The organism is Streptomyces sp. NPDC002577 (genome assembly GCF_053594815.1).
In genome coordinates this window covers 1-57,671 of sequence record NZ_JBSFWK010000049.1, presented here as the reverse complement: position 1 = coordinate 57,671, position 57,671 = coordinate 1, and the positions used below count along the sequence as shown (strand labels likewise).

The following is a 57,671-nucleotide window of genomic DNA, read 5'->3' as shown; positions in this document are numbered from 1 at the left end:
GGTCCCGGGGAGTTGCCACCACCTACCGAATCACCCTGCCTGGAGAGAAGACCGAGAAGGCCCCTCAGAGGGCCTCTCGCAAGCCTCCCGTACCGAGGCAGGGCAAGGCTCCAGAAAGCCCGCCTAAATCGGTTCCAGAGCCCGAGAAGCCTGCCGATGCCATTACGTGGGATGACCTGTCTATGGATGCTCGGGCCGTGTTCTTCTGGCGCTCCGCCGAGTGGGAAAAACTCTGGAAGCCGGAGTATGGGCCGTTCGAGGCCGCCGTTAGCGCGGCCCTGATCGAGAACCCTTCCCTTCGGGTCTAGCTCTCCCTGTCTCACAGAAGCAGGATCTATGAGATAGAGCAGCAGTACCGCTGTCTCACAACAGCGGTACTGCTGTCTCATGACTCCACCTTCGCTGTCTCACAACTACGGGGTTTGTGAGACGTAACTAAGAACTATTAACTACAGGCACCTTCGGTGCCTGTTAGCTACGAACTCCGTCCGTAGCTATGCCCTGGCGGTCGAAAGGTCCGAAAGGGAGTCAGGCAACCCTATCGGGGCCTGACTACAGCCAAGGCTGAAGCTCGAAGCCGTGAGCGGACTGAGAGCTGAGAGATAGAGACCTCCTTCGGCTCTGAAGCCTGCGGAGTCTTTACCCGCCAAGGTAGAAGCGAACGACTCCCGAGAGGGAGTCGGAGCGAACGAAGGAAGCTCCTTCGCATTTGGCTGTTGAGCCTGGCCGGCTGAGGCATTCGGAGCCGATAGCCGGGATTGAGACATAGACCGGCCTAGGCAGTCATCTGCGGCCCCTACAGGGCCGGGTCTGCTCCTTCGCGCCGCTCACTGATTCCAGCGACTGTCAGGGCCTGTCACGGCCTTCTGGCCGTGACGACCCCCGGGGCTGATATGAGACTTTCCGGGCACTTTCTCTAGACCCGCAGCCTTTCCTGAAACTTTTGCGCCCGCAGATTAGCCCGAACTGGTGGGAGGTTGTGACCGTCCCTTAACTCACCGTAGTTGTGCTCCTGAATGGCATCAGTCATCGAATTGATGTGTGCAATCGGCCGTTGTAACGGTTCTTTAGTCAGTGCCAGGTTCACCAGGGGCATTGCACGCCCCTGGGACACGACTAAGGAGCCAATGTGATCGAGCTGACATGTTTTTTCTGCGCCAGCTTCTTCCCTGCTCCGTTTCGCCCCGGCGCGAAGCCGCGCTACTGCTCCGATACCTGCCGCAAGCAGGTCGCCCGAGGGCGACGCCTTAAGCGCGCACATGAGCGAGCGCACGAACGGCATCTACGGATCATCGAAGACATAGCCCGCAACGGCTAACCAAATAACAGCGCACACCTAGCGGCCCCTGGCTTTGCCAGACGGGCCGCTTTTTCATGCCTAAATCAGGAGACCAGAGTGAAGCTCGCCTTGCGAGAAATGTTTGACGACGCCGAGGCGCGAGAGCGCGGCCTTACAGCTGGTGAGATCGCCTACGTCATAAACAACACCCCGCCCCGTTCTGAGTACAGAACCGAGATCGTCGCCATGATCAATGGCGGTAAGGCCAGTACTCCCGAGGGTCGCGCGGCTCTCCGCACTCTGATGGAGGAGTCCGAGCGCCGGTCGGATACTTCCGAGATTCCTGCGGCCGAGAGCCCGAGTCTGGAGGACCGCCAGGCCGAGACGCGCTCTTTCGCACAGAAGCTTGGTTCGGCTGCCCTGCCTTCGTCTCGGGCCGAGCAGGAGGACGGCTTTCGCGGACTTCTGCCGAGCCTGGCCGAGTACCGCGCCCTTCAAGAGGCCGTCCCGACGGACGGCGGCTATCTGGTCCCGAAGGCCACGGCGAACACCTACTTCGACAAGTTGCGCGCTGACAGTGCCTTCCTGCGTGGACTGCCTGCGTCCAACATCATTCAGTTCGACACGGCGGAGCTGGTTCTGCCCGGTATTGCTTCGTCATCTACCCCCGGATATGTGGACGAGGGCGCTGCGATTCCCGAGGGAACCATGGCTTTCGCCGGTGTGACTCTGACGGCGAAGGCGATTAAGGAACTGCGGTTCGCTTCGAACGAACTCCTTGCCGACTCCGCCGTGGACCTTCGGAACATGCTCGGTGACGACATGCTGAAGAGTGCGGCTGGCCGGATTGACGCAGACGCCTTCAACGGCGCTACCACCAATCCCGTAAAGGGAATCATCGGGCAGGGCGTGACTACGACCCTCGGCGCGGGCAAGCTCCCGTCGTTCGATGATCTGGCCGACGCGATTACTCGCATCGAGTCGGCGAATGGCAACCCTACGGTTATCTTCGCATCTCCGGACGTAGCCGCCGCGCTGCGAAAGGAGAAAGCGAGTACTGCGGGTACCTATCAGGGTGGCACCCCCACCAGTACGCCGTTCACGGATATTTGGGGTCTCCCGCTGCTGGTGTCCTCGAATGTCCCGGCGAAGCATGCGATCGTCTGTGACGCGTCGCGCGTCTTCTTTGGAATCCGCAGCCAGGCGTACATTAACGCTTCCGAGGATTTCCGCTTCGACCGCGACCAGGTCACGTACCGGATTGTGGTGCGCGTGGCCGGAACTTCCGTTGCCGAGGCTTCGAGTGTTCAGGCCGTAAAGGGAAGCTAGCAGATTCCTGGCCGCCCGGATTTACGTCCGGGCGGCCGTTTTATTGGAGATACAACGTGAAGTATTTGATTCGGGCGCTGCGTAAGCGCGCAAGGATGGCAGTGGGCCAGATCGAAGGTTGGCTGTGAGTCTCTTCACCCGAATGTTCGGCCGCTACTCGCAGCCTCTCTCGCTGTTCGGGAACGGCCGCGATGACTCCCTGTCGGGGTTGCGGCCCCGAACCTTCTCGGGGCGCTCCGTTACACGGGAAAGCTCGCTTCAGCTCGTCGCGGTCTATGCGTGCCAGTCGCTCATAGCCGATGGGATCAGCATGCTTCCCGTCGATCACCTGACGAAGGTTAACGGAATACGGAAAAAGCTGGAAGGTCGGAAGTCCCCGGCTTGGATTCACCAGCCCAATCCTCACCAGACCACTTACGAGTTCTGGCACCGTGTCGTCACGTCGCTTCTCTCTGACGGAAATGCGTTCATCGCGACCGACCGAGACGCCAGCGGCAACGTCACCGCCCTGTACTGTCTGCATCCACAGGATGTGGATATTATCGACGGCCCTGTAGGTGCGAAGGCTTTCCGAGTTGGCGGAGAGGAACGACTCTTCGACACCTCGCAGATCCTACATATTCCAGCTTTCGCCGTTCCTGGAAAGTCTCGCGGCCTTTCTCCTCTCGACGTGGCACGGGAAGCTATCGGCCTGGGCCTGACTGCCCAGGAATTCGGTACTCGCTTCTTTGAGCAGGGAACCACGATGACGGGTGTCATCGAGCATCCGGGCGCCCCTCGGCCGGATGAAGCGAAGCTTCTCCGCGAAATGTTCCGGAAGACTCACGCTGGTGTAAAGAACTCTCACAGCGTTGGCGTTCTGACCGGTGGCGCAAGCTTTAAGCCCATAACCATTGCTCCCGAGCAGGCGCAGTTTCTTGAAACTCGGCGATTCCAGAAGTCGGAGATTGCGCTTCTGTACCGCATTCCTGCCTACCTGGTAGACAGCTCGGTTACGTCGACATGGGGCAGTGGCATCGAGGAACAGAACAAGTTCTTCGTAGATCAAACTCTGATGCCGTGGATTGTGCGTATCGAGCAGGCCGTTTCAACGTTCCTGCTGCCGCCCGGTGAGTACATCCGCTTTAACGTCGACGCTCGCCTTCGGGCGAAGACGAAGGACCGGTACGAGGCTTACGCCGCGGCGATCAACAATGGCTTCATGTCCCGTGACGAAGTTCGCGCCTTGGAGGACCTTCCGCCGCTTCCCAACGGCCAGGGGGCGGGTTTCGTACAGCCGTTGAACATGGCGCAGATTGGCGGGCAGACGACCGCTTAGAGCGGACGGACGGCTGTCTGAGCGCCGGAACGACGCCGACCCCTGCCGACTACGGGGGAAGCCGACAGGGGCCAGCGCAGGGGCGCATGGTCGCTCATGCTGCGCCCCTTCCGGCGCGCCTTGGAGTTGTGTTGCTTGCCGTCCCTCGGCGCGCCGGTGGCCTGTCGGTCAATCAGCGCGGACCACCATGGCAAAGGAAGTGCAGATGCGCCGGAATCCTTTGTGTCCGCTCCGGCCGGTGTGGCCCATGCAGTCGACATCAACGGCCGCCGAATCCGTGGACGGCTGCGCCGTCCACTCGCACCAAAGGCACTCTGCTTCGTACGTCACGTCTGTATCCGGGTGCTGGGTGATCCGGTGTAGGACGTGACGGTACGCCGCTCGAACGGCGCCCATCACGCGCCCCTGTGTGGATGCGCTGCTAGCTCCACATTGCAATCCGTTACCGTCGAAAAGTCGCCCTTGGCCCTTGCCTCGGCACGCTGCTTATCCAGCGCCACACAGACGCCGCACCCCTCTGCCGGTTTCGGAGGGTCGGGAGGGAGCGACAGGTGAACGGGCGGTCCCATCGTCGTCTTTGTGTCGCTCATCGCTGAGTGCCTCCCCGACTGAATCGCTACCGTGGTAGGCAATGGTTCCCTGGCCGGCGAACTCCGCCTAGCCGGTTTCCTGTTCACGCAAGAAGTCGTCTCGGATGCTTTCCACCATGGCGCGCATGGCATCGCCGGATAGCGCCATGGAGGCGAACCCTTCGAACTTGCGCGCATAGAGTTCGATGTCTCTAGGGTCGGTCACGATGACCTCGGCGTGAACTGTCTCGACGGTCACCGTTCTCTCATCCCGGATGACGAACGCATGATTCGCTATGTCCTGCTTGGCTCCCGCGAGCGGCACGACGCGAATGTCTACGTGATTGAGCCGTGAGGCGGAAATGATCCTGTCGAGTTGGCCAGCCATCACGGCGGGCGGAACGATGCACCATCGAAGTACAGGTTCCGTGATTATGAAGCGGAACCTTTTGCTTGCGTCGTAGAGAACCCTTTGGCGCTCCAGCCGTGCGCTGGTGGTGCGCGCTACTGCCTCGCTGGTCATGTCGCCGTGCCGCGAGAGAACGGCGTGAATGTACTCGGGTGTTTGGAGTAGCCCAGGAACCAAAGCAGGCTGGAAAAGTCGCAGTACGGCCATCTGTGCCTCTAGGGCCTGCGTCTGCTGCTGCTTCCGGTGGAACCCCAATCTACCGATGAGGCGCCACGCGGTGGCTTCTGTGGCCGCTGCGCGGGCCACGGCCATGTATTCGGCCTTGACCTCTTCAGAAACGCCTATGGTGCGCAGGATCTGCTCTACGTCGATGACGGAGGGCGCGAGCTTGCCCGTTTCGATCTTCGACAGCTTGGATGCACTCATGGCCGCGCCACGGGCAACGGCTTTGGCCTCCATTCCGGAAGCTTGCCTGAGTGCCCGCAGCGCGGCCCCTAGCTGTCCTTTGTTCACTCCCCGTACTTCGCCCACCATTCGGGGAACGGCGTGGCATGAGCCATGGCCGTATCTCTGTAGGAACGGAACTCGCCTGCACGATCATCGGGGAGCACGTCGGCCCCGAGGAAGGAACCGTCTTCCGCGTAGTTCATGACTGCCGGGGTGGCGGTGTCGAAGAACCAGAAGTCCGGAGCTTCTTCGAGGGGGTTTGGCTTCTCCGTTGTGTCGAGGATGAAGAACTCTTCTCCGGCTGTCGCGTTCTTCTGGTATCCCCACCCGAGTTCGAAGCGGAGATACGGGGTGAGCGGCCGAGACAGGATGTGCACCCGGTACATGCGCTTACCGCTGTTGGTGGCGGCGCGCACGGTGTCCACCCATTCCTGGTTGTAATCCTCCGGCTGAGGCTCCCCGGCGAGGAACGCGCGAAGGTCATCCGCAGCGCGTGGAATGTTGTAGTGGGCCAGGATTTCGAGCCGGAACGCTTCCCTCTCGAAAGTATCGAAGAGGGTCCCCAGGCTCCTAGATGAGCTGGTCACGCACAGCCTTCCTGAGAAGCTCGGCCGGGATCTCCACCACGGATTCCCCTTCGGGGATGGTCAGTCCGTGGTCGGCAGTCACGGCGCCTTGGACCAGGAACGTGCCCCGGTCCGTGCTGTACAGCGTCGGACAGTCGCTCCGGTCGCAGGTTCCGACAAGCTTCGTGACTCGCACGGTGCCCCCTTGGTGAGTGCTGGTGTCGCGTTTGATGCTCCCGAGGCTGAAGGCTTGGCCGCAAGGGGCACGGGTTTCCGAGACAGGAAACTGCGACGGGAGATCACCGTGCGGGCGCAGGTACCGCAGCACGACGCCCCCGCCAGCACGGGGGCCAGCAGGGGCGGACAGGGTGCTGCAAGGCTCGGCCAAGGTCAGTCGAGCCGGGTCACGTCCAGCTCCCCCAACCTGTGTGATTCGCGAATCTTCTTCTTGTCGAACTTCCCCACGCTCGTCTTCGGCACCGCACCGAGGACCGTCCAGCGCTCGGGCAGCTGCCACTTGGCGATCTTGGCCTCGTCGGCGAGGAAGGTCCGCAGCGTCTCGAAGTCCGCGTTCGCGCCGTCCTTCAGCACCACGGTGGCGAGCGGGCGTTCGCCCCACTTGTCGTCCGGGACCGCGACGACCGCGGCCTCCGCGACGTCCGGGTGCGCCATCAGCGCGTTCTCCAGCTCGACGGAGGAGATCCACTCACCGCCGGACTTGATGACGTCCTTGGCCCGGTCGGTGAGCGTGAGGAAGCCGTCGGGGCTGATCGTGCCGACGTCGCCCGTCTTCAGCCAGCCGTCCTCGCTGAACTTGTCGGCCGGGCGGAACGGCTCACCGGCCGACCCGCCGTAGTACGCGCCCGCGATCCACGGACCGCGGACCTCCAGCTCGCCCGCCGACTCGCCGTCCCACGGCAGCCGTTCGCCGCCCGGTCCGGTCAGCCGGGCCTCGACGCCCGTGGGGAAACGGCCCTGCGTGACGCGGTACGCGAACTCCTCGTCGGTGCCCACGACATGGGCGGGCGGACGGGACACCGTGCCGAGCGGGGAGGTCTCCGTCATGCCCCAGGCGTGGCAGACCCGCATCCCCAGCTTGTCGAACGACTCCATGAGGGCCGGCGGACAGGCCGCGCCGCCGATGGTGACCTGTCCGAGCGAGCTGACGTCGCGCGGCTTGGCGTGGAGCTCGGCGAGCAGGCCCTGCCAGATGGTGGGCACGGCGGCCGCGTACGTCGGGCGCTCGCTCTCGATCATCTCGGCGAGCGGGGCGGGCTGCAGGAAGCGGTCCGGCATCAGCATGTTGACGCCGGTCATGAAGGTGGCGTGCGGCAGTCCCCAGGCGTTGACATGGAACTGGGGGACGACGATGAGCCCCGTGTCCCCGTCGGCCAGGCCCATCGACTGCGCCATGTTGACCTGCATGGAGTGCAGGTAGATGGAGCGGTGCGAGTAGACGACGCCCTTCGGGTCGCCGGTGGTGCCGGAGGTGTAGCACATGGCCGCGGCCTGGCGTTCGTCCAGCTCCGGCCAGTCGAAGGCGGTGGGCTTGCCCGCGAGCAGTTCCTCGTACTCGTGCACCTGGGCGCTCGCGCCGGCGAGGGCGGAGTGGTCGCCGGGGCCGGAGACGACCACGTGCTCGATCGTGGGCAGATGGGGGAGGAGCGGGGCGAGCAGCGGGATCAGCGAGCCGTTGACGATGACGACGCGGTCGGCGGCGTGGTTGACGATCCACACCAGCTGCTCGGCGGGCAGCCGCAGGTTGAGCGTGTGCAGGACGGCGCCCATGGAGGGGATGGCGAAGTAGGCCTCGACGTGCTCGGCGTTGTTCCACATGAGGGTTGCCACACGCTCGTCGCCCGTGACCCCGAGGTCGTCCCGCAGGGCGTGCGCGAGCTGGGCGGACCGTGCGCCGATCTCGGCGAAGCTGCGGCGCTGCGGCTCGCCTTCGCCGGTCCACGTGGTCACCTGGGAGGTCCCGTGGATCGTGGATCCGTGGAGAAGGATCCTCGAGATCAACAGCGGTACGTCCTGCATGGTGCTCAGCACGGCATCCTCCCGGGGCGGCATTGCCTACGCGGCAGTAAGGGTGGCGCAATTCTGCGCACATACCGCTCGGTATGTCACTAGCCCGGGGGATGATCGATCACGCGGTTGAGCAGCGTGACCAGCGTTGATCAGCGCACAGGTGCCAGCTCCGGGTCCTCCCGCAGCTTGCCGAGCGCCCGCGACACCGCGCTCTTGACCGTGCCGACGGACACGCCGAGCACCTCGGCCGTCTGGACCTCGCTGAGGTCCTCGTAGTACCGCAGGACCACCATCGCGCGCTGCCGGGCCGGCAGCTTCATGATCGCGCGCCACATCGCGTCCCGCAGCGCCTGGTGTTCTGCCGGGTCGCCGACCGGTACGGCCTCCGGCTCGGGAGGCTCGTCGCACACGAACTCGTCGACCCTGCGCTTGCGCCACTGTGACGTACGCGTGTTCACCAGGGCGCGGCGCACATAGCCGTCGAGGGCCCGGTGGTCCTCGATCCGGTCCCATGCGACGTACGTCTTCGTGAGCGCGGTCTGCAGCAGGTCCTCGGCGTCGCTGGGGTTCCCGGTCAGCGAACGTGCCGTGCGCAGCAGCACGGGGCCGCGGGCCTGGACGAACGACGCGAACGACGGGTACGCCGAATGTGCCGCCGCCGTATGTACGGTATGCCCTGGATGTGCCAAGTGCGGTGCCGGGTGGCCCTGGTGTGCCGCGTGCGCCTTTCCCGCGGCCTTGGATGCGCTGGTGCAGACAGGCGTGGTCATGGCTCCACGCTAGGAGCGACCCCGCCCGCGGCGGATCGGCCGGAGGTGCCGAAGACCTGTCCTGCTCAGGTTGTAGGGCTGAGGTCATCCCCACCTCCTGGAGATGGAGGAGAAGAAGGGGGAGTACTCAGGGTTCACTACTGCGAGGGGAATCCCCTGGCAGTACGGGAACCGGGTGTCCGCTGTGCCGGACGGCGGTCCGGGCCTGCGTCCCTCACTCCCCCTCAGCCGTCCGCCGCCAGGATCAGACCCGATGTGGGCACGCCCGTACCCGCCGTGACCAGGACCCGGGCGGCGCCCGGTATCTGGTTCACCGATGTGCCGCGCACCTGCCGGGCGGCCTCCGCTATGCCGTTCATCCCGTGCAGATACGCCTCACCGAGCTGCCCGCCGTGTGTGTTCAGCGGCAGCCGCCGCTCGGCGACGAAGTCTGCTGCCTCCCCCGGTTTGCAGAAGCCGAACTCCTCCAGCTGCATCAGTACGAAGGGAGTGAAATGGTCGTACAGGATCGCCACGTCCACGTCCCCGGTCGTCATCCCCGAGCCGCCCCACAACTGGCGCGCCACCACGCCCATCTCGGGCAGTCCCGTGAGGTCGTCGCGGTAGAAGCTCGTCATCTGCTCCTGGCCGCGCCCCGCGCCCTGGGCCGCGGCCGCGATCACCGCCGGCGGCCGCGGCAGATCGCGGGCGCGCTCCACGGACGTCACGACGATCGCCTGGCCGCCGTCCGTCTCCTGGCAGCAGTCGAGCAGCCGCAGGGGCTCGACGATCCAGCGCGACGCCGCATGGTCCTCGAGCGTGATCGGCTTCCCGTGGAAGTACGCCGCAGGGTTCGTCGCCGCGTACGCACGGTCCATGACGGCGACATGGCCGAACGCCTCCGGAGTCAGGCCGTACGCGTGCAGATACCGCTGGGCCGCCATCGCCACCCAGGACGCGGGTGTGAGCAGCCCGAACGGCAGCGACCAGCCGAGCGCCGCCCCCTCCGCCGACGGCTCCCGGTGCTGCACGCCGGAGCCGAACCTCCGGCCCGAGCGCTCGTTGAACGCCCGGTAGCAGACGACGACTTCGGCCACGCCGGTGGCGACCGCGAGCGCCGCCTGCTGGACGGTGGCGCAGGCCGCGCCGCCTCCGTAGTGGATCCGGGAGAAGAAGGACAGCTCGCCGATGCCGGCCGCCTGGGCGACCGTGATCTCCGGGCTGGTGTCCATGGTGAAGGTGACCAGGCCGTCGACGTCGGCGGGGGTGAGCCCGGCGTCGTCGAGTGCGGCCCGCACGGCCTCCACGGCCAGCCTCAGCTCGCTGCGTCCCGAGTCCTTCGAGAACTCGGTGGCGCCGATCCCGGCGATCGCGGCGCGTCCGCCGAGGGTGTCCCGCCTGCGCAGGCTCATGCCGCACCTCCTGCCGTGTCGCCCGAGGGCGCGGCGGGCGGGCGGGAGTGCGGCGCGGCCGCGCGTGGGACGGTCACCGTCACCGTCCCCGTGACGTGTCTGCCGATGCCGTTCGCACCGACGACGCGGACCACGGAGGTCTCGCCGTCGGTCTCCTCGACCGTGCCGGTCAGCACCATGGTGTCCCCAGGGTGGTTGGGGGCCCCGAGCCGTATCGCCACCTTGCGGAGCACGGCCGCGGGACCGAAGTGGTCGGTGATGTACCGCCCGACCAGCCCGTTGATGGTGAGTATGTTCATGAAGATGTCGGGGGAGCCCTTCTGCCTGGCGAGCTCCGCGTCGTGGTGCACGTCCTGGTAGTCGCGCGATGCGATGGCACCGGCGACGATCAGCGTGCGGGTGACCGGAATCTCCAGCGGCGGAAGTTCGTCGCCACGGCTGAACACACGACCGGGTTGTCCGCTGCCCGCGTTCATGTCCGGTCTCCGCCCTTCGCGATCACGTCGCCCAGTTCCTCCAGCACCTGGCTCCCGGGGCCCAGATAGGCGTCCAGCTGCCGCCCCCACAGGAAGTGCCGGTGCACGGGATGGTCGAGGTCGGCGCCCGTGCCGCCGTGCAGATGCTGGCCCGCGTGGACGACGCGCTTACCCGCCTCGGACGCCCACCAGGCGGCGGTCAGGGCATGCGTGGCGTACTCGAGCCCCTCGTCGCGCCGCCACGCCGCTTCGTACGTCGTGACCCGTATCGCCTCGGTGTCCATGTACGCGTCTGCGGCGCGGAGTTGGACGCCCTGTTTCGCGGCGAGGGGCTTGCCGAACTGCTCGCGGGCGCCTGTGTGCGCCACGGCGCGCGCGAGCGAGCCCGCGCACACTCCGGCCTGCAGCCCGGCGAAGGCCGTGCGGGCGATGGCCAGCATGTCCCCGTACGCGGATGCGGCGCCGGGCGGCGGCTCCCCTGTCCGCCCGGACCGAACCCGCCCGGCCTCCCGCGCCTGCCCGGCCCCCGGCGTCCGCCCGGCTCCGAGCCGCTCGGCGGGCGTCCCGTCCAGGGTCAGCCGTCCCGCCGACCAGGGTGCGGTCAGCTCGACCGGCTCGGTCAGCGCGTCGGCGGTCCGCACCAGCCACAGGACGTCGTCGGCGTCGACGACCAGGACATACGTGGCGTCGCGCAGCCACGGAACCCAGGGCACCGTCCCGCTCAGGGCGCCCCGCACGCCATGCGCCTCCCCGCTTCCCGGCGCACCCCCCGCCGCCCGCAGCGAACCGCGCGGCGCCAACGCACCCGTGGCGACCGCCGTGCCGTCCCGCAGCCCTGGCAGCAGCCGCTCTCGCTGCTCCTCCGTGCCGTACGCGGCCACCGCCAGCACCCCGTACACACAGGTCGCGGCGAACGGCACCTGGGCCGTCGTCCGTCCCTGCTCCTCCAGCATCAGCACCAGCCCGAGGAGCCCGGTCTCCTCGACCGCGCCCGGCAGGCCGGCCGCGCACAGCGCCTTCCACAGCTCCGCGTCGGTGCCGCCGCCGGCCGCGGCCAGCCGCTCCGGCGTCGACAGGTCGCCGAAGATCTGGGCGGCGAGCTCTCGGGCAGCCGCCTGTTCCGGGGTGGGAGTGAAGTCCATGTCAGACCGCCCCTCCTGCGACCGGCCCGGCCGTGTCCTCGGTCGTGTCCTCGGCCGTGTCCTCGGCCGCGCGGAAGACCGGCAGCTCCAACCCGTCGTCCACGCGCAGGAATTCAAGGCGTACCGGCATCCCGATCCGTACCTTGCCGGGCGCCACCCCGACCACGTTGCTGACGATCCGCACCCCCTCCGCCAGCTCGATCAGCCCCACCGCGTACGGAGGGTCGAAGGCGGGGAAGGGCGGGTGGTGCATCACGACGTAACTGAAGACGGTGCCCTCGCCGCTCGCCTCGACCGGGTCCCAGTCCTGCCCGCCGCATGCGTTGCACCCCGGCAGCCAGGGGAAGCGCGGTGTGCCGCACGCGCGGCAGCGCTGGACGAGCAGCCGGTGGTCCGAGACTCCTTCCCAGAACCCGGCGTTGTCCCGGTTGATCACCGGACGGGGCCGCCGCGGCTTCGGCTCGCCGGGCTGGCGTAGGCCGGTTGCCCGGCGGGCCGCCGGCGCGTACTTGAGGATCCGGAACCTGTGCGTCCCGGCGAGCTCACCGTCCGCCCTGACGTCCATCCGCGTCGTGACGAAGTGCCCCGTCCCCAGCTTGGTCGTCTTCCGCTCCGAGACCGACTCGATCACCGCGTCGAAAGTGATCTCGTCCCCCGGCCGCAGCGGCCGCAGATACTCCTGCTCGCAGTCGGTGGCGACCACCGACGTGTACCCGGCGCCGTCCAGCAGGGCGAACAGCTCGTCGTACGCGGCGCTGCGCCCCGCGTGGCCGGAGAGGCCGGAGAGGCCGCCCATCGTCCAGGCCTGGAGCATGGTCGGCGGCGCGACGGCGTCCGGGCCCGCGTACGCCGGGTTGGTGTCCCCCATCGCCTCGCACCAGTGCCTGATCATCGGCTCGTTGACCCGGTCCCGGCCCACGCCGGCGACCGCGGCCGGCTGCCCCTCGTACGCCTTCAGCCGCTCGTACGAAACGCCGCTCGCCGTATCGGCCGACGGGCCGCCCGGACTCTCCCGGCCCGTCGTACCGGCCGAGGAGCCGCCCGAGCCCACCGGCCGGCCCGCCGCGTCGACCGCCGCCCGGCCCGCCGCGTTCACCGCCGCCCCCTGTGCATCCCGAGCCGCATCGTCGCGACGATCTCCCGCTGCACCTCGCTCACCCCGCCCCCGAAGGTGTTGATCTGCGCCGCCCGGTTCATGCGCTCCAGCTCGCCGTCCCCGAAGGCGCCAGGCGATCCGGACCGCACCAGGCCCGCTTCCCCCGCGATCTCCTGACACATGCGATACGCCTCGACCGCCGATTCCGTTCCCGCGAACTTCACGCCGCTCGCGTCGCCGGGGGCCAGCCGCCCCGCCCCCACATCACCCACCAAACGCCAGTTGAGCAGGCGTGTTGCCGCCAGCCGGGCATGCACCTCGGCCAGTCTCGACCGCACCCAGGGCGCGTCGATGCGCCGCTCACCCGTCACCGGATCGGGTGCTCGGGCGGCCGCCAGTACCGCCTCGTACGCGTCTTCGGCCTGCATCCCGAGCGCCGCGAGCGCGACCCGTTCGTGGTTGAGCTGGTTGGTGATGAGCCCCCAGCCGCCGTGCTCCTCGCCCACGAGGTTCGAGGACGGGACGCGTATCCCGTCGTAGTAGGTCGCTGTGGTCGTCAGGCCGCCCACGGTCTCCATCGGCGTCCAGGAGAACCCGGGCGCGCCGGTCGGCACGAGGATGATCGAGATGCCGCGGTGCCTCGGCGCTTCGGGATCGGTGCGGCAGGCCAGCCAGATCCAGTCGGCGTGCTGGGCGTTCGACGTGAAGATCTTCTGTCCGTCGATGAGCCAGTCCCCGCCGTCGCCGTCCCGCACGGCACGCGTGCGTAGCGAGGCGAGATCCGTCCCGGCCGACGGCTCGCTGTATCCGATCGCGAAGACGATGTCGCCGCTGAGGATGCCCGGCAGGAAGCGGTCCTTCTGCTCCGGGGTGCCGTACTTCATGAGGGTCGGGCCGACGGTGTTCAGGGTCACCATCGAGACCGGGGCGCCCGCGCGGTACGCCTCGTCGAAGAACACGAACTGCTCGTCGGGACCGCGCCCCTGGCCGCCGTACTCGACGGGCCAGCCGAGACCGAGCAGCCCGTCGCCGCCCATGCGGCGCAGCAGCCGCCGCCGGCCTGCCCCGTCCCCGGTGGGGGGCGGCCCGTCCGGCATCAGTTCCCGGAAGTAGGCGCGCAGTTCGGTACGCAGTCGCTGCTGGCGGACGGTGGGGGCGAGGTGCACGGCGGCGGCCTCCCGTTTCGTACCGGCAAGAGTTTCTGACTGTCCGTCAGATGCCGGACCGGTGTCAAGACCGACGACCGCGTCCCGGCCCGCACCGCACACCGACGAGGCCCTCATGCGCCACGATTCGACGATCGATTCGATGATCAAGGCGACAAACCGACCCAGAGGCCGACACTGGCGGCGGATCACCCCTTCCCTTTATCGAACGTACGTACGAACATAGGAGCATGGCCACCACCGACCGGTATGTCACGACCCTGGCCCTCGCCCATGCCCTCTCCGCAGCCGAACGCGGACTGGCCGTCATACCGCTGTCCCGCACCAAGCTCCCCGCCCTGCCTTCACCGCACCGCTCGGACCCCGAACCGGCGCTCTGCCGCGGCGAGTGCGGAGGCCCCGGCCACGGCGTGTACGACGCGTCGAGCGACCCGCAGCGCATCCGCGAACTCTTCGCCGCCGCCCCCTGGGCGACCGGTTACGGCATCGCCTGCGGACTGCCCCCGTTCCATCTGATCGGCGTGGACCTCGACACCAAGTCCGGTGCGGACTCCTCGGCCGCCCTGCGCGAACTCGCGCTGCGCCATCTCTTCACCATCCCGGACACCGTCGTCGTGATCACCCCCAGCGGCGGCCGCCATGTGTGGCTCTCCGGGCCGCCCGACGTCGTCGTCCCCAACTCCGCGGGGCGGCTCGCTCCCGGCATCGACATCCGCGGCGCCGGCGGATACCTCGTCGGCCCCGGCTCACGCACCGACCACGGCGTCTACAGCACCGCGCCGGGCACCGCCCACCTGGCCCCCGCCCCCTGCCCGCCCGCCCTGCTGCGGCTGATCACTCCCCCACCGCGCCCGCACCACCCGACTCCGCCGTCCACCGGTCAACACGGCCAGGGCCTCGTCCAGTTCGTTCTCGCGGCACACGAGGGCCAGCGCAACACACGCCTCTTCTGGGCCGCCTGCCGCGCGTACGAGAACGGCATCGGAGAAGAACTCGCCACGCCGCTCGTCGAAGCGGCGATCCGCACCGGCCTCACGGAACGGGAGGCCCGCGCCACGCTCGCCTCGGCAGCCCGGCTGACGGGCCACCGTCCGTGAACGGCACGCGCGCGTGGTGACACGTACACAGTGCGCCCCACCCAGAGATCCGGCCCCCACCTCCGATCAGGAGCTGGGGGCCGTGCGCATCCTGCTCAGCTGTGGAAGCGGATGTAGCCGTTGCCGTCGGAGTCGTCTCCGCTCTTGGTGTACGAGTGGGAGTCCGAGCCGCTGCCGGAGGGCTTGTACAGGTAGATCGTGTCGCGGTCGTTGTTCCACATGAAGTTGCAGTTGTCGCGATAGACCACGTTGTACTTGTCGGAATCGGTGCCGTTGCCTCCGCGGAGCTTCACGTAGTCACCGGGCTGGAGGGAGTGGTTGGCGGTGAAGGTGAACCTGTTGCCGGCGGCGTCCTTGACGACGTAGCCCTTGAGGTTGATCGTCGCCGACGACGAGTAGTTCTTGATCGTCAGGTATTCCTCGTCGGTGTTGCCCGAGGAGCAGCTGTTGGAGTCCCGGCCCGGCGCGTCGTACTGGACGCCGCGGATCTTCAGGGCCGAGGTGTACTCGGTGGCCTGAGCCGGGGTGGCGGCGAGGACGGCCAGCGAGCCGGCAGTGAGGACTGCGGCTATGACAGGGCGCTTACGCAAGAGAGGTCCCCCCTCATGATCTGGTGAAGATGTGTGACATGTGCAGGACTTGTGAAGGTCCAACATGGTTGTATAGCACATACGTTCACCGCCCGAAGCGGGGCGTGCACTGAGGGGGGACCGCATGGCCGACCGCCGGGGAGGCACGGCGTGCCGGCGATTGCCCGAGCACGTCGGCAACGACGAAGGCCTCTGACCCGATTTCGCTGGTCAGAGGCCTTCGATCAGTGCGGTGGGTGTGGGATTTGAACCCACGGTGACTCGCGCCACGACGGTTTTCAAGACCGTTCCCTTAGGCCGCTCGGGCAACCCACCTCGCCCCGGCCACCTGGGACGGAGCGGCTACAGCCTACCTGTCACGGACATGGAGACGGGAGCCTCCCGCAGGCCCGGGGCGTCGGGACCGTGTATGACCTGCCCCACGACCCCCGGCACCCCACGACCCACGGCCACGCGGCGCGGGGGCCGGTTCCACCGGCCTCCCGCCGCTGTCGCGTCGGCAGCAGCGCGTCAGCTGTCGCCCTTGCGCTCGCCCAGGACCACGTCGACCGTGTGCTCCTTGCCGTCCCGCTTGAAGGTGATCTTGACGGTGTCGCCGGGCTGGTGGGTCCAGATCTCGCCGATCAGCGTCGGACCGCTGTCGATCACCGTGTCGTCGAGCTTGGTGATGACGTCGCCGGGCTTGAGGCCCGCCTTGTCCGCCGGGCCGCCTGCGGTGACCGCGGCGGAGCCGTTGGCGCCCTGCTCGGTGATCTTCGCGCCGTCGCCGTTCTGCTCGAGCGAGACCGAGGCGCCGATCACCGGGTAGACCGGCTCGCCCGTCTTGATCAGCTGGTTGGCGACGTTCTTCGCCTGGTTGATCGGGATCGCGAAGCCCAGACCGATCGAGCCGGCCTGGCCGCCGTCCAGGCCGTTGCTCGCGGACTGGATGGCCGAGTTGATGCCGATGACCGCGCCGCTCGCGTTCAGCAGCGGGCCGCCGGAGTTGCCCGGGTTGATCGACGCGTCGGTCTGCAGGGCACTCATGTACGACGCCTTGCTTGAGCCCGTGCCGTCGCTGGAGGCCACCGGGCGGTTCTTGGCGCTGACGATGCCCGTGGTCACCGTGTTCGACAGGCCGAAGGGTGCACCGATGGCGATCGTCGCGTCGCCGACGGCCACCTTGTCGGAGTCGGCGAGCGCCAACGGCTTCAGGTTCGAGGGGGCGTTCTTCAGCTTGATGACCGCGACGTCGTAGCCCTGGGCGCGGCCGATCACCTCGGCGTCGTACTTCTTGCCGTCGGCGAAGGTGGCGGTGAGCTTGCCGCCGCTCGCCGCGGAGGCGACCACGTGGTTGTTGGTGAGGATGTGGCCCTGGGTGTCGTAGACGAATCCGGTGCCGGTGCCGCCCTCGCCGTCGCCGGCCGTGGCCTCGATCGTCACGACGCTGGGCAGCGCCGCGGCGGCGATCCCGGCCACCGAGTGCGGATCCCGCTTCAGATCCGACGGGGTGTCCGACGCGGAGACGGTGGTCGAGCTCGAGGCGTTGTCGTTGCTCTCCGCCGCCCAGTAGCCGACGCCGCCTCCGACGCCGCCGGCCAGCAGCGCGGCCGCCAGCACCGCGGCGACGAGTCCGCCGCGCCGCCCGCCGGGCTTCGGCTCCCGGGGCTGGTACGTGGACCCCCAGCCGGATCCGCCGCCGCCTCCCGCGTACGAGGGCACGGCCGGCGGCGGGGGCGGCGGCCAGTCACCGGCGGCGCTGCCGTGCGCCACCGGGGTCTCGCCCTGTGCCGCACCGTTGTGCGGCTCCGGTCCGCCGTATCCGGGCGCGCCCTGAGCGGCGGCATCGGCGTGCTGGTACTCCCCACCGTGGGCACCGGCAGCCTGAGCAAAGGCACTCTCGTGATGCGCGGCCTGCCCCGGCGTGACCTGAGTCACTGTGTCGCCTTGCTGAGGTGCTGGGGCGCCCGCGGCGCCCTGGCCCGGCGTTCCGGGCATCGCGCCGCCGGGCGCCGCGGATGCGACGGAAGTGGCGGGAGTTTCCACCGGCACAGGAGGTGCAGACGGGGCCGGGGGTACCGCAGTGCCCTCGTTCTCGGTGCTCACAGCTCTTCTCCTCGATCCACGGCTTTTGTTCTCGGTCGTACTCGGTTCGCCCAAGGCCACGAACCGGCACGGTTCAGCTGTGCAATTTGTATGCGGTCAGCTTTTACCAAGGGACGTCAGGGCACCATAAGCCGTTCCTGTGCGTCCGATGCCATCCTTTATCCCGGACGAAACGGACGCATCCGGGGAGCCTCCTCCGGCCGGACCGGGCCGTCCCACGTCGCTCGTTTCCCGCCCCCTCCCGGGGCTGTCCATGGCACGCCTACCCAGCGACGGTGGCACCATGACGCGGTGACCTACGCACGACAGCACATGATCGAGGTCGTCGCCCACCGCGGAGCCTCCGAGGACGCTCCCGAACACACGCTGGCCGCGTACAAGAAGGCGATCGAGGACGGGGCCGACGCCCTCGAATGCGATGTGCGGCTGACCGCGGACGGCCATCTCGTCTGCGTCCACGACCGACGTGTCAACCGTACGTCCAACGGCCGGGGCGCCGTCTCGGCCCTGGAGCTCGCCGATCTCACCGCGCTCGACTTCGGCTCCTGGAAGAGGCAGCAGGCCCCAGCCGGGGACCGCGGCTGGGAGGAGAGCCCCGACTGGGAGGAGAGTCCGGACCCGGACGACACCTCCGTCCTCACCCTGGAACGGCTGCTCGAACTCGTGGCCGACGCGGGCCGCCCGGTCGGGCTGGCCATTGAGACGAAGCACCCCACCCGCTGGGCGGGCCAGGTCGAGGAGCGGCTGCTGGCCCTGCTGGGGCGCTTCGGCCTGGACTCCCCGCCCGCGCAGGGCCCGTCGCCGGTACGGATCATGAGTTTCTCGGCACGCTCCCTGCACCGTGTCCGTGCGGCGTCGCCCACCTTGCCGGCCGTGTATCTGATGCAGTTCCTCTCTCCCCGCCTGCGCGACGGACGGCTGCCGGTCGGGGTGGGGATCGCCGGGCCCGGCATCCGCATCGTCCGCAGTCACCCGGGATACATCGCCAGGCTCAAGCAGGCAGGCCACCAGGTGCACGTGTGGACCGTCGACCAGCCCGCCGATGTGGAGCTCTGCGCCGAGCTGGGCGTCGACGCGATCATCACCAACCGCCCCCGGCAGGTTCTGTCCCAGCTTGGCCGTGATTAGCGCCTGTTACACCGCATCGCGAGCCTGTTACAGGGAGTGCACCGGCGCGTTCGATCCGTATTCGATCGTGACGAGTGCGTCACACGACGTGTATTGGCCGGTTTCCCATCGAACCCATTGGGGCATCCACACCGTGGCGTGGGGCGAAGGAGGTCTCGGGGGTGGCGTTGGTGGTGGCACAGGAGGTGCCCACGTCGTCAAGCATGGCCGTACCCCATGGCCCTGCGGGCGTGGGGGAAGCAAGACACCGGATGCGCGATCAGTTGCGCATAGGCGGCGTAGCGGATTCGGTCATAGACGATGCAGTACTGATCCTTTCCGAACTGCTCAGCAACGCATGCCGGCACGGCAGACCGCTGGGCGACGCCCTCGCCGGTGACGGCGACGTCAGAGCCGCGTGGAGCGTGGACACAGGCGGCCGGCTGACGGTCGAGGTGACGGACGGCGGTGGTCCGACCCGCCCGATTCCGGCCACGCCCTCGGTCACCGCACACGGCGGCCGCGGGCTCAACATCATCACGGCACTGGCCGACGACTGGGGCGTCCGGGACGACGCCCACGGCGAGGTCACGGTCTGGGTCGTGGTCCATGACGATGTGCACGGGCACCGGCGCGAAGACTTCGCGACGCGCATCGCGGCGCCACCGGTGTCGGCCCTGCCGGACCTGGACTTCGCGGACGCCTTCGACGACATGGACTGAACCGGCGCCGTCCGTACCGGAGTCCGCGAAAGGACCGACTCGCCCCGCTTGTGCCACCGCCACGGCCGTCGCGCCGGGCTGATCCGCGCCGCTGTCCGTACGAGCGGCTAGGCTCGCGCCCGTAACAGGACCAGCCGCTGGCGGGAGACACCCAAGATGGCCAAGAAGCGCAGTCAGACCAAGGCCAAAAAGGCGCAGATCACCAATGGCGCCCGCACCACGGGTGCCGAGGGTGACGTGCCGGTGGTCGGAGCCCGTGAACCCTGCCCGTGTGGTTCGGGCCGCCGTTACAAGGCATGCCACGGCCGGGCCGCCGCGCACGCGGTGACCGAGCTGGTGCACCGCCCCTTCGAGGGCCTGGCCGGCGAGGCGGACTGGATCGCGCTGCGCGAGCTGGTGCCGGCCGCGACCGTCGAACTGACCCTGCAGGACGGGCTTCCGGAGGGGGTCCCGTCGGTGACCCTCGCGACCGTGCTGCCCATGGCGTGGCCCGCGCTGCGCCGCGACGACGGTTCCGTGCTGCTCGGCCTGCAGAACGACACCCCGTCAGGCGACATCAGCCGCGATCTCGCCGACACCCTGCAGCGCGCGCTGACCGCCGAGCCGGGTACGCCGGTCCAGGGCCGCCGCGCCCCGTCGGACGGCCCGCGTCTGCAGGATCTGCTCGACCCGAAGGGGCCCTTCGAGCCGGTCGTGCACTCGGGTTTCGAGTTCTGGGTCCCCGACTCGGAGAACGCCTCACCTGAGGTCACCGCCTCGCTGGAGCGGGCGAACGCCGCGGCGATCCCCACCGTGAAGCTCTCCGGCGTCGACGCCGCCTACTGGTGCGAGACCCCGGAGAAGAACCACCTGCGCTGGGTCATGCCGTATCCGGAGGAGCAGCTCATCGACGCACTCGCGCGGCTGCATGCGGCCGGCGTGTCGGGGCTCGGCGAGGGCACGCGCCTGGTCGGCTCGTTCCGTGCGCACGGGCTCACGGTTCCGGTCTGGGATCTGCCCTCGGGCGTCTCGGCCGAGGACGTCGAGAAGCCGGCGGCCGAATTCGCCGAGCGGCTCGCCGGGGCACTCGCGTCGGACGCACCGCTCACGGCGGACGAGCGCCGGGCCCGCGGTGGCCTTACGAATCGACAGGTAACACTCAGCTGACGCACAGTTGCGCGAACAATCCACCGGAAATCCTTTGATCGGCCGTGACTCCTGTCACAACTCCGTTCAAATACAGGTAATTCGGCGCCCGGATCCACGAGATCGAATTTGCGAATAGCCGATCTCTTGTTACCGTTCAATTGAGCCCGGTTGCTGGTGCATCCCCCGTCGCCAGCAACCGGGCGCTTCCATGTCCGGGCACCGTCCCGGGCACCGGCCCCTCGGACACCCTGCGCAGGCCGCGAATCCGCCCGGGCTGTCTCGTGCCCGAACCTGCCTGATGACCACGAACCTGCCTGATGATCCGCCAGATTGATCGCTGCCGGAGCCCGGTCAGCAGCGGTCCGGCCGCCGGACTCCCCGAGGTGGCGCCAGAGCACGGCCCGGAGACAACGGCGGTCGGCACCTGCGCAGTTCTCCGCGCGCCGGTCGCCCCTACAACTCGGGAGCGCTCACACCCGTACGAATGAGGGCCTCCACCACGGTGTCCACGACAGCCTCGACGTCGGGCACCCAGGGGGCCGCGGAGCCGGGGAGCGGAGCACGCTCCCAGCGGACCTGCCCCTGGCCGGTCACGGAGGGGGGCAGCGGCAGATAGCCGCCCTCGCCGTGGAAGCGGAGCGAGCCGGGCACATGGTCCTTTGCGTACAGCAGTTCGCCGAGCCGCTCCAGGGAGTACGGCGCGACCAGCAGGAACCAGCGGTCCGGGGTCGCGACGACCGGGCCGAGGCGCACATCCCTGCGGTCGAGCGCCGCAAGAGCGCGGGCGCCCGCAGCCGCCGGCAGGCTGACCGCGCACGGGGCGCGGCCTCCGGTGGCGAGGACGATCGGCGCCTCCGGCCGGTTGGTCCACCACCAGCGCACCATGCGCTCGTCGGTGGTGGCGGCCAGCAGCACGGGGTCGAAGGGGTGAGCGCCGGGCACCGTGCATTCCGGGTCCGGGCAGGCACAGAGGGCACCGCCCCGCGTCCGGAGCCCCACGCCGGGGAGTACAGGCCACTGCCATGCGGTCGCGAAGGTCAGGGCCGCGCTGATCAACTCAGGCCTCCCGTTGGTTCGCCTGGAGAGGATCCTGCGTCGCCTTCCGAGGATCTCGCGCATGAGCGCTCGTTCCTTTCCGTTGAACGCCGAGGGTCACGTCACACCATGTGTGCATCACTTACTGTGCGTACAAGCAGGCGCATCACACCCCAGCCCGAGGCAGGGGGAAACCCCGACAAGCCGCAGCGCCAAGCGTTGGCTGCGTCCATTAAAAGCATGGCGTGGGGTGGCGGCGCCTGGCGTTTGCCGTCGCGCGTGGTTCTCGCCGCCTCCACCACGGGAGGATGGGGTCACGGTCGTCGGTGGTTAAGACGCCCGGCTCCGGCGCCAGGTTCCGGGCGGTCCCAACTGCCCCTGGCCTTCACCGAGTACGTACCCATCACAACCGCGATGACGCTCCGTCGAACGGAACCAGTCGACCGCAATATGCCGTTACCTGGGGCAATTTTTAGCCAAGTTCCCATCATCGGAAGCACCTCATGGACACCAGGAATCCCAGCAGGACAATGCTGGACATCTCCTCACGAGTGCGTGTAGATGTGGAGACACTGCTAGCGGTGCAGATTGACATGGGGGTTTGCGATGCTATTGGGCAATACGCACCGTCCCGAAAGCCGGACGCCATGAACGCCCCGCACCTTCGGAAAGTGGCCGGAATCGATTCAACGGTTCCGCAGCCCGCACACACTGTCGCGCCCGCATCCTCCGCATCGGACTCCCCGTCGGCCGCTTCCCCCAGCGACCCGTGCGCCGTGCTCCAGGACCGGCTCGCCGGCTGGGTCTCCAACCTCACCACGCTGCACGAACTCACCGAACGGCTGGCCCGCACGGCGTCCTTGGACGGTGCCCTGCACGAGCTGCTGGACGCCGGAGCCGCTCTCGTCGGCGCCCGTCGCGGTCTCGTCGTCCTGGAGCCGGCCGACGGCCTGGGACCCGACACGACGATCGGCCTCGGTCTGGGCCGCGCCGATCTCGGTCACCTGGAGACGGTGCCGCGCAGCTCCACCTCGTACGGCCGGATTCTGGAGGGGCTTCCCGGCGGGGATGCCGAGATCGCGCACCCCGACCTGTTCGCCGAGGAGGGGCTGGATCCGCTCCATCGCGCGGTCGCGGCGCGGCTCGGTTTCGCCGCGAGCTACACACTGCCGCTGGCCACGGCTGGGGCGGGCCTGCTCGGCGCGGCGGTCTGGCTGTACGACGAGCCGGCCGAGCCCGTCGAACGGCAGCGGCACCTCGTGGGCCTCTACGCCCGCTACGCCACCGAGCACCTGGCCCGGCTGCTCGAGCTGGAGCGGGCCCGCTCGACGGTCGCGACCATCACCGGCGAGCTGCTGCCCACCCGGCTGCCCCGGGTCCCCGGAGTACACCTGGCGGCCCGCCATCGCACGGGCCCGCGCGGCGGGGGCGACTGGTACGACGCACTTCCGCTGCCCGAGGGCGCGCTCGGGCTCGCTGTCGGCTCCGTCACCGGTTCCGGCCCGAGCGCGGTGGCGGCGATGGGGCGGCTGCGGGCGTCCCTGCGGGCGTACGCGGTGATGGAGGGCGAGGATCCCGTCGCCGTACTGTCCGATCTCGAGCTGCTGATGCGGCTGACCGAGCCCGCCCGCAGCGCCACCGCCCTGTTCGCGTACTGCGAACCCGCGCTGCGCAAGATCACGCTGGCCGGGGCCGGGCACAGTCCGCCGCTGATCGTCGGCGAGCGGCGCACGGAGTTCGTGGAGACGTCGCTGTCCGCGCCGCTGGGGATGCTGGCGTGCTGGGAGGCGCCGAGCGTGGAGATCCGGCCGGAGCCAGGAGAAACGGTGCTCCTGTGCACCGACGGGCTGCTGCACCGCACGGGTGACCCGATGGACCGGGCCTTCGCTCGGCTGCACGCGGCGGCGGCGAGCGTGCCGCGGCTGCTGCGCCAGGACCCCGGCGGCATCGCCGACCATGTGCTGCGCCAGGTGCTGCCGGGCGGGCTCGAGGCCGACAGCGAGGAGGACGTGGTGCTGCTGGCGGCCCGTTTCGAGTGAGCCGCTTTCGTCAGCCTTTTCGCGTGAGCCGTTTCGCGTGAGCCGTTTCGAGCGGGCTGGGCCGCTCGCGTCAGAAGCTCGTCGTGACAGGTCCTTCGACCCTGGGCGCCCTTACATACGGCCGTACGATGGAGCGGGTCCCCTCTGCTCGAAGCACGACCGAGAGCCTGGGGGAAGGTCCACTGCCGTATCAAGGAGGATGACCGTGGCCGACGAGCTCCCGGAGACCGAGACCGAGACCGAAGAGCCGATCAAGCAGCGCAAGAACGGCCTGTACCCGGGCGTTTCCGATGAGCTCGCCGAGAACATGAAGTCCGGCTGGGCCGACACCGAGCTGCGCGACCTGCAGCCGATCGCCCAGGCCGAGCACACGGCCCACCGTCGCGCCGCGCTCTCCGCGCGCTTCCCCGGCGAGCGCCTCGTCATCCCGGCGGGCCATCTGAAGACCCGCTCGAACGACACCGACTACCCCTTCCGCGCCTCCGTCGAGTACGCGTACCTCACCGGAAACCAGACCGAGGACGGCGTCCTCGTCCTGGAGCCGACGGTCTTCTCGGACGGGACGAGCGGCCACGAGGCGACGATCTATCTGCTGCCGCGCTCCGACCGCGAGAACGGCGAGTTCTGGCTGGACGGCCAGGGCGAGCTGTGGGTCGGCCGCCGCCACTCCCTCACGGAGGCCGAGAAGCTGTACGGCCTGCCCGCCGCCGACGTGCGCGAGCTGGCCGGCAAGCTGCGCGAGGCCACGGGACCGGTGCGGGTCGTGCGCGGTTACGACGCCGGGATCGAGGCCGCCCTCACCGACAAGGTGACGGGCGAGCGCGACGAGGAGCTGAGGACCTTCCTCTCCGAGGCCCGCCTCGTGAAGGACGAGTTCGAGATCGGCGAGCTGCAGAAGGCCGTCGACTCGACGGTCCGCGGCTTCGAGGACGTCGTGAAGGTCCTCGACAAGGCCGAGGCGACCACCGAGCGCTATATCGAGGGCACTTTCTTCCTGCGCGCCCGCGTCGAGGGCAACGACATCGGCTACAGCTCGATCTGCGCCGCGGGCCCGCACGCCTGCACCCTGCACTGGGTGCGCAACGACGGCCCGGTGCGCTCCGGCGAGCTGCTCCTCCTCGACGCCGGCGTGGAGACCCACAGCCTCTACACGGCCGACGTCACGCGCACGCTGCCGATCAACGGCACGTACACCGAGATCCAGAAGAAGATCTACGACGCCGTGTACGAGGCCCAGGAGGCCGGCATCGCCGCGGTGCAGCCGGGCGCCAAGTACCGCGACTTCCACGACGCCGCCCAGCGCGTGCTCACCGAGAAGCTGGTCGAGTGGGGCCTCGTCGAGGGCCCGGTCGAGCGCGTCCTGGAGCTCGGCCTGCAGCGCCGCTGGACCCTGCACGGCACCGGCCACATGCTGGGCCTCGACGTCCACGACTGCGCGGTCGCACGGACCGAGACGTACGTGGACGGCACACTGGAGCCGGGCATGTGCCTGACCGTCGAGCCGGGGCTGTACTTCCAGGCCGACGATCTGACGGTGCCGGAGGAGTACCGCGGCATCGGTGTCCGTATCGAGGACGACATCCTGGTGACCGAGAACGGCAACCGGAACCTGTCGGCGGGGCTGCCGCGCCGCTCCGACGAGATCGAGCTGTGGATGGCGAAGCTCAAGGGCTGAGCAGCCCGTTCGTACGGCAGTGGCCGGGCACCCTGGGGTGCCCGGCCACTGCCGTATCCGGGGAGCGCGGCCCTTCAGCCGCGTCCGCGGGTTGCGGCCCTGCCGGTCATGCGGGGGTCGGCAGAGCCGGCAGGGAGTTCAGGAAGAGCGCGCCGGCGAGCAGCCCGCCGCTGCCGCGGGGGTGCAGACCGTCGTCCCGCAGGCCGGTGTCGAACTCCACGAGCGCCGCCCGGCCCTCCTCGGTGGCGCTGCCTCCGGCGTCGAGCACGGCGCGGGCGCCCGCCTGGACACTGCGCAGCCCGTGCGGGCCCGCGGTGTAGAGCAGCCCGGTGTCCTGGAGCGTGGACATCACGGTGAGCAGAGCGTCCAGCCGGGAGTACGGCCCGTCGACGGCTGCCTTGGCCAGCGCCTCCGACGCACGGCGCACGTGCGGGAACCCGGCGCGTGCCTCGCCGCGTGCGCCTGCCGCGCCATATTTGGCGGAGACCGTCGAACCCACGGACGGACGGCGCGGGGCGCGGCGGTCCGGGTGAGCCGCTATGCGCTTGGCGGTCGCCATGATGTCGCGCGGGACGGCCCTGGGTTCCAGGGCGGCCGCGGCGACCAGCAGGCCGAGCGTCCACAGCGCGCCGCGGTGCGCCGTGCCCGCCTGCCGTGCCGAGCGCTCGGTGGCCCGGCCGATCGCGCCGATCTCCTCGCGGAGGGCGCGGCCGGGCTCACCGATGCGGCGCGCGGCGGCCGCCATGGCCGCAAGGCCGGGCGCCAGCGCCTTGGCCGACCAGCGCAGGGCGCTCAGGTCCTGGCGGGTGGCGAGTGCCTCGAGGTCGCGGGCGTCGGGCAGGCCCGGTTTGGGGGTGAGCCGGAGCTGCTCGATCAGCGCGTCCACGGCGGCCGTCGCCAGCGCGTCGTCCTTGCGTTCCATGACGGTTTTCATACGGCTGCTTTCGTACGGCTACGAGGCGCTCGACGAGGAGGTGGACTCGGACGCGGAGGGGCTGGGCGCGTCGCTCGGGGCACCGCTGGGCGCGTCACCCGGGGCGCCGCTCGGGGGCGTGCCGCCGCCACCGCCGCTGCCGGCGCCGTCGTTCTCCGCGTCGGGGTCGATGCCGAGGGTGATGAACCCCTTGTAGCCCTTCGACAGGTCGCTCTTGTCGATCCGCTTGAGGGTCAGCAGCCCGCTGGACGCGCCCCCGCCGTCGTACACCATGTCGTTGTCGAGCTCCGTGTAGGAGCCGGTGTGCTTCGAGTACGGCTCCAGCGCGAAGATCGCCTCGGCCGCGTCGTCGTCGAAGAACAGCTGGCCGGTGTAGTTGACCTTGCCGCCCTCGTAGGTGCCGTCCTCCTTCTGGCCGCCGGTGTGCACCTTGACGTGGATGTGGCAGGTGCGGGGCGTGTACCAGCCGGGGAAGATCGTCTCGAACTTGACCTCGCCGTCGTCGTCCGCGATCTGGTAGCCGCGAAGGTACGTCTGGTCGTTGGCGGTCGAGCCGTCCTCGCTCTCGGCGGGGGCGCTGCCGCCCGGGTTGGCCGTCGTGTAGCCCGAGTAGTAGCCCCAGGCGTCGCAGTGCCAGATCTCGACGGCCGCTCCGGCGACCGGCCCGCAGGACTCGGTGGTGTCCTGGACGGTGATACGGAGGGACAGCGGGACACCCGCCTTGCCCTCGGTGATGTCCTTCCGCACGAGGGCGCCGTCCAGGTAGTACGGCCCCTCGGTGACGCTGGACATCAGGACGCACTGCCCGCTGGACGCGGTGGCCGAGGCGGTGGACGTCGCCGTGTCGCTCACCTCGTCGGCGAAGGCTCCCTGATAACCGGCCAGCGCGAGCCCGCCGGCTCCGGCCACGCCGCCGCCGACGGCGAGGGCACGGCGCCTTGTGATGGACTTGTCAGAGTGTTTTCCCGTCATGTGACGGGACGCTAGGGTCGCTTCCTCGCAGCACCATTGGCGCAAGCTGTGAATGCCCTGGGTACGGGCTACACCGACACCAGCGGCGCGTCCTCCCGCCACTTGAGGGTCTTGTCGAAGCTGATCACCGCGCCGCCTCTGCCCGGCTTGTTCCCGAACTGCACATGATCGGCGAACTCCTGGATGAGGCACAGGCCCCTGCCGTGCTCGGCTTCGAGGGACGGGCGTGCCGGTGGGCGGGCACGCCCGGTGGGGAATCCGGGGCCCGAGTCCGTGACTTCGATGCGGCACGTCTCGCCGTCGAGGTAGGCCGTCACCCGGTACGCGCCCGACGATCCGCCGGAAGCCGCTCCCCCTCCGTGCTCCACGGCGTTGGCACAGGCCTCGCTCAGGGCGACGGAGAGGTCGTAGGAGATGTCGGGATCCACGCCCGCGGTCTCCATCGTCCCGATCAGCAGGCGCCGGGCGAGCGGAACGCTCGCAGCTTCGCGCCGCAAATGGAGGGACCACCACATGCTCATGCTCCAGCCTCCTGGCTGCGGCTCGACATACCAGATACGTATTGCCACAAGCGCGCAAAGTAAGCACAGAGTTGACGTGATTGCCGCTCGGACGGCGGATGCGGCCGCTGACTGAGCCGGTGTATGGCGACCTTCCATACATACGATCTTCCGTACATATCGTTACGTTCCTGGCGTGATGTGACCTTGCGGACCTGCCGCACGGAGCGGTCAGAGCCAGTGGGATGATGGCTCGGCCATGACTGCCCCCCGCCGGCGCGCGACGCGCGACGGAGTCGATCTCCGGCTCCTCAGGGCCGCGGTGTTCACCGCGGTCTGCGTAGCGCTGTCCGCGGCAGGCCATGTGCTCGCCTCCTGCGACACGCTCCCGCTGTGGGCTCTCGGGGCGGCGTTCCTCTCCGTCTTCGCCGTCGCGGTGCCGTTCGCCGGACGCGAGCGTGCGCTGCCCGGCATCGCCGCAGTGCTGGCCGTGGGCCAGGTCGCGCTGCATACGCTGTTCGGCTTCGCCCAGGGCGGTACGCAGACGGCCGCGAGCGTCGTCGGCGCGTCATCGGCGGGCACGGGCTCGCCGTCGGCACTCACCGATGCCGCCCTGGTGGAGCGGGCCGCACGGCTGATGTGCGGTGTGGGGGCCGCGGCGATCAGCCCGGCCCAGGCCCAGCGGATCCTCTCGAGCGCGGGCCTCGAAGCGCACTCCCCGCAGCACCACACGACGGCGGCGTCCACAGCGTCCACGGCCACCGGTTCCGCGGCCTCGCTGCTGCCGTCCCTGCCCATGCTCCTCGGGCACCTGCTCGCGGCCCTCGTCGCCGGCTGGCTGCTGCGCCGCGGCGACATCGCACTGGGGCGCCTTGTGCGGCTGTCCGCGCACGGAGTCGCCGAAGCGGCGCACGTACGTTCCCTGCGCCGCGCCCTCGCGCTCGTACGCGTCCTGCTCACCGGGCTTCCGACGGCGCCCGAGACGGGGCCGCGCACCCCGCGCACCGCGCTGGTTCCGCTCCCCAAGCCGCGTATCTCCCCACTTCAGCACACGGTGATCAGGCGCGGGCCGCCGTCCGCGGCCGCGTTCCTTCTCGCTGCCTGACACGCGCACCACTCCACTCGTCGGAGGAGGTGCCGTGCGGCACGCGCGCGTGCCCGCGGGGCGCGCCACTTCCTCATCATCGACACCACCACTGAAGTGGAGTGTTCTCACACATGAAGCCTCTGAAGGTTTCCCGTCTGTCCATCGTCGGCGGCGCGGCCGGCTCCGCCGTCCTGCTGCTCTCCGCCCCGGCCTTCGCCCACGTCAGCGTGCAGCCGGAGGGCGAGGCCGCCAAGGGCGGCTACGCCGTGATCGACTTCAAGGTGCCGAACGAGCGCGACGACGCCTCGACGACCAGGCTCGAGGTGAACTTCCCGACCGAGCACCCGCTCGCCTCCGTGATGCCCCAGCCCGTCGACGGCTGGAGCGTGAAGGTCACCAAGTCGAAGCTCGACAAGCCGCTCGAGATGCACGGCGACAAGATCACCGAGGCCGTCACCAAGGTCACCTGGACCGCCGACGGCAAGGGCATCGAGCCGGGCTACTTCCAGAAGTTCCCGCTCTCCGTCGGCCAGCTGCCCGAGGACGCCGACGAGCTCGTCTTCAAGGCGCTCCAGACGTACTCCGACGACGAGGTCGTGCGCTGGATCGAGCCGCAGAAGGAGGGCGCGGAGGAGCCGGAGAACCCGGCACCGGTGCTGGAGCTGTCGGCGGCGACCGACGACCACCACGGCAGCGGTTCGGCGGACGACACGGCCTCCTCGGACGACGCCAAGTCGGACTCGGGCGCCGCCGAGACCACCGCTGCCTCGGCGGACTCCGGCGACACCACCGCACGCGTCCTCGGCATCGTCGGCATCGCCGTCGGCGCGGCAGGCGTGGCGTTCGGCGTCCTGGCCCGGCGCCGCCGCCCCAGCAGCTGATCACGGACCGGCAGCTGCGCATGCCGAACGCGTGCCGAGCGCACGACGAGCGGCCGGGCAGCTGAGCAACCTCCCGGTGGGCACGGGGTCGCGCCGACGACAGCGGACGACCCCGGCGCCCACCGGACACCTCATATCTGGGACATTTTCCTATGCGTAAGAACACCCTCCTCGCCGCCGCACTGCTGGCCACCGCGACGCTGACCCTCTCCGCGTGCGGCAGCGGTGACGACGGCAAGAAGCCCGTCGCCGAGGTCTCCGTCGAGTCGGGCAGCTCGGACAAGGCAGCGACCGTGCTGGACCAGCCGTTCACCAAGCCGGACCTGGTCCTCACCGACACCCACGGCAAGAAGTACGACCTGCGCGAGCAGACCAAGGGCCGCCCGACGCTGATCTACTTCGGCTACACCCACTGCCCCGACGTCTGCCCGCTGACCATGAGCAACATCGCGGTCGCCAAGAAGTCGCTGCCCAAGGCCGAACAGGACAAGCTGCGCGTCGTCTTCGTCACCACCGACCCCGACCGGGACACCCCGTCCGCGCTCGCCAGCTGGCTCAAGGCGCAGGACCCCGACTTCATCGGCCTGACCGGGGACTTCGCCACCATCCAGGCCGGTGCCCGGCAGCTCGGCATCTCCATCGAGGCGCCGCACAAGGACAAGAACGGCAAGATCGTCTCGGTGCACGGCACCCAGGTCGTCGCCTTCTCGCCGAAGACCGACGGGGGCTATGTCCTGTACGGCGAGGACGCCACGGTCGACGACTACACCAAGGACCTGCCGAAGCTGATCAAGGGGGAGACGCCGTGAGGCGCAGCTTCCGCGCGAGGGTCGGCGCCGGCGGCCCGACGGTGTTCGTGGCCGGCGGTGCGCTGGTCGTCGCCGCCGGGCTCGTGCTCGTCGGCTGCGGCTCCGGCGACGGCTCGGCGCAGACGACCGCGGCCTCGAAGAAGCCCGATCTGAAGGTGAGCGGCGCCTATATGCCGGTGCCGCCGACGGCCGACATGGCCGCGGGGTACTTCACCGTCGCCAACTCGGGCGGCGCGGACGAGCTCACCTCCGTCACCAGCGACATAGCCGCCGACATCACCCTCCACACCACCGACGGCGGGGCGATGAAGGAGCAGAAGTCCTTCGACGTACCCGCGGGCGGCAGGCTCGACTTCGCGCGCGGCGGGAACCACGTGATGTTCGACCAGCTCACACACAGGCCGAAGCTCGGCGAGAAGGTCTCCGTCGAGCTGCACTTCGCCAAGTCCGGCACGATCACCGTCGAGCTGCCGGTGAAGGATGCCACGTACAACCCGTCAAACCATCACTGAGACGCAGTCAGAGGGACGGAGAGTCCATGAGGTCCACCGCATGAGGTCCATCGCTCCCCGCTTCGGGCATCTCGTGGTGCTGCTGCTCGCCGTGGCGGGCGCGCTCCTCGCCGGTGCCGTGCCCGCCTCCGCGCATGCCGCGCTGCTCGGGAGCGATCCCAAGCAGGGGTCGGTGGTCACCACGGCGCCGAAGCAGGTGTCGCTCACGTTCTCGGAGGACGTGGCGATGTCGGACGGCGCGATCCGGGTGCTCGACCCGGCCGGCAAGCGCGTCGACACCGGCAGCCCCGAGAACCTCGGGAGCGACGTCTACAGCGTGAAGCTGCACGCGGGACTGCCCGACGGCACCTTCACCGTCGCCTACCAGGTGGTGTCGGCCGACAGCCACCCGGTCTCCGGCGCCTTCACGTTCTCCGTGGGCGCGCCGTCCAAGACCTCTGTCGCACTGGGGGACCAGACGGCGGGCGGCGGTGTCGTCGGCGGGCTCTACGGCATTGCGCGCTATGTGTCGTACGCCGGGTTCATCGTCATGGCCGGCGGGGCCGCTTTCGTACTGGCCTGCTGGCCGCGCGGCGCCGGAGTACGGCCCGTGCAGCGGGTCGTGGTCTCCGGCTGGGTCGCGCTGACCGCGGCCACCCTGGCGATGCTGCTGATGCGCGGCGCGTACACCGGCTCCGGAAAGCTCGCGGACGTCTTCGACATGGCGCAGCTCGGCACCGTCCTGCAGACCAAGACGGGCGCGGCACTCAGCTCACGCCTGCTGCTGCTCGCCGCGGCCGCTCTGTTCATCGCGGTGCTGTTCGGGGCGTACGTCAGGCATGAGGAGGACAACGGGGGCGAGGCGGTCGAGGGGGGCGAAGTCGCCGACGACAAGCAGGGCCACGACGACCGGCACGGCGTGACCGACGGCCCAGGGGAGCCCGACAGCGGCCAGGGGGAGCCCGACAGCCGCAAGAGCGACCTCGCCTTCGGCCTCTCCATCGGCGGTGCCGTCGTCGCGGCGGGCCTCGCCGCCACCTGGGCCATGGCCGAGCACGCCTCGACCGGCATCCAGACGGGGCTCGCGATGCCCGTCGACGTGCTGCATCTGCTGGCGGTCGCGGTCTGGCTGGGCGGGCTGACGACGCTGCTCGTGTCGCTGTACCGCGCGCCCTCGATCGAGGCCTCCGCGGTGCGCCGCTTCTCGCGCATCGCGCTCGGCAGCGTCACCGTGCTGGCGGCGACAGGCAGCTACCAGTCGTGGCGCCAGGTCGGCTCATGGTCCGCTCTCACCGGTACGACGTACGGGCAGCTGCTGCTCGTGAAGATCGGGCTGGTCGCGGTGCTGGTGGGCATCGCCTGGATCTCTCGCCGCTGGACTGCGCGGCTCACGGACGCACAGGGCGTGGAGGCCCAAGCCGCGAACACCGAAGCTGAGAACGCAGAGCGAACTGAGACTGCGGACGCAGAGCCAACCGAAGGTGCGGACGCGGAGCGAGCCGAGGCTGTGGGAACGGCGGGCCGCGACGCGACACGCGTGGCCCAGCTCGCCCGCCAGCAGGCCGCCATGGCCACGGCACGCGAGAAGCGCATCCGGGACGCCGATCCGCACCGCCTCGGCCTGCGCCGCTCCGTGCTCGCCGAAGCCGGCGTCGCCGTGGTGCTGCTCGTGGTCACCACCGTGCTGACGGCCACCGAGCCGGGCCGTACGGAGCAGGAGGCCGCGCGCGCCGTCGGCGCCGCATCGGAGCAAAGCGGTCCCGTCTCCCTGGACCTTCCGTTCGACACGGGCGGCGAGGACGGCAAGGGCACCGTGTCGCTCGATCTGACACCGGGCCGGGCCGGCAGCAACGAGATGCACGTCTATGTGAAGCGCCCGAACGGCCGGCCCTTCGACATCCCCGAGGTCAAGGTGGCCTTCACGCTCACGTCCAAGAACATCGGACCGCTGCCCGTGACCCCCGACCACATCCTCACCGGGCACTGGAGCGCAAGCGGGGTGCAGATCCCGATGGCGGGCGACTGGAAGGTCGCCGTGACCGTACGTACCTCGGACATCGACCAGGTGACCGTCAACAAGAACGTCAAGATCGGCTGAACACCATGCCTGACCAGTCCATTTCCCGACGACGGCTCCTCGGTACGGCCGGCGCCACCGGCATTGCGCTGGGCGCGGCGGGTAGTGCCGCCGGATACGCGGTGGCGTCCTCCGGCTCCGACTCGAGCGGCACGGCCACCGCGCCCCTCACCTCCCTCGGCTCCGGGCAGGTGATGTTTCACGGGAAACATCAGCCGGGCGTCACGACGCCGCTGCAGGCCCACGGCCATCTCATCGCGTTCGACCTGGTGGCGAGTGCGGGCCGCAAGGAGGCGGCCGCGCTGCTGCGCCGCTGGTCGGCGACTGCCGAGCGGTTGATGGCGGGCCAGGCCGCGGGGAGCGACGACACCGACGTCGCGCGCGATGCCGGGCCCTCGTCCCTGACCGTGACCTTCGGCTTCGGCTACTCCTTCTTCTCGCGTACGGGCTTGGAGAAGCAGCGCCCGGTGGCCCTCGATCCACTGCCGGACTTCTCCTCGGACCACCTCGACAAGGCGCGCAGCGACGGCGACCTGTGGGTGCAGATCGGCGCGAACGACGCGCTGGTCGCCTTCCACGCGCTGCGCGCCGTGCAGACGGAGGCGACCGGCGTCGCACGCGTCCGCTGGCAGATGAACGGCTTCAACCGCTCGCCGGGCGCGACCGCCCAACCCATGACGGCCCGCAATCTGATGGGCCAGATCGACGGTACGAACAACCCGAAGCCGGCGGACGACGACTTCGACAAGCGGATCTTCGTGCCGTCTTCCGGCGATCCGTCCTGGATGGCGGGCGGCTCCTACGCCGTCGTACGCCGCATCAGGATGCTCCTCGACGACTGGGAGAAGCTCTCCGCCAAGGACCAGGAGAACGTCATAGGGCGACGCAAGTCCGACGGCGCACCCCTCACCGGCGGCAGCGAGACGACCGAGCCGAAGCTCGAGAAGACCGACACCGATGGCAACCTCGTCATCCCGATCAATGCGCATGCCCGCATCACCCGGCCCGACCAGAACGGCGGAGCGGCGATGCTGCGCCGGCCGTACTCCTTCCACGACGGCTTCGACGCGGACGGGGTGCCGGACGCGGGCCTGCTCTTCATCTGCTGGCAGGCGGACCCGCTGCGCGGCTTCGTACCGGTGCAGCGCAAGCTCGACCGCGGCGACGCCCTGTCACGGTTCATCCGGCACGAGTCGAGCGGCCTCTTCGCCGCGCCGGGCGGCGCGGCCAAGGGCGAGTACGTGGGGCAACGGCTACTGGAGGCCTGATCGGGGCCCGGACAGGGGCGGGGTCGAGGGCGGCGCGCGGAAGCCGCAGTCGCGGCGGGCATTAGGGTGACGGTATGTCCGCCACCCGCTACACGTATCTCGGCCCCGCAGGCACCTTCACCGAGGCCGCACTCCGCAAGCTCCCGGAAGCCGCCACGCGGGAGCTCGTCCCCATGGTGAGCGTGTCCTCGGCTCTCGACGCGGTGCGGGCCGGCGAGGCCGCAGCCGCGCTCGTGCCGATCGAGAACTCCGTGGAGGGCGGCATCACCACGACCCTCGACGAGCTCATCGCGGGCGAACCGCTGATGATCTACCGCGAGGTGCTGCTGCCCATCACCTTCGCGCTGCTGGTCCGGCCCGGCACGCAGCTGGCCGACATCAAGACGGTGACCGCGCACCCGGCCGCGCAGACGCAGGTCCGCAACTGGCTGGCGGCGAACCTTCCGGACGCCGTATGGGAGTCGTCCGCGTCGAACGCCGACGGGGCGCGGCTGGTGCAGGAGGGCCGTTACGACGCGGCCTTTGCGGGTGAGTTCGCGGCGGCGACGTACGGCCTGGAGCCGCTGGTCACCGAGATCCACGACGCGGCGAACGCGCAGACCCGCTTCGTGCTGGTCGGCCGCCCGGCCCGGCCAGCGGCCCCGACCGGCGCGGACAAGACGTCGGTGGTCATCTGGCAGCGCGACGACCACCCGGGTGCGCTGCTCGAACTGCTCCAGGAGTTCTCGGTACGCGGGGTCAACCTGGTGCTGCTCCAGTCCCGGCCGACCGGTGAGGGCATCGGGAGTTACTGCTTCGCGATCGACGCCGAGGGGCATGTCTCGGATCCCCGGGTCGGCGAGGCCCTCATGGGCCTCAAGCGGATCTGCCTGAAGGTGCGGTTCCTCGGGTCGTATCCCCAGGCCGATGTCTCGTCCCAGGATGCGCGGGCGCTGCGGCCCGGGACGTCCGACGGCGACTTCGCGGAGGCGTCGGACTGGCTGACGCGCTGCCGGGACGGGCGGTTCTGACAGGCCCCGTACGACAGGCCCGACTGATCTGAGTCGGGCCCGATCCGACGGGCCCGACTGCTCTGAGCAGGGAGAGGGGCCGGCGGGATGAGTTATCCACCGGTCTGCCTACGGTCCTACCTGCAGATTTTCCTCATCCACAGCAGTTATCCACAGGCTTGCTTCTCGACCTGGGGACAAGTCGACAACGAAGTGCGACACAGGCGGCACAGTCGACAAATCGCCCTCTGTCCCCCAAGTCTCTCCATCCTCATCCACATCATCCGTCGTCCACCCGTTTCGCTTGATCAACTCTTTGGAGCGAACCATTTCCACCCGAAAGTGGACTCCCGGGTGGTTTGAGCGGGGAATCCGATGCCCTAGTTGCGGCATTCGGAATGATCATTTCCGGCATCCACAGATCTTGCACACAGCCTGTGGATAACTTTTCTGCGTGTGGATTCCTGTGGACAACGAGGCCCCAAGTGCCGCCCGACGCAAGGGAATCGAGTCAAGGCGCTGCATCGCCTCTGCCCCATTTCGGGGAATCGCGCCCCTATTATTGACGGTACGCTGCGATGTCGCTTCGCCGGCGCACATCCACCCGCCTTCGCCCGAATTCGCTATTCCGGCATATCGCTCATAACGCGCATACCCAGATATCGGTTCGTGAGCCGGAAGCGGTCACCGGTAGCCTTGCGGTGTGATTGACCTTCGCCTGCTTCGTGAGGACCCCGACCGTGTTCGCGCCTCCCAGCGCGCCCGTGGAGAGGACGTCGAGCTCGTCGACGCCCTGCTCTCCGCCGACGAGCGGCGCAGGTCGTCCGGCGTCCGCTTCGACGAGCTCCGCTCCGAGCAGAAGTCGCTCGGCAAGCTCATCCCCAAGGCCTCCGGCGACGAGAAGCAGGAGCTGCTGAAGAAGGCGGGCGAGCTCGCCGCCGCCGTCAAGGCGGCCGACGCCGAACGGGACCAGGCCGACACCGAGACCCAGGAGCTGCTGCTCAAACTCGGCAACCTCGTGCACCCCGACGTGCCCGTCGGCGGCGAGGAGGACTTCCAGGTCCTGGAGAAGCACGGCACCATCCGTGACTTCGCGGCCGAGGGCTTCGAGCCCAAGGACCACCTGGAGCTCGGCACGACGCTGGGCGCCATCGACGTCGAGCGCGGCGCCAAGGTCTCCGGCTCCCGCTTCTACTTCCTCACCGGGGTCGGCGCGCTGCTCGAGCTCGCCCTGGTGAACGCCGCGATCGGCCAGGCCACCGCGGCCGGCTTCACGCCGATGCTCACCCCGGCGCTGGTCCGCCCGCAGTCGATGGCCGGCACCGGCTTCCTCGGCCAGGCGGCGCAGGACGTCTACCACCTGGACGACGACGACCTCTACCTGGTCGGCACGTCCGAGGTGCCGCTCGCCGCGTACCACATGGACGAGATCATCGACGCCGACCGGCTGCCTTTGCGCTACGCCGGCTTCTCGCCCTGCTTCCGCCGCGAGGCCGGCTCGCACGGCAAGGACACCCGCGGCATCTTCCGCGTCCACCAGTTCGACAAGGTCGAGATGTTCTCGTACGTCGCACCGGAGGACTCCGAGGCCGAGCACCAGCGTCTCCTCGAGTGGGAGAAGCAGTGGCTGACCTCGCTGGAGCTGCCGTTCCGTGTGATCGACGTGGCCACAGGCGACCTGGGCTCCTCGGCCGCCCGCAAGTTCGACTGCGAGGCGTGGATCCCGACGCAGGGCAAGTACCGCGAACTGACGTCGACCTCGGACTGCACGGAGTTCCAGTCGCGCCGCCTGTCGATCCGCGTCCGTGACGGCAAGCAGATCCGCCCGCTGGCGACGCTCAACGGCACGCTGTGCGCCGTACCGCGCACGATCGTCGCGATCCTGGAGAACCACCAGCAGGCCGACGGTTCCGTGCGGGTCCCGGAGGTGCTGCGTCCGTATCTCGGAGGACGGGAGTTCTTGGAGCCGGTCGCCAAGTGAGCGATTCCGCCGCGTCCTCCGCCACCCCTTTTCCCTACAAGCTGGTCGCCACCGATCTCGACGGAACGTTGCTGCGCTCCGACGAGACGGTGTCGGCACGCACGCGTGAGGCGCTCGCCGCGGTCACCGCGACGGGCGCCGCGCACATCGTCGTCACCGGCCGGGCCGTGCCCTGGACCCGGCACATCCTCGACGACCTCGGTTACGAGGGCCTCGCGGTGTGCGGCCAGGGCGCGCAGGTCTACCACGCGGGCGAGCACCGTCTGCTCACGTCCGTGACCCTGGACCGCCGGGTCGCCGGCTTGGCGCTGGCGAAGATCGAGGCGGAGGTCGGCACGCTGGCTCTGGCGGCGAGCCGCGACGGCATCGACGGCCAGGTGCTGGTGGGCCCCGGCTACCAGACGCACGACGGTCCACTGCCCTACGTCCCGTTCACCGATATCGCCGATGTGTGGTCGGCGCCGCTGAACAAGCTGTACATCCAGCACCCGGGGCTCACCGACGACGAACTCGCCTCGGTGGCTCTGCGGACCGCGGGCGACCTGGTGGGCGTCACGATGGCCGGCGAAGGCATCGTCGAACTGCTCCCCCTGGGCCTCACGAAGGCGACCGGCCTGTCCCTGGCCGCCCGCCGCCTGGGCGCCGGGCCTGCGGACACCATCGCCTTCGGCGACATGCCCAACGACATCCCGATGTTCGCCTGGGCCTCCTACGGCGTAGCCATGGCCAACGCCCACCAGGACCTGAAGGCAGTAGCGGACGAGGAAACAACGTCGAACGAGACGGACGGCATCGCGGCAGTCCTGGAACGCCTGCTGACGTAAGCCGTTCCGCACCGCTGTGGGCAGTTGGTTCCGTACCGCTGTGGGGGACAACAGAACCCCGCCACATCACAGCGAAGCGTCTCGCGGAGGATGCGCGGATCGAACGCGCGCGGGGTAACCCCCGACCACGACTTGCTGTTCATCAAACACAGCGCAAGCCGGTGCCTTACCACTCGGCCAATCCTCCGGGTGGGCGGCCCGCGCGACAGCGAATCGCGCGCTCGAAGCGGCCGCCCCGGGCAACTCCCGCGCGGCGGCTCCACGGAGTGCAGTGACTACTCCGGAGCCCGCCGCGGGCTGCCCTGTCGGGAGCTCGACGGACTACTGATGGACATCGCCGCGCTCCTCTCCCAGAAGATGGCGCCGGTGGCGGCGCGTGGACAGAACTACTCTGCCCATACGGGAAATTGGGCGCCACCCATTTATTTCCGAGACCGACCGACCCGGCCGACCCGACCGGCGCGACCCCTCAGCCCCTGCGCCACCTACGGCGCCGCGCCCGGCTCCAGAACCACCCCGCCGGGGGCTCGTCGGTACGCCACGGCTCCGGCTCCGGCGGCTGGTCGCGCCAGCGGGCGGCGAGCATACGGGCGCGCGCCGAGGGCTCGGACGCCTCGGCGGACCGTACGAACGCCTCGTCGAGGACGATGCCGTCCCAGTCGTCGCCCGGCGTGCCCTCCCCGGCCCCCCGGTCGGGCTTCGGTTCCGATGCCATCGTGGCTCCTTCCTGCAGGGCGGAAGCGCTCGCCTCCCACCCAGTGTCCGGGCGGGAGGGTGAAGGCGCCGTCAAGACAGCCGTCGACATCGGAGACCGCGTCACTCCTCCCCGGCCAGCGTCAGCGTCCGCAGCTTCCGCCCCGCGTACCAGGTAGCGGCCACCGTGACGCCCGCCAGCAGAACCGTCGCGAGGGGCAGCTTGACGTCCGAGGTGACCAGGTCCCCGCCGGCGACCTTATGGGCCACCGCGAGCGACCACTGCTGGATGCTGAGCGTGCGTGCCCCGGGCACCAGCGACCCGAAGAGGGCCTCCCAGACAAGGGCGTACACGAGTCCGAAGACCACCGCGTGCCGCGTCACCGTGCCGAGCAGCAGGAAGACCGCTGCGTACGCGATGGAGGCGACCAGCGCCGCGATCGTGTAGGCGACGGCGATCTGCTGGCCGTTGCCGTTGAGGACCAGCCCGGCGACGAATGTGGGGACCGCGGAGAAGACCATGGTCACGGCGATGGCGACGATCAGCTTGGTGAAGATGATCGTGGGCCGCTTGACCGGCTTGGCGAGCAGATAGACCACCGAGCCGTCGTCGATCTCGGGGCCGATCGCCCCGGTGCCCGCGATGACGCCGATGATCGGCACCATCGTGGCGAGCGCGAAGCCGCCGAGCACGTCGGATGCGATCTGATCGTCGGCGCCGGTGAGGGCGCGTACCGCCCCGGCGATCACGATCAGCAGGGCGGGCAGCGCGAAGAGGATGAGGGCCCGGCGGCGGCCGAGCAGGGCCCGGTAGGTGAGCCGGGCGACTGTGGGGTCGTACATCTTCGGCCTCCTACGCCGCGACCAGATACGAGAAGACGGACTCGAGGGACTCGTCGGACGGCGAGACCGTGAGCAGCCGGATGCCGTGGTCCCTGGCCACCCGCGGCAGCAGCGCGGTGAACCGGCCGAAGTCGACGGCCTGGATGCGCAATGCGCCCTCCGCGACGTCCACTTCGATGCCCGCCGTAGACGGGTCGGCGATCAGCGCCGCTGCGAGGGCGCGGTCGTCGCTGGAGCGCACCAGGTAGCGGTGCGGGCGGTCGGTCATCAGCCGGCGGATCCTGCGGAAGTCGCCGCTCGCCGCGTGCCTTCCGGCGACGATCACCTCGATGTGGGAGGCGAGTTGCTCGACCTCCTCGAGGATGTGGGACGAGAACAGCACGGTGCGGCCCTCGTCGCCCATGCGCCGCAGCAGGTCCATGAGCTGCATGCGCTGGCGCGGGTCCATGCCGTTGAAGGGCTCGTCGAGCAGCAGCACGGACGGCTCGTGGACCAGCGCGGACGCCATCTTCACGCGCTGCCGCATGCCCTTGCTGTACGTGGAGATCTTGCGGTCCTGTGCGTACTCCATCTCGACGGTGGCGAGGGCCTTCTGGGCGGCGCGTGCGTTCAGGCCGTGCAACTCGGCGTTGGCGACGACGAATTCGCGCCCCGTGAGGAAGTCGTACATGGCTTCGCGCTCGGGGACGATGCCGATGTGCCGGTAGATCTGTTCGTTGCGCCAGATCGGGCGGCCGTCGAGGGTGACGGAGCCGGTGGAGGGGGCCAGGAAGCCGCCCATCATGTTGATGAGGGTGGACTTTCCGGCGCCGTTGGGGCCGAGGAGGCCGGTGACACCGGGGCCGATGGTCATCGTGATGTCGTTGACGGCCACCACGTTGCCGAACCAGCGTGAGGCGTGGTCGATGTCGATCGAGGTCACAGTCCGACCTTTCGGTAGCGCCGCATGAGGATGCCGTAGCAGCCGGCGATGAGCCCCAGGACGACGAGCAGGTAGACGACGCCCGCGCCGGTCGAGGGGCCGTCCCCTCCGGGGAAGGAGGATGTGGCGCCCAGGAAGGCCGTCTGCACGCCGTCGATGAGCGTGACCGGCGAGAACAGCCCGATCCAGCCCACCACACCGTCGCTGCCCTGCATGTGCGCGATGGCCTGGAGGGTGGAGACCGCGCCGTACGAGATGGTCAGGACGGCGATCACGGCAGCGATGCCGAAGCCGCGGCGGGGGGTGAGCGCCGAGACGACGAGACCGATTCCGGCGAAGAGCAGCGACAACAGCGCCACCGAGACCAACCCCTGCAGGAAACCCTCTGTCTGGTCCGAGAAGTCAAGTTTGGCCAGCAGCGCTCCGATGTAGAGCACGAGCAGTGGCGCTGCCGTGAGGACGAACATGGCGGAGGCCATCGCTCCGTACTTCGCGAGGACGTAGTCGCCGCGCTCGATGGGACGCGAGAAGTACAGAGGGACCGTCTTGAAGCGCAGGTCGCGCGAGACCGACTGGGGACCCTGGGATGCGATGTAGAGGCCGATGACGGCCTGCATGACGATCGCGTAGCGCGTGTAGTCGAGCGGCAGGTCCTTGAGTTTGGTCGCGACCGTGACCGCCACCATGATCGCCGCGGGCGCGCACATCACCCCGAAGAGCAGCATCGGCAGCACCTTGGACTTGGCCGAGCGGCCGAGTCCGTACGCACCGCGCAGGGACTGCGAGAAGAGCGACCGGCGGGCGTACGCACGGCCCAGACGGGGGCCGTCGTAGTTGCGGTAGCCGATGTTGTGGATCCGGGTCTGCTCACCTGTGCTTCCGGTGAGGGACTGCTCAACCGCCATGGTGGACCGCCTCCTTCCGCTGTCCGTCGGTGTCCGTGTGCTTGGCGTCCGTGCGCTCCTTGTCCGCGTGCCTGTTGTCCGCGTGCTCGTTGTCCGCGTGCTCGTTGTCCGCGTGCTCGTTGTCCGCGTGCTCGTTGTCCGCGTGCTCGTTGTCCGCGTGCTCGGCCTGGTCCGGACGGAACACCTCTGCGATGTGGTGCCTGCGCTGTTCCATGCGGACGAGTCCCAGGCCGAGATCGGCGACGACGTCGCGCACGAGGTCGTACGTCTCCTCGCCCTCGGCCGTGAGCAGCAGCGTGTGCCCGGCGCCCGGCAGACTGCCTCCGGCGTCGGTTGCCACGCCGCGCGCGTGCAGCGTGTCGCGCAACGCGCGTGTGCCGTCCGGGTGTTCGTCGGTGTCGGTGACCTCGATCGCCAGGGTCGTCGTGGTCTGCGTGAAGTCCGTGGTGGAACTGGAGCGCAGCAACTTGCCGCCGTCGATGACGACGACGTGGTCGCAGGTGCGCTCCAACTCGCCCAGCAGATGCGAGGTGACCAGGACCGAGATCCCGAAGTCGGTGTGGACGCGCCGGATCAGGTCGAGCATGTCGTCGCGGCCGACCGGGTCGAGGCCGTTGGTCGGCTCGTCCAGGAAGACCAACTGCGGGTCGTGCACCAGGGCTTGGGCGAGCTTGACGCGCTGCTTCATACCGGTCGAGTAGCCGCCAATCGGGCGGTAGCGCTCCTCGTACAGACCGACGTGGCGCAGCGTGTCCGCCGTGCGCTCCCGGGCCGCGGTGGGCGGCAACCCCGACATACGAGCCATGTGGACGACGAACTCGGTCGCCGAGACATCGGGCGGCAGGCAGTCGTGTTCGGGCATGTAGCCGACACGCTCGCGGATGGCGGCGCCTTCGGTCGTCACATCGAGCCCGAGCACCTCGGCGCGGCCCTCGGTGGCGCGGGACAGACCCAACAGGATCTTGATCAATGTGGACTTGCCGGCTCCGTTGGCCCCGACGAGTCCGGTCACACCAGGCCCGATGTCCAGAGAGAGCCGGTCAAGCGCGGTCACCCTCGGGAACCGCATGCTCAGGCTTTCGGTCGAGATCACAGTCACGCTTCGACGCTAGTGGCGCAGCTCAAGGCGGTCGTCAGACCAGGGGGTTGTCCTGTGGTCCGCCTTCGGTATTACGGGCCCGTAGGGGTCACTCTCAGGTTCCACACGGACGAGTTGAGGATTTAGTTGGGCATACCGGTGAATTATGCGCATAGTTCGTGATCGTTTCTTTCGGGACATGTTGCTGCGACATTGGCTGCGATGCACCAACTTCCTCGGTTTCCCCTATAGGTTGACCAACCTCACTGGCGCGCCTACTCGGTTGCGCGATCGGTGGTCGAAACCAACACAGGCCATCAAGCGGAACGAACCGCACGTACTGACAGATTGAGCCCCTTTCTAGTCAAAGTCGACTGCATCACGGCCTAATTGACTAAAGCGGTTGATTTCCAAGCCAAGTTGTCCACAGGATCTCCAATTTCCCCTGTGGATAACGCAGTTACTTGTGGATCAAACATGCGAGCCGGAAAGGGTGAGTCAAAACCGAGTGCGCACCGAGCCGCCCGACGGGCACGCTGGTCGGATGGACGAAAGACGCACCGTGAAGGTGTCGAAGTACCTGTCGAAGCATCTGCGGCATCAGCCGCAGAGGATCGGCCTCACCCTCGACGAGGGCGGCTGGGTCGAGATCGACACCCTGATCGCCGCTGCCGCCGCGCACGGCTTCCGCTTCACGCGGGAGGAGCTCGATCACGTGGTCGCCGCCAACGACAAGCGACGCTTCGCGATCGACGGCACCCGGATCCGCGCCAGTCAGGGACACACCGTGGACGTCGACCTGGGGCTGCCTCCGGCGACCCCGCCCGCATATCTCTTCCACGGCACAGTCGCCCCTAATCTGCCCGCCATCCGCGCCGAGGGACTGCGGCCGATGAACCGCCACGACGTGCATCTCTCCGCCGACCGCGAGACCGCGACACGGGTCGGTGCCCGCCGCGGCCGGCCCGTCGTACTGTCCGTCGACGCAGAGGCCATGCACCGCGACGGACACGTGTTCCGCGTCAGCGCCAACGGCGTATGGCTCACCGCGGCGGTTCCCCCGCAGTACCTGCGGTTTCCGGCGCCGCACTGACGGCACGGGCCCCTCCCCGGCAACCGTCGCCCTCCCGAGGCCGGGTCCTGGCGGCTCCCGCAAACGGCCCGCGCAGCGCCCCCGCGCCGCCGCCGCTTACGCTCTGAGGCATGAGTTTGCGTCTGAGCACAGTGATCCTTCCGTACCGCCGCTGGCACGAGGGTGCCCGCGCCACCTGGCAGCAGGCGGAGGAGCTGGGCTTCCACGCCGCCTACACCTACGACCACCTCTCCTGGCGCACCTTCCGGGACGGGCCGTGGTTCGGAGCGGTGCCGACGCTGACCGCCGCCGCGGCCGTCACCGAGCGGCTGCGCCTGGGCACGCTCGTCACCTCGCCGAACTTCCGGCACCCGGTGACCCTCGCCAAGGACCTGATCACGCTCGACGACGTGTCGAACGGCCGGATCACGCTGGGCATCGGCGCGGGCGGCACGGGCTTCGACGCCACCACGCTGGGCCAGGACCCGTGGTCGCCGCGCGAGCGGGCGGACCGTTTCGCCGAGTTCGTCCAGCTGCTCGACACGCTGCTCACCGAGGACGGTACGGACGGGGTTTCGTACAAGGGGGAGTTCTACTCCGCCTTCGAGGCGCGCAACATCCCGGGCTGCGTCCAGCGGCCCCGGCTGCCCTTCGCGGTGGCCGCCACCGGCCCGCGCGGGCTGAAGCTCGCCGCCAGCCACGGCCAGGCATGGGTCACGACGGGAGACCCGAAGCTGTTCGAGACGGGCACCCCCGAGCAGTCGCTCCAAGCCATTCGCGGCCAGGTCGAGAAGCTGGGCGCGGCCTGCGAGACGCTGGGCCGCGATGCCGCGGAACTCGACAAGATCCTGCTCACCGGGTTCACCCCGGACCGTCCGCTGGACTCCTTCGACGCCTTCGTGGACTTCGCGGGCAACCACGCGGCGCTGGGCTTCACGGAGATCGTGCTCCACTGGCCGGTCCCCGACTCGGACTTCGCAGCGGACCAGAAGATCTTCGAGCGGATCGCCACCGAGGCCGTCCAGCAGCTCGGCTGACGGGCCTGGCCTGCGACCAGGCAGGCCGAAGCACAACGCACATACTCAAATGTGCGCCCCAGCGCACGGCCGTGCTGGCATATGCGGGACACTGGGGGGCGTGACCTCAGCTACCGCACGGCCCCGGACCCCGGACTTCTCCGTACCGCCTCGGCTGATCGCCACAGACCTCGACGGCACCCTGCTGCGCGACGACAAGTCCGTCTCGGAGCGCACCATCGCCGCTCTCGCCGCCGCCGAGGCCGCCGGGATCGAGGTCTTCTTCGTCACCGGCCGCCCCGCACGCTGGATGGACGTGGTCAGCGACCACGTCCACGGGCACGGCCTCGCCATCTGCGGCAACGGCGCGGCGGTGGTCGATCTGCACGGTGGCCCCGGTGGCCACCGTTTCGTCAAGATCCGGGCGCTCGAGCCGGCGAGCGCGCGCGATGTGGTGCACACGCTGCGCGCCGTCGCGCCGGGCACCTCGTTCGCCGTCGAGCGGACCGGCGGGCTGCACCACGAACCGACGTATCCGCCCCTGCAGCTGGACCCCGGCGAGAGCGTCGCGCCCGTGGAGAAGCTGCTGGCCGAGGACTCCGACGTGGCGGACCAGCCCGTGCTGAAGCTGCTCGCGCACCACCCGACGCTCGTCCCGGACGAGTTCCTGACGCTGGCCCGGGCGCACGCGGCCGACAAGGCGGCGATCACCCGCTCCAGCCCGAGCGCGCTGCTGGAGATCAGCGGTCCGGGAGTCTCCAAGGCCAGCACGCTGGCTCTGTGTTGCGCGGAGCGCGGCATCACACCGCAGGAGGTCGTCGCCTTCGGGGACATGCCGAACGACGTGGAGATGCTCACCTGGGCCGGCACCTCGTACGCCATGGGGAACGCCCATCCGGACGTGCTCGCCGTCGCTTCCGGCCACACGGTCGCCAACAACGACGACGGCGTGGCCGTCGTCATCGAGGAGATCCTGGCCGGGCTCTAGGCGCGGGGAACCTGGGACGGCCAAGGCCGTCATTCACGGCCTGAGCCGCACCCCGCGCTCCTTGAGCCACCGCTTCGGGTCCACCTCGGAGCCCCAGTCGGGCGTGAGCCGCACCTCGAAGTGGAGGTGCGGCCCGGTCGAGTTCCCGGTCGTCCCCGACTGCCCGACCCACTGCCCGGTCCGCACCCGCTGCCCCTTGGTGACGGTGACGGCGGCGAGGTGTGCGTACTGCGTGTAGTAGCCGCCGGGGTGCTGCACCACGACCTCGACGCCGAAGGCGCCGCCGCACGAGACGCTCGCCACACGGCCCGCGCCGGCCGCACGCACCGGGGTGCCGATGGGCACGGCGAAGTCCTGCCCGGTGTGCCGGTGCGCCCAGTGCTGCCCGACGCTGTCGAAACCGGCGGAGAGCCTGTACGACTTCACCGGCGCGATCCACGCGCGCGTGGATCGCTTTTTCGGCTGCTTCAGACGTACGGCTGTGCGGCACTTGCCCGTCGCGGCCGACCGGTCGGCCTCGCCCTGCAGCCTCCATCGCGCCCGGTCGAGCTTCTGCGCGATGTCCCGCTTCAACTGCGCGAGTTTCCCGTTCCGTTCCGCGAGGGAGCGCCAGGCAGCGGCGGCCTTCTTCTCGTCGGCCGACAGCAGGGCCTCGACCCTGCGGCTCTTCGAGACCGCGTTGTCGACGGCGAGGTCCGCCTGCCATACGGCCTGCTGGCCCCGGATCAGGTCCTCGGGACTGTCCGCGAGCAGCAGCTGAGCGGTCCGCGGGAGCCCTCCGCCGCTGCGGTACTGGGCGCGGGCGATCCGCCCGAGATCGCCGTGCAGGACCGCGATCTCCCGCCGTTCCCTGGCGAGCATCCCCTCCAGCCTGCGGACCCTGGCCTCCTGCTCCTTGGCCGCGCGCCGCGTCGTCTCGTACTGCTGGGCGGCCACCGAAGCGTCCTCGTACAGCTGTGCCACCTCGGCGCTGGTACTCGGGCCGCCCGAGTCGCCCGGGTCACGTGGAGACGACGCCGCGGCCGGCCCGGCCGCGAGGGCGAGCAGTGCACACAGCAGCACCGGCACACGGTGTAGGCGGCGGGGACGGAGGCGCATGGGCATGAGTCGGATCGTTGTCCGCACATGCAGGCAGGACCCGGTGCAACGCGAGTACGAGGGGGCGGCGATGACCCGGACGGGCGAGAGGGTACCGCCGAACAGGCCTCTTCCGGCTGCACGCCCGGCCCGCCTGGGGCCCCGGCTCAGCAGGCGGCCTGCCACACCACCGTCGTGCCGCCCCCGTCCTCGCCGATGCCCGGCCCGTGCCAGCTGTCCCCGCCCAGCGCCTCCGCCCGCCGCTTCAGGTTCTTCAGACCGCTGCGGCGGCCGCCCTCCGGGATGCCGACTCCGTCGTCCGAGACGGTCAGGCGCACGCCGGGCCGCCCGTCGGGGAGGGTCACACCGGCATCGACGACGACCTCGATACGAGAGGCCCCGGAGTGCCGGAACGCGTTCGAGAGCGCCTCGCGCAGCGCCGCGACGAGGTTCTTGCCGGTCATCTCCCCGACCACGGTGTCGACGGGTCCTGCGAAGCGGTACGAGGGTTTGAAACCGAGCGGCACGGCCGCCAGGTTGATCTCGCGCACCACGCGCGTGCGCAGGCCCGAAGGTGCGTCGGCCGGGCCCTGCTGCAGGGCGAAGATCGCGGTGCGGATCTCCTGGATCGTGACGTCCAGCTCGTCGACAGCCTTGCTCACGCCCTGCTGCACCTCGGGGACGACAGACCTGCGCTGAGCGCCCTCCAGCATCATCCCGGTGGCGAACAGCCGCTGGATCACGAGGTCGTGCAGATCGCGGGCGATCCTGTCCCGGTCCTCGTACACGGCGAGGCGCTCCCGGTCGCGCTGTGCCTCGGCCATCATCAGCGCGAGGGCCGCCTGCGAGGCGAACTGGGTGGCCAGAGTCCGCTCCGTCTCGGTGAACGGCCGGGCGCCACGCGCGCGTGGCGTGACGAGACCGCCCAGAACGCGGCCGCCGCTCTGCAGCGGCAGCATCATCATGGGCCCGTAGCCGCTGGACAGATCAGTGATCAGGCGCGGGTCGGTGGCCGCGTCGTCCACGAACACCGCCTTGCCGTCCAGGAGTTCGGCGACCGCTCTGCTCTCCGGCGGAACGACCACCCCCAGGAGGCTCGATGCGTGCTCCGACGAGACAGCGACGATCTCCAGCCCGCCCTCCTCCGCGGGCAGCGACACGATCCCGGCCGCCGAACCGGAGAGCCGGCGGGCCTGTTCCGCGACGACCTGCAGCGCGTCCTCGGCATCGCCGCCCGACAGCAGCGCGGTGGTCACGGCGACAGAGCCGTCGATCCAGCGCTCGCGCTGCTTGGCGGCGTCGTAGAGCCGGGCGTTGCCGATGGCGATGCCCGCCTCGGTGGCGAGCACACGGACCATGTCCCGGTCGTGGACGCTGAACTCGCAGCCGCCGCGCTTCTCGGCCAGATAGAGGTTGCCGAAGATCTCCTCCTGGACGCGGACGGGAACGCCGAGGAAAGACCGCATCGGCGGATGGTGGGGCGGGAAGCCGCAGGAGCGCGGATCGGTCGTGAGATCGGCCAGCAGCACCGGCTCCGGCTGGTGGATGAGCGCGCCCAGCAGTCCTCTCTGCCCGTCGGGCAGCCGCCCGATCTGCGAGGCGGTGACCTCGTCGACGCCGTAGTAGACGAAGTCCGCCAGCCCGTTGCCGTCCTCGGCGACGACCCCGAGAGCCGCGTAGCGGGCGTCCGCCAGTTCGGCGGCGGTCTCGCAGATGCGGTCCAGCGTGGTGTGCAGCTCCAACCCGGTGCCGACGGAACGCATCGCCTCCAGCAGCTGCGGCAGCCGCGCGGTCAGCTCGGCCGACAGGCCCTGGAGACTCCGGGCCGACGGGCCGACATGGGGGTCCGGCACTGGATCGGGTGTGGCTGGTGCTGCCATGCCCTGAGCGTAATTAGTACCTTTTGCCACGGAAAGTCGGATTGTGCACGGGCGACGTCCGCCGACTCCCCCACACGGTCCGCGCCCGGCACGCTCAGTGCCCGCTGCGCCCGGCCGCGCCCGCGGTCGCCATCCCACCGGTGGGCGCCGTGGGCAACCCGTCCATTGCCGGCCCGGCCATGGTCAGGCCCTCGGTCGCGGCCTCCCGCTCGCGCATCCGCCGCAGCGGTCCGTCCACCCCGGCCAGCGCCGCGTACTCGCCGCGCTGCACCGGGCGCCCGTCCTCCAGCACGATCACCTCGTCCACCGCCTCGAGACCGGCCAGCCGGTGAGTGATCAGCAGCGTCGTCCTGCCCTCCGTGGCGGCGAGGAGATCGGCGGTGAGCGCGTCGGCCGTCGGCAGGTCGAGGTGTTCGGCCGGCTCGTCCAGTACGAGGACGGGGAAGTCGGCGAGCAGCGCGCGGGCCAGGGCGAGACGCTGCCGCTGCCCTCCGGACAGGCGGGCCCCGTGCTCGCCGACGAGGGTGTCAAGACCGTCCGGCAGCGCGTCGGCCCAGTCGAGCAGCCGGGCCCGCTCGAGGGCCTCGCGCAGATCGGCCTCGGTCGCGTCCTTGCGGGCCAGCAGCAGGTTCTCCCGCACCGAACTGTCGAAGACGTGCGCGTCCTGCGCGCACAGCCCGACGAAGCGGCGCACGGCGTCGCCGCCCAGTGCGCGGGCGTCTGTACCGCCCAGCGTGTACGTCCCCTCGCGGGCGTCCAGGAACCGCAGCAGGACCTGCGCAAGCGTCGTCTTGCCGGACCCGGACGGCCCGACCAGGGCGATCCTGCGCCCCCGCTCCAGCGTCAGATCGAGCCCCGCGAGCGCGTCGCGGTGCTGCCCGGGATGGCGGGCGCGCAGCCCGGTGACCCGCAGCGGGAAGGGCGTCGCCGGGGCCTCGCGCGGCTGCTCCGGCTCCTGTACGGGCACGGGCGCGTCCAGCACCTCATGCACGCGCTCGGCGCTCTTCTTCACGCGCTGCCGGTACTGCACCGCCAGTGGAAGCCCCAGGACGGCCTCGAACGCGGCCAGCGGCGTGAGCACGACGACCGCCAGCGCCACCCCGCTGAGGCGCCCGTCGTGAACCGCCTGCGCACCGGCCAAGGCGCAGGCCACCACCGTCAGCCCGGAGGCCAACGCGGTCAGACCGTTGCCGAGGGCCGTGGCAGTGGCCGCGCGGGAGGCGATCCGGGTCAGCACGGCGTCGGCCCGCTTCGCGTCGGCGGTACGGGCGGGCAGCGCACCGGCGACGGTCAGTTCGGCCGTTCCGGTGAGCAGGTCCGTCACCCGGGTCGCGAGCACCCCGCGCGCGGGAGCAAGCCTGCGCTCCGCCCGCCGTGCGACGGCTCCGCTCACCAGGGGAACGCCGGCGCCGGCCACCAGGAGACCCACTGCGAGGGCGGCCCCGGCCGCAGGCAGCAGCCATGCGGTGAAGCCGACGGAGAGGGCGCTGACGACGAAGGCGGCGCCGACGGGCAGCAGCCACCGCAGCCAGTAGTCCTGCAACGCGTCGACGTCGGCGACCAGCCGGGAGAGCAGGTCTCCGCGGCGCGTGGTCCGCAGCCCCGCGGGTGCGAGCCGTTCCAGACGGCGGTAGACCGCGACCCGGGTGTCGGCGAGCATCCGCAGCACGGCGTCGTGCGACACGAGCCGCTCGGCGTACCGGAAGACCGCCCGCCCGATGCCGAACGCGCGCGTGGCCGTCACCGCCACCATCAGGTACAGCACCGGCGGCTGCTGCGACGCCCGCGAGATCAGCCATCCCGAGGTGGCCATGAGCCCGACGGCGCTGCCGAGCGCCAGAGTGCCGAGCAGCAGGGCGAGCGCGAGCCGCCCGCGCCGGGCGCCGGCGAGGGCACGTACACGGGCCAGTGCGCGGCCCGACCGGGTGGCGACCTCTTCGGTCTCTCCCGAGGACTCGGCTCCACTTGTGCGAGCGTCCGCAGCGGCGGGTACGTGGGAACTGTCAGAGCCGCTCTGGGAGGGCAGGCTCCGGGAGAGGGAGACCAGACGGGCGCCGGAGGGCGCCTCCGCGGGACGGATGCCGCCCTCGCCACCCACTGCCTCCAGTCGCACGACCCGATCGGCGACCGCGAGCAGCGCGGGCCGGTGGACGACGAGCAGCACCGTCCGCCCAACGGCCAACCGCCGCACCGCATCGACCACTTCGGCCTCGGTCGCGCCGTCGAGCGAGGCGGTCGGCTCGTCGAGGAGCAGGACCGGCCGGTCGGCCAGGAAGGCGCGGGCCAGCGCGAGCCGCTGCCGCTGCCCGGCCGACAGCCCGGCGCCGTCCTCACCGAGGACGGTGTCGGCCCCGTCCGGCAGCGCGGCCACGAAGTCGTACGCCCCCGCATCGCGCAAGGCGCGCAGCACCGCCTCGTCGTCGGCGTCGGGCCGTGCCAGCCGTACGTTCTCGGCGATCGATGCGGCGTACAGGTGCGGGCGCTGCGGCACCCACGCGATCCGCTTGTGCCACGCCTCCCGCGACAGCATGGAGAGATCCGTGCCGCCGACGCACACCCGCCCCTCGCTGGGTTCTACGAACCCCAGCACCACGCTCAGCAGCGTCGACTTGCCCACGCCGCTCGGCCCGACCAGTGCCACGGTCTCGCCCGGCAGGGCCGTGAACGAAGCGCCGGCGACCGCCGCCGATGACCGGCCCGGGTAGCGGACCGTCACCTGCTCGAAGCTGATCGGCCCATCGGGAACGGCGCCCGTCCCCGTGGCCGCAACCGGCGTCTCCAGTACGTCGAAGATCTCCTCGGCGGCCGCCAGCCCCTCCGCGGCCGCGTGGTACTGCGCACCCACCTGCCGTACCGGGAGATACGCCTCAGGGGCGAGCACCAGGATCACCAGGCCGATGTACAGATCCATCTCGCCGTGGACGAGGCGCATGCCGATGGTCACCGCCACCAGCGCAACGGAGATCGTCGCGAGCAACTCCAGCGCGAAGGACGACAGGAAGGCGATGCGCAGCGTCCGCATCGTCGCCCGCCGGTACTCGCCGGTGATACGCCGGATCGACTCGGCCTGCGCCTTGGCCCGCCCGAACACCTTCAGCGTCGGCAGTCCGGCGACCACATCGAGGAAGTGCCCCGAGAGCCGGGACAGCAGCCGCCACTGGCGGTCCATCCCGGACTGCGTGGCCCAGCCGATGAGCACCATGAAGACCGGGATCAGCGGCAGCGTGCAGACGATGATCGCCGCCGACACCCAGTCCTCGGTCACGATGCGCGCGAGCACCGCGACCGGCACCACCACTGCGAGCCCCAACTGCGGCAGATAGCGCGAGAAGTAGTCGTCGAGCGCGTCCACGCCCCGCGTGGCTAGCGCGACCAACGACCCAGTGCGCTGCGGAATCTCGCGGCGCGTAGCGCCTCCATCAGGGGTGGTGGTCGGGTGACGGGTGGGACAGCCGGGCCCGAGGGCGGCCGCCCGCTCCAGCAACCGCCCGCGCAGCTCCGACTTGACCGCCGCACTCGCCCGGTGCGCGGCCAGCTCCGTGAGCCAGCCGACGATCCCGCGCCCCACCGCCACCGCCGCCAGCAGCAGAAGCGGCGTCCGCAGATCGGAAACGCCCAAGCCGTGCTGGAAGGCCCCGACCACCACCTCGGCGATGAGCATCGCCTGGGCGACGACCAAGCCGGCTCCGACGACTCCGAGGAGCACCACGGCGACGAGGAAGACGCGGGTGGCCCGGGCGTACCGGAGCAGGCGCGGGTCGATTGGTTTCACGTGAAACACACCCTCCTGATGGAAGCCCGGCCGGTCAGTGCGCGTCCGCGATGTGCTGCGTACCGATCCGCTTGCGGAACACCCAGTAGGTCCAGCCCTGGTAGAGCATCACCAACGGAGCAGCGATGGCCGCACACCAGGTCATGATCTTCAGGGTGTACGGGCTCGACGAGGCGTTGGTGACGGTGAGGCTCCAGTCCGCGTTGAGCGAGGAGGGCATGACGTTGGGGAACAGCGACAGGAAGAGCATCGCGACGGCCGCGGCGATCGTGATGCCCGACAGCGCGAACGACCATCCCTCGCGTCCCGCCTTCACCGCGCCAAGGGCGCCGACCAGCGCGGCCACGGCCACCACCATCGCGACCAGGCTCTTGCCGTCGCCGCTCTCGATCTGGGTCCAGAGCAGGAAGACCACCGCCAGCGCGGCCGTCACCAGACCGAGCCGCAGCGCCAGCGTCCGGGCCCGCTCGCGAATCTCCCCGACGGTCTTCAGCCCCGTGAACACGGCACCGTGGAAGGTGAACAGCGTCAGGGTCACCAGCCCGCCCAGGAGCGCGTACGGGTTGAGGAGGTCCCAGAGGTTGCCGACGTACTCCATGTCGGCATCGATCTTCACGCCGCGCACGATGTTGCCGAAGGCCACACCCCACATCAGCGCCGGGAGGAGAGAGGTCCAGAAGATCGCGGTCTCCCAGTTGCGCTGCCACTTCTCCTCGGGCCGCTTCGCGCGGTACTCGAAGGCGACTCCGCGAACGATCAGGCAGACCAGGATGAGCAGCAGCGGCAGATAGAAGCCGGAGAACAGCGTCGCGTACCACTCGGGGAAGGCCGCGAAGGTCGCGCCGCCCGCCGAGAGCAGCCACACCTCGTTGCCGTCCCACACGGGACCGATGGTGTTGATCAGCACCCGCTTCTCGGCCCGGTTCCGGGCCAGCAGCTTCGTCAGGATCCCCACCCCGAAGTCGAAGCCCTCGAGGAAGAAGTAGCCGGTCCAGAGGACGGCGATCAGTACGAACCAGACGTCGTGGAGTTCCATGCCTTCAGCGCTCCCTCGGCCTCAGTAGGAGAAGGCCATCGGCTTGTCGGCGTCATGGCTGTCGCCGCCGATCCTGGTGGGCGGGTTGAGGTCGGCCTCCGTGAGCTCGGGCGGGCCGGCCTTGACGTACTTGGCGAGCAGCTTGACCTCGATGACGGCGAGCACCGCGTAGAGCGACGTGAAGACGATCATCGAGGTGAGGACCTCGCCCTGCGACACGCCGGGGGAGACGGCGTCCCGCGTCTGGAACAGGCCGTACACGACCCAGGGTTGGCGGCCCATCTCGGTGAAGATCCAACCCCAGGAGTTGGCGATCAGCGGGAACGCCAGCGTCCAGATCGCGATGCGCCAGTACCAGGTGGTGAGCTTCGGCCCGAACGGCTTCCTGAACGGCACCAGATGCGGCACCTCGTCGTCGCCAACCCGCAGATGCTGGGGCAGCATGAACTTCTTCCGGGTCAGCCAGAGTCCGACCAGGCCGATGGCGAACGACGCCATGCCGAAGCCGATCATCCAGCGGAAGCCCCAGAAGGCGACAGGGATGTTGGGCCGGTAGTCGCCGGGCCCGTACTTCTCCTGCTCTGCCTTGTTGACGTCGTTGATGCCCGGAACGAACGAGGAGAAGTTGTCCTCGGCGAGGAACGACAGCAGTCCGGGGATCTCGATGGCGACCGTGTTGTGGCCCTTGTCCACGTCCCCGTAGGCGAAGATCGAGAAGGGGGCAGGCGCCTGACCGTCCCAGAGCGCCTCGGCCGCGGCCATCTTCATCGGCTGCTGCTTGAACATGACCTTGCCGAGGAAGTCGCCGCTGACGGCCGTGAGCATCCCGCCGATGACGACGGTGACCAGGCCCAGGCGGAGCGAGGTTTTCATCACGGGGATGTGCTTCCCCCGCAGCAGATGGAAGGCCGCGATGCCGACCATGAACGCGCCGCCTGTGAGGAAGGCCGCCGACAGCGTGTGGAACACCTGCGTGAGGGCGGTGTTCTGGGTCAGCACCGCCCAGAAGTCGGTGAGTTCGGCCCGCCCGTTCTCCTTGTTGATCCGGTAGCCGACCGGGTGCTGCATCCAGGAGTTGGCCGCGAGGATGAAGTACGCCGACAGGATCGTGCCGATCGAGACCATCCAGATGCAGGCGAGATGGATCTTCTTCGGCAGCTTGTCCCAGCCGAAGATCCACAGCCCGATGAAGGTGGACTCGAAGAAGAACGCGATGAGGGCCTCGAAGGCGAGCGGGGCACCGAAGACGTCACCGACGAAGCGGGAGTAGTCGGACCAGTTCATGCCGAACTGGAACTCCTGCACGATGCCGGTCACGACACCCATGGCGATGTTGATCAGGAAGAGCTTGCCCCAGAACTTCGTCGCCCTGAGGTACTTCTCCTTCTCCGTCCGCACCCAGGCGGTCTGCAGACCGGCCGTGAGCGCCGCGAGTGAGATCGTCAGCGGGACGAAGAGAAAGTGATAGACGGTGGTGATGCCGAACTGCCAGCGCGCCAGGGTCTCCGGCGCCAGAGCGAGATCCACCTCGACTACTCCTTACGTGCCGATGGTGACAGCGGCAGCTTGACCCTTTGGCCACTCCCATACCGGGAGCAACCAGGCGGGCTTGTGAACGCGTTCACATTCACAAGCATTATGGCGTACTGTCACACGACCTCGGCAGGGGGGTGCCCTTACTACGGGGAACCACCTCCGAGCTGGGCAAAAGGCCCCGGAGGCCGTGGTGAGGGGCGCAGAGAAGGGGGATCCAGGCGAAGCGGCACGCGCCCGGCATCCGGTACACGTCCGAGGAGCTTCAACGGGACAACCGGGCGCCGGCCGGTCGTCCCGCTGGAGCCGGGACAACGGCCGGTCCCCGCAAGCCGGAACGACAGGGCCCCGGCGGCCTTGCCCGGAAGGCCGGAACGGCCGGGTCGGCCGGGTCAGCCGGGTCAGCCGGGTCAGCCGGGTCAGCCGGGTCAGCCGGGTCGGTCCTGCGGCGGTGCCAAGGCGACCGAAACCGCCGAGCGGCAGAAGCGGTGGCGTGGCGTCCGGGACGGCCCGACCTGCCGAGACAGTCTGCTCAGCCAGGCAGCGAGCGGAGGCGATCAAGCCGACCAGCAACAAGCCAGACAGCGACAGAAGCGGGCAAGCACCCCAGAGGCCCGTGCGCCTGCCACGGCCAAGCAGGGGCCACCCAGAGACCTATGGCGCCGACCGCAGCCAAACGACCCGCCAAACGGCCCGCCACGCCGATCGGCGCCTTATGCCCGGACCGGCGCCCTCGGCGCCGGATCGCCGGATCGGACCGCCGGAAGAACGCCAGGCCGGTACCGGAGCCTGCCCACCGACGGACCGCCCGCAGCCCAGCCGGGGGCGCCCGACGGGCAGGCGCGCCCCGCCCCCGACAAGGGGCGGGCGGGCGCCGCGCGCCGCTCAGACGTCCTTGCGGAACGCCTCCGCCGTGTGCACGAAGATGTCGTTCGCCTCGGCCTCACCGATCGTGACCCGCACGCCCTCGCCCGGGAACGGCCGCACGACCACACCGGCCTGCTCGCACGCCGCCGCGAAGTCGGCCGTACGCTCCCCGAGCCGCAGCCATACGAAGTTCGCCTGCGTCTCGGGCACCACCCAGCCCTGCGCCCGCAGCGCCTCGACCACCCGGTTGCGCTCGCACACGAGAGAGCCCACCCGGCCGAGAAGCTCGTCCTCGGCACGCAGGCTCGCCACGGCCGCGTCCTGCGCGAGCTGGCTCACGCCGAAGGGCACCGCCGTCTTGCGCAGCGCGGCCGCCACGGGCTCATGCGCGATGGCGAATCCGACCCGCAGCCCGGCCAGCCCGTACGCCTTGGAGAACGTGCGCAGCACGCAGACGTTCGGCCGGTTGCGGTAGATCTCGACGCCGTCCGGCACCTCGGGATCACGGATGAACTCGCGGTACGCCTCGTCCAGAACCACCAGCACATCGCTCGGCACCCGGTCGAGGAAACGCTCCAGCTCGGCCCGGCGCACCACCGTCCCGGTCGGGTTGTTCGGATTGCAGACGAAAATCAGGCGCGTCCGCTCGGTGATCGCGTCCGCCATCGCGTCGAGGTCGTGGACCTCGCCCTCGGTCAGCGGCACCTGCACCGCCGTCGCGCCGCTGATCTGCGTGATGATCGGGTACGCCTCGAAGGACCGCCAGGCGTAGATCACCTCGTCGCCCGGGCCCGAGGTGGCCTGCAGCAGCTGCTGAGCCACACCGACCGAGCCGGTACCGGTGGCCAGATGCGACACAGGCACGCCGAAACGATCGGCCAGCTCGTCCATCAGGCCCGTGCACGCCATGTCCGGGTACCGGTTGAGCGAACCGGCCGCGGCCATCGTCGTCTCCATCACCCCAGGCAGCGGCGGATAGGGGTTTTCGTTGGAGGACAGCTTGTACGCCACGGGACCGCCGGCCGCGGCAGGCTTGCCCGGCTTGTACGTCGGGATACCCTCCAGCTCGGCGCGCAGCCTCGGGCTCGTCTCGCTCACCGCAGTCCTCCTCGTCACACCCGGCGTTCGAATACTCCTCACCTTATGAGGATTCGGCGCACCTGCGAATGGTGGGTGACAGTCCATACTGGCAGGCCCCCCGTGCACCCTTTCATCCCCGGTCAACGGCGTGGCGCCAGGGCACCCATCGGGCTCGCGAAAGGAAGGGGGGCGCTCGCCTCAAACCGCGCGCCGGGTCCGTGCGCCGTGGCGCGCATCGCCCGTCAAGGTGAGTTGAGACCGCATCGCAACATCTATCGTTTAGCAGGTCTAACGGCGCCGACACGAGACGTACTGCTGTCGAATCGTTCACCCTCCTTCCGTTCAAAGGCCATTGACCCACGCTCGCCATGCAGAAACGTGCCTGTTGGAGGGCGCATATGCTCCCGCGCTACCCCAGGCAATGAGCCCTACTATCGGCTCGCCATGACAGCAGCAGGGAAGCACCAGGTGAGCCGCGCGGAGACCCCCCGTCGAGGCAGCCGGACGAGCAGAGCAGGCATCAGGGATGTCGCTGCGGCCGCCGGTGTCTCCATCACGACCGTCTCCGATGCGCTGAACGGCAAGGGCCGGCTACCGGACGCCACACGGCGCCATGTCCGCGAGGTCGCCGA

The 57,671-nt window shown here is 69.5% G+C and carries 50 protein-coding genes and 2 tRNA genes (1 of these 52 running past the window's edge); 22 read left to right on the top strand and 30 right to left on the bottom strand.

The window, feature by feature from the left end:
• From ACWD4J_RS37135 to ACWD4J_RS37125, 3 genes are all read left to right on the top strand, one after another.
• Positions 1-308, top strand: partial view of a hypothetical protein gene (locus ACWD4J_RS37135; RefSeq protein ID WP_451399936.1) — the 3' portion only. It extends 295 nt beyond the left edge of the window; the window shows 308 of its 603 coding nt (coding positions 296-603); its start codon lies beyond the left edge, outside the window; the stop codon is at positions 306-308.
• A gap of 1,088 nt (positions 309-1,396) precedes the next feature.
• The gene (locus tag ACWD4J_RS37130) at positions 1,397-2,608 is read left to right on the top strand and encodes a phage major capsid protein (RefSeq protein WP_451399935.1); all 1,212 of its coding nucleotides are present in this window, start codon (positions 1,397-1,399) and stop codon (positions 2,606-2,608) included.
• Between the two features lie 124 nt (positions 2,609-2,732).
• Positions 2,733-3,926: a phage portal protein gene (locus ACWD4J_RS37125; RefSeq protein WP_451399934.1), complete on the top strand. Its 1,194-nt coding sequence runs from the start codon at positions 2,733-2,735 to the stop codon at positions 3,924-3,926.
• Between the two features lie 168 nt (positions 3,927-4,094).
• Here ACWD4J_RS37125 and ACWD4J_RS37120 read toward each other — a convergent pair whose 3' ends face one another.
• From ACWD4J_RS37120 to ACWD4J_RS37070, 11 genes are all read right to left on the bottom strand, one after another.
• Positions 4,095-4,322, bottom strand: coding sequence for a DUF7848 domain-containing protein (locus ACWD4J_RS37120; protein WP_451399945.1), 228 nt, complete (start codon positions 4,320-4,322; stop codon positions 4,095-4,097).
• Between the two features lie 261 nt (positions 4,323-4,583).
• Entirely contained in the window at positions 4,584-5,417 is an 834-nt protein-coding gene (locus ACWD4J_RS37115; protein WP_451399933.1) for a helix-turn-helix domain-containing protein, read from the bottom strand.
• Positions 5,414-5,938: a DUF6879 family protein gene (locus ACWD4J_RS37110; protein WP_451399932.1), complete on the bottom strand. Its 525-nt coding sequence runs from the start codon at positions 5,936-5,938 to the stop codon at positions 5,414-5,416. The genes ACWD4J_RS37115 and ACWD4J_RS37110 overlap by 4 nt, the downstream gene beginning before the upstream one ends.
• Entirely contained in the window at positions 5,922-6,113 is a 192-nt protein-coding gene (locus ACWD4J_RS37105; protein WP_451399931.1) for a hypothetical protein, read from the bottom strand. The genes ACWD4J_RS37110 and ACWD4J_RS37105 overlap by 17 nt, the downstream gene beginning before the upstream one ends.
• Before the next feature lie 194 nt (positions 6,114-6,307).
• Positions 6,308-7,987, bottom strand: coding sequence for a long-chain fatty acid--CoA ligase (locus ACWD4J_RS37100; RefSeq protein ID WP_451399930.1), 1,680 nt, complete (start codon positions 7,985-7,987; stop codon positions 6,308-6,310).
• Between the two features lie 107 nt (positions 7,988-8,094).
• Entirely contained in the window at positions 8,095-8,715 is a 621-nt protein-coding gene (locus tag ACWD4J_RS37095; RefSeq protein ID WP_451399929.1) for a SigE family RNA polymerase sigma factor, read from the bottom strand.
• A 224-nt stretch (positions 8,716-8,939) separates the two neighbouring features.
• Positions 8,940-10,106: a lipid-transfer protein gene (locus ACWD4J_RS37090; RefSeq protein ID WP_451399928.1), complete on the bottom strand. Its 1,167-nt coding sequence runs from the start codon at positions 10,104-10,106 to the stop codon at positions 8,940-8,942.
• Positions 10,103-10,582: a MaoC family dehydratase gene (locus ACWD4J_RS37085; RefSeq protein ID WP_451399927.1), complete on the bottom strand. Its 480-nt coding sequence runs from the start codon at positions 10,580-10,582 to the stop codon at positions 10,103-10,105. The genes ACWD4J_RS37090 and ACWD4J_RS37085 overlap by 4 nt, the downstream gene beginning before the upstream one ends.
• A complete protein-coding gene (locus tag ACWD4J_RS37080; RefSeq protein WP_451399926.1) occupies positions 10,579-11,724 on the bottom strand; it encodes an acyl-CoA dehydrogenase family protein in 1,146 nt (381 codons plus the stop codon). The genes ACWD4J_RS37085 and ACWD4J_RS37080 overlap by 4 nt, the downstream gene beginning before the upstream one ends.
• A 1-nt stretch (position 11,725) precedes the next feature.
• Positions 11,726-12,682 (bottom strand): bifunctional MaoC family dehydratase N-terminal/OB-fold nucleic acid binding domain-containing protein, encoded by a 957-nt coding sequence (locus ACWD4J_RS37075; RefSeq protein WP_451399944.1) that lies wholly within the window; start codon positions 12,680-12,682, stop codon positions 11,726-11,728.
• 134 nt (positions 12,683-12,816) lie between these two features.
• On the bottom strand, positions 12,817-13,986 hold the full coding sequence (locus ACWD4J_RS37070; RefSeq protein WP_451399925.1) for an acyl-CoA dehydrogenase family protein: 1,170 nt from the start codon (positions 13,984-13,986) through the stop codon (positions 12,817-12,819).
• A gap of 230 nt (positions 13,987-14,216) precedes the next feature.
• Here ACWD4J_RS37070 and ACWD4J_RS37065 point away from each other — a divergent pair, with 230 nt between their 5' ends.
• A complete protein-coding gene (locus tag ACWD4J_RS37065; RefSeq protein ID WP_451399924.1) occupies positions 14,217-15,083 on the top strand; it encodes a bifunctional DNA primase/polymerase in 867 nt (288 codons plus the stop codon).
• Between the two features lie 95 nt (positions 15,084-15,178).
• Here the strand turns inward: ACWD4J_RS37065 and ACWD4J_RS37060 are convergent, their stop codons facing one another.
• The 3 genes from ACWD4J_RS37060 to ACWD4J_RS37050 all read right to left on the bottom strand — a co-directional run bounded on the left by ACWD4J_RS37060 (position 15,179) and on the right by ACWD4J_RS37050 (position 17,758).
• A complete protein-coding gene (locus ACWD4J_RS37060) occupies positions 15,179-15,673 on the bottom strand; it encodes a lamin tail domain-containing protein (RefSeq protein ID WP_451399923.1) in 495 nt (164 codons plus the stop codon).
• Between the two features lie 230 nt (positions 15,674-15,903).
• Positions 15,904-15,988: transfer RNA gene (locus ACWD4J_RS37055), tRNA-Ser, on the bottom strand.
• 195 nt (positions 15,989-16,183) lie between these two features.
• Positions 16,184-17,758 carry a S1C family serine protease gene (locus ACWD4J_RS37050; RefSeq protein WP_451399922.1) on the bottom strand — a complete coding sequence of 525 codons (1,575 nt, stop codon included), beginning with the start codon at positions 17,756-17,758 and terminating at the stop codon, positions 16,184-16,186.
• Positions 17,759-18,049: 291 nt separating this feature from the next.
• Here ACWD4J_RS37050 and ACWD4J_RS37045 point away from each other — a divergent pair, with 291 nt between their 5' ends.
• From ACWD4J_RS37045 to ACWD4J_RS37035, 3 genes are all read left to right on the top strand, one after another.
• Positions 18,050-18,886, top strand: coding sequence for a glycerophosphodiester phosphodiesterase (locus ACWD4J_RS37045; RefSeq protein ID WP_451399921.1), 837 nt, complete (start codon positions 18,050-18,052; stop codon positions 18,884-18,886).
• 161 nt (positions 18,887-19,047) lie between these two features.
• Positions 19,048-19,587, top strand: coding sequence for an ATP-binding protein (locus ACWD4J_RS37040; protein WP_451399920.1), 540 nt, complete (start codon positions 19,048-19,050; stop codon positions 19,585-19,587).
• Between the two features lie 156 nt (positions 19,588-19,743).
• Positions 19,744-20,733, top strand: coding sequence for a DUF5926 family protein (locus tag ACWD4J_RS37035; protein WP_451399919.1), 990 nt, complete (start codon positions 19,744-19,746; stop codon positions 20,731-20,733).
• A gap of 435 nt (positions 20,734-21,168) precedes the next feature.
• On the opposite strand, the gene ACWD4J_RS37030 is transcribed toward ACWD4J_RS37035, so the two are convergent.
• On the bottom strand, positions 21,169-21,834 hold the full coding sequence (locus tag ACWD4J_RS37030; protein ID WP_451399918.1) for a bifunctional DNA primase/polymerase: 666 nt from the start codon (positions 21,832-21,834) through the stop codon (positions 21,169-21,171).
• 446 nt (positions 21,835-22,280) lie between these two features.
• On the opposite strand from ACWD4J_RS37030, the gene ACWD4J_RS37025 reads away from it, so the two are divergent.
• Positions 22,281-23,789, top strand: coding sequence for a PP2C family protein-serine/threonine phosphatase (locus tag ACWD4J_RS37025; RefSeq protein ID WP_451399917.1), 1,509 nt, complete (start codon positions 22,281-22,283; stop codon positions 23,787-23,789).
• 199 nt (positions 23,790-23,988) lie between these two features.
• Positions 23,989-25,464 carry an aminopeptidase P family protein gene (locus tag ACWD4J_RS37020; RefSeq protein ID WP_451399916.1) on the top strand — a complete coding sequence of 492 codons (1,476 nt, stop codon included), beginning with the start codon at positions 23,989-23,991 and terminating at the stop codon, positions 25,462-25,464.
• Positions 25,465-25,570: 106 nt separating this feature from the next.
• Here the strand turns inward: ACWD4J_RS37020 and ACWD4J_RS37015 are convergent, their stop codons facing one another.
• The 3 genes from ACWD4J_RS37015 to ACWD4J_RS37005 form a co-directional block, all read right to left on the bottom strand.
• Positions 25,571-26,386, bottom strand: coding sequence for a triphosphoribosyl-dephospho-CoA synthase (locus tag ACWD4J_RS37015; protein ID WP_451399915.1), 816 nt, complete (start codon positions 26,384-26,386; stop codon positions 25,571-25,573).
• Positions 26,387-26,416: 30 nt separating this feature from the next.
• On the bottom strand, positions 26,417-27,370 hold the full coding sequence (locus tag ACWD4J_RS37010) for an intradiol ring-cleavage dioxygenase (protein ID WP_451399914.1): 954 nt from the start codon (positions 27,368-27,370) through the stop codon (positions 26,417-26,419).
• A gap of 68 nt (positions 27,371-27,438) precedes the next feature.
• Positions 27,439-27,891 (bottom strand): ATP-binding protein, encoded by a 453-nt coding sequence (locus tag ACWD4J_RS37005; RefSeq protein WP_451399913.1) that lies wholly within the window; start codon positions 27,889-27,891, stop codon positions 27,439-27,441.
• Positions 27,892-28,129: 238 nt separating this feature from the next.
• Here ACWD4J_RS37005 and ACWD4J_RS37000 point away from each other — a divergent pair, with 238 nt between their 5' ends.
• From ACWD4J_RS37000 to ACWD4J_RS36960, 9 genes are all read left to right on the top strand, one after another.
• Positions 28,130-28,975: a hypothetical protein gene (locus tag ACWD4J_RS37000; protein WP_451399912.1), complete on the top strand. Its 846-nt coding sequence runs from the start codon at positions 28,130-28,132 to the stop codon at positions 28,973-28,975.
• Positions 28,976-29,088: 113 nt separating this feature from the next.
• On the top strand, positions 29,089-29,838 hold the full coding sequence (locus ACWD4J_RS36995) for a YcnI family copper-binding membrane protein (protein ID WP_451399911.1): 750 nt from the start codon (positions 29,089-29,091) through the stop codon (positions 29,836-29,838).
• Between the two features lie 152 nt (positions 29,839-29,990).
• A complete protein-coding gene (locus tag ACWD4J_RS36990; protein ID WP_451399910.1) occupies positions 29,991-30,647 on the top strand; it encodes an SCO family protein in 657 nt (218 codons plus the stop codon).
• The gene (locus ACWD4J_RS36985; RefSeq protein WP_451399909.1) at positions 30,644-31,159 is read left to right on the top strand and encodes a copper chaperone PCu(A)C; all 516 of its coding nucleotides are present in this window, start codon (positions 30,644-30,646) and stop codon (positions 31,157-31,159) included. The genes ACWD4J_RS36990 and ACWD4J_RS36985 overlap by 4 nt, the downstream gene beginning before the upstream one ends.
• A 40-nt stretch (positions 31,160-31,199) precedes the next feature.
• Positions 31,200-33,236: a copper resistance CopC/CopD family protein gene (locus ACWD4J_RS36980; RefSeq protein WP_451399908.1), complete on the top strand. Its 2,037-nt coding sequence runs from the start codon at positions 31,200-31,202 to the stop codon at positions 33,234-33,236.
• Positions 33,237-33,241: 5 nt separating this feature from the next.
• Positions 33,242-34,483: an iron uptake transporter deferrochelatase/peroxidase subunit gene (efeB, locus tag ACWD4J_RS36975; protein WP_451399907.1), complete on the top strand. Its 1,242-nt coding sequence runs from the start codon at positions 33,242-33,244 to the stop codon at positions 34,481-34,483.
• Between the two features lie 74 nt (positions 34,484-34,557).
• A complete protein-coding gene (pheA, locus tag ACWD4J_RS36970) occupies positions 34,558-35,493 on the top strand; it encodes a prephenate dehydratase (protein WP_451399906.1) in 936 nt (311 codons plus the stop codon).
• A gap of 682 nt (positions 35,494-36,175) precedes the next feature.
• Positions 36,176-37,453 carry a serine--tRNA ligase gene (gene serS / locus ACWD4J_RS36965; protein ID WP_451399905.1) on the top strand — a complete coding sequence of 426 codons (1,278 nt, stop codon included), beginning with the start codon at positions 36,176-36,178 and terminating at the stop codon, positions 37,451-37,453.
• A complete protein-coding gene (locus tag ACWD4J_RS36960; RefSeq protein ID WP_451399904.1) occupies positions 37,450-38,277 on the top strand; it encodes an HAD family hydrolase in 828 nt (275 codons plus the stop codon). Before serS ends, ACWD4J_RS36960 begins: the two co-directional genes overlap by 4 nt.
• An 84-nt stretch (positions 38,278-38,361) precedes the next feature.
• On the opposite strand, the gene ACWD4J_RS36955 is transcribed toward ACWD4J_RS36960, so the two are convergent.
• The 6 genes from ACWD4J_RS36955 to ACWD4J_RS36930 all read right to left on the bottom strand — a co-directional run bounded on the left by ACWD4J_RS36955 (position 38,362) and on the right by ACWD4J_RS36930 (position 42,733).
• Positions 38,362-38,464 (bottom strand) — tRNA-OTHER (locus ACWD4J_RS36955).
• 282 nt (positions 38,465-38,746) lie between these two features.
• Entirely contained in the window at positions 38,747-38,992 is a 246-nt protein-coding gene (locus ACWD4J_RS36950; RefSeq protein WP_451399903.1) for an SGM_3592 family protein, read from the bottom strand.
• A 101-nt stretch (positions 38,993-39,093) separates the two neighbouring features.
• Positions 39,094-39,813: an ABC transporter permease gene (locus ACWD4J_RS36945; protein WP_451399902.1), complete on the bottom strand. Its 720-nt coding sequence runs from the start codon at positions 39,811-39,813 to the stop codon at positions 39,094-39,096.
• 10 nt (positions 39,814-39,823) lie between these two features.
• A complete protein-coding gene (locus ACWD4J_RS36940) occupies positions 39,824-40,735 on the bottom strand; it encodes an ABC transporter ATP-binding protein (RefSeq protein WP_451399901.1) in 912 nt (303 codons plus the stop codon).
• Complete coding sequence (locus tag ACWD4J_RS36935; RefSeq protein WP_451399900.1) at positions 40,732-41,640, bottom strand: ABC transporter permease; 909 nt, start codon at positions 41,638-41,640, stop codon at positions 40,732-40,734. The genes ACWD4J_RS36940 and ACWD4J_RS36935 overlap by 4 nt, the downstream gene beginning before the upstream one ends.
• A complete protein-coding gene (locus ACWD4J_RS36930; protein ID WP_451399943.1) occupies positions 41,630-42,733 on the bottom strand; it encodes an ABC transporter ATP-binding protein in 1,104 nt (367 codons plus the stop codon). Before ACWD4J_RS36930 ends, ACWD4J_RS36935 begins: the two co-directional genes overlap by 11 nt.
• Before the next feature lie 529 nt (positions 42,734-43,262).
• Between ACWD4J_RS36930 and ACWD4J_RS36925 the strand changes: the two genes are divergently transcribed.
• From ACWD4J_RS36925 to ACWD4J_RS36915, 3 genes are all read left to right on the top strand, one after another.
• Entirely contained in the window at positions 43,263-43,811 is a 549-nt protein-coding gene (locus tag ACWD4J_RS36925) for an RNA 2'-phosphotransferase (RefSeq protein ID WP_451399899.1), read from the top strand.
• 110 nt (positions 43,812-43,921) lie between these two features.
• Entirely contained in the window at positions 43,922-44,827 is a 906-nt protein-coding gene (locus ACWD4J_RS36920; protein ID WP_451399898.1) for an LLM class flavin-dependent oxidoreductase, read from the top strand.
• Between the two features lie 100 nt (positions 44,828-44,927).
• Positions 44,928-45,794 carry an HAD-IIB family hydrolase gene (locus tag ACWD4J_RS36915; RefSeq protein WP_451399897.1) on the top strand — a complete coding sequence of 289 codons (867 nt, stop codon included), beginning with the start codon at positions 44,928-44,930 and terminating at the stop codon, positions 45,792-45,794.
• Positions 45,795-45,827: 33 nt separating this feature from the next.
• Here the strand turns inward: ACWD4J_RS36915 and ACWD4J_RS36910 are convergent, their stop codons facing one another.
• The 6 genes from ACWD4J_RS36910 to hisC form a co-directional block, all read right to left on the bottom strand.
• Positions 45,828-46,892, bottom strand: coding sequence for a peptidoglycan DD-metalloendopeptidase family protein (locus ACWD4J_RS36910; RefSeq protein WP_451399942.1), 1,065 nt, complete (start codon positions 46,890-46,892; stop codon positions 45,828-45,830).
• A 146-nt stretch (positions 46,893-47,038) separates the two neighbouring features.
• Positions 47,039-48,751 carry a sensor histidine kinase gene (locus tag ACWD4J_RS36905; RefSeq protein WP_451399896.1) on the bottom strand — a complete coding sequence of 571 codons (1,713 nt, stop codon included), beginning with the start codon at positions 48,749-48,751 and terminating at the stop codon, positions 47,039-47,041.
• A 94-nt stretch (positions 48,752-48,845) separates the two neighbouring features.
• Complete coding sequence (cydD, locus tag ACWD4J_RS36900; protein ID WP_451399895.1) at positions 48,846-52,532, bottom strand: thiol reductant ABC exporter subunit CydD; 3,687 nt, start codon at positions 52,530-52,532, stop codon at positions 48,846-48,848.
• 25 nt (positions 52,533-52,557) lie between these two features.
• Positions 52,558-53,559, bottom strand: a complete 1,002-nt coding sequence (gene cydB / locus ACWD4J_RS36895; protein ID WP_451399894.1) for a cytochrome d ubiquinol oxidase subunit II — start codon at positions 53,557-53,559, stop codon at positions 52,558-52,560.
• 21 nt (positions 53,560-53,580) lie between these two features.
• Entirely contained in the window at positions 53,581-55,086 is a 1,506-nt protein-coding gene (locus ACWD4J_RS36890) for a cytochrome ubiquinol oxidase subunit I (RefSeq protein ID WP_451399893.1), read from the bottom strand.
• 891 nt (positions 55,087-55,977) lie between these two features.
• The gene (gene hisC / locus ACWD4J_RS36885) at positions 55,978-57,057 is read right to left on the bottom strand and encodes a histidinol-phosphate transaminase (protein WP_451399892.1); all 1,080 of its coding nucleotides are present in this window, start codon (positions 57,055-57,057) and stop codon (positions 55,978-55,980) included.
• A 426-nt stretch (positions 57,058-57,483) separates the two neighbouring features.
• On the opposite strand from hisC, the gene ACWD4J_RS36880 reads away from it, so the two are divergent.
• Positions 57,484-57,671, top strand: a 188-nt coding sequence (locus ACWD4J_RS36880) for a LacI family DNA-binding transcriptional regulator (protein ID WP_451399891.1), incomplete at its 3' end; no start/stop codon positions are given.

Bases quoted from the DNA above. Each gene is read 5' to 3' on its own strand.
- ACWD4J_RS37015 (WP_451399915.1), bottom strand. From the start codon at position 26,386: ATGGAACGCAAGGACGACGCGCTGGCGACGGCCGCCGTGGACGCGCTG.
- ACWD4J_RS37020 (WP_451399916.1), top strand. From the start codon at position 23,989: ATGACCGTGGCCGACGAGCTCCCGGAGACCGAGACCGAGACCGAAGAG.
- ACWD4J_RS37095 (WP_451399929.1), bottom strand. From the start codon at position 8,715: ATGACCACGCCTGTCTGCACCAGCGCATCCAAGGCCGCGGGAAAGGCG.
- ACWD4J_RS37120 (WP_451399945.1), bottom strand. From the start codon at position 4,322: ATGGGCGCCGTTCGAGCGGCGTACCGTCACGTCCTACACCGGATCACC.
- ACWD4J_RS37010 (WP_451399914.1), bottom strand. From the start codon at position 27,370: ATGACGGGAAAACACTCTGACAAGTCCATCACAAGGCGCCGTGCCCTC.
- ACWD4J_RS37065 (WP_451399924.1), top strand. From the start codon at position 14,217: ATGGCCACCACCGACCGGTATGTCACGACCCTGGCCCTCGCCCATGCC.
- ACWD4J_RS37005 (WP_451399913.1), bottom strand. From the start codon at position 27,891: ATGAGCATGTGGTGGTCCCTCCATTTGCGGCGCGAAGCTGCGAGCGTT.
- ACWD4J_RS36910 (WP_451399942.1), bottom strand. From the start codon at position 46,892: ATGCGCCTCCGTCCCCGCCGCCTACACCGTGTGCCGGTGCTGCTGTGT.
- ACWD4J_RS37025 (WP_451399917.1), top strand. From the start codon at position 22,281: ATGCTGGACATCTCCTCACGAGTGCGTGTAGATGTGGAGACACTGCTA.
- ACWD4J_RS37035 (WP_451399919.1), top strand. From the start codon at position 19,744: ATGGCCAAGAAGCGCAGTCAGACCAAGGCCAAAAAGGCGCAGATCACC.
- ACWD4J_RS37000 (WP_451399912.1), top strand. From the start codon at position 28,130: ATGACTGCCCCCCGCCGGCGCGCGACGCGCGACGGAGTCGATCTCCGG.
- pheA (WP_451399906.1), top strand. From the start codon at position 34,558: ATGTCCGCCACCCGCTACACGTATCTCGGCCCCGCAGGCACCTTCACC.
- ACWD4J_RS36925 (WP_451399899.1), top strand. From the start codon at position 43,263: ATGGACGAAAGACGCACCGTGAAGGTGTCGAAGTACCTGTCGAAGCAT.
- ACWD4J_RS36980 (WP_451399908.1), top strand. From the start codon at position 31,200: ATGAGGTCCATCGCTCCCCGCTTCGGGCATCTCGTGGTGCTGCTGCTC.
- ACWD4J_RS36995 (WP_451399911.1), top strand. From the start codon at position 29,089: ATGAAGCCTCTGAAGGTTTCCCGTCTGTCCATCGTCGGCGGCGCGGCC.
- ACWD4J_RS36905 (WP_451399896.1), bottom strand. From the start codon at position 48,751: ATGGCAGCACCAGCCACACCCGATCCAGTGCCGGACCCCCATGTCGGC.
- ACWD4J_RS37090 (WP_451399928.1), bottom strand. From the start codon at position 10,106: ATGAGCCTGCGCAGGCGGGACACCCTCGGCGGACGCGCCGCGATCGCC.
- cydB (WP_451399894.1), bottom strand. From the start codon at position 53,559: ATGGAACTCCACGACGTCTGGTTCGTACTGATCGCCGTCCTCTGGACC.
- ACWD4J_RS36945 (WP_451399902.1), bottom strand. From the start codon at position 39,813: ATGTACGACCCCACAGTCGCCCGGCTCACCTACCGGGCCCTGCTCGGC.
- efeB (WP_451399907.1), top strand. From the start codon at position 33,242: ATGCCTGACCAGTCCATTTCCCGACGACGGCTCCTCGGTACGGCCGGC.
- ACWD4J_RS37085 (WP_451399927.1), bottom strand. From the start codon at position 10,582: ATGAACGCGGGCAGCGGACAACCCGGTCGTGTGTTCAGCCGTGGCGAC.
- ACWD4J_RS36950 (WP_451399903.1), bottom strand. From the start codon at position 38,992: ATGGCATCGGAACCGAAGCCCGACCGGGGGGCCGGGGAGGGCACGCCG.
- ACWD4J_RS37030 (WP_451399918.1), bottom strand. From the start codon at position 21,834: ATGCGCGAGATCCTCGGAAGGCGACGCAGGATCCTCTCCAGGCGAACC.
- ACWD4J_RS36990 (WP_451399910.1), top strand. From the start codon at position 29,991: ATGCGTAAGAACACCCTCCTCGCCGCCGCACTGCTGGCCACCGCGACG.
- ACWD4J_RS37080 (WP_451399926.1), bottom strand. From the start codon at position 11,724: ATGGACTTCACTCCCACCCCGGAACAGGCGGCTGCCCGAGAGCTCGCC.
- ACWD4J_RS36920 (WP_451399898.1), top strand. From the start codon at position 43,922: ATGAGTTTGCGTCTGAGCACAGTGATCCTTCCGTACCGCCGCTGGCAC.
- ACWD4J_RS37100 (WP_451399930.1), bottom strand. From the start codon at position 7,987: ATGCCGCCCCGGGAGGATGCCGTGCTGAGCACCATGCAGGACGTACCG.
- ACWD4J_RS36935 (WP_451399900.1), bottom strand. From the start codon at position 41,640: ATGGCGGTTGAGCAGTCCCTCACCGGAAGCACAGGTGAGCAGACCCGG.